Origin of the sequence: Jannaschia formosa, assembly GCF_003340555.1 — a bacterium.
GTDB classification, from domain to species: Bacteria; Pseudomonadota; Alphaproteobacteria; order Rhodobacterales; family Rhodobacteraceae; genus Jannaschia; species Jannaschia formosa.
The window spans coordinates 54,234-111,560 of the sequence record NZ_QPLJ01000003.1; the positions used below are offsets into that span (position 1 = coordinate 54,234).

Here is a 57,327-nt window from a genome sequence, read left to right on the forward strand (position 1 = left end):
CGACGACGGCGTCATGAACTGCGCCTCGGCCGGGGGGGAGCGGGACTACAGCTCCGGCACCCTGCTCGCGGACCTTCGCGAGGCGCCCCGGTCCTATATCTCGCGCCTGGACGCCCCCGACGTCAGCAAGGAACCTGTCATCAACGTGCTGCGGCCGGTCCGGTCGGAGACGGCGTTGCGCGGCTTCGTCTCGGTCTCGATCCCGCTCCGCTTCACGGCGGAGCGCAGCGACCTGCCGGCCGACCAGACCCCGCTCTCGCTGCTGACGTTCAACACCGAAGGCGAGATCCTGACCGCCGAGACGCAGGCAGGCCAGGAGCGGGCGATCCTGCCGGACGGGCTGGACCTGTCCGATCTCGTCGGGGTCAACTCGCTGACCTTCGACCGGCTCGACACCGACGGGGTACCGCGGACCTTCGCGGTCATCCCCCTCGTGCCGAACCTGCTCTACGGGCTCGCCGCCTGGCCGCGGGAGGAGCATCGGACCACCTTCGCCGGCATCCCCCTGCCCGCCTCGCTGCTGCCGATCCTGATGTTCGCGGCCAGCATCGCGGTGTCCTATTTTGCGGTCGACCGGCTGGTCGTGCGCCATATCGGCGCGCTCCGGAAGATGATGAAGGCTTTCGCACAGCGCCGCGCCCTGCCCTCGCGCGAGAACCGCACCCGGCTCCCGGCCGAGTTGCAGGACCTGGAAAGGGGCTTCGTCGAGATGGCGCTGGACCTCGCCAACGACGAGGCCCGGATGGAGGACGCGCTGCGCGAGAAGAACGTCCTGCTGAAGGAGATCCACCACCGGGTGAAGAACAACCTTCAGCTCATCTCGTCGATCATGAACATGCAGATCCGCGCCGCCCGCCACGAGGAGACGGTCGGCGTGCTTCGCCGCCTGCAGGAGCGGGTGCTTGGCCTCGCGGCGGTGCACCGCAACCTCTACCAGACCGACGACCTGAGCCGTTCGGATGCGGGCCGCCTGCTCGACGACCTGTTCAAGCAGCTGATCTCGATGTCGGCCGACGCGCGCGAGGACATCGTCTATACCGGCACCTTCGATGAGGTCATCCTCTACCCGGATCAGGCGCTGCCGCTGTCGCTGCTGGCCTCCGAGCTCGGGACGAACGCACTCAAGCACCTGGCGGCACCGCCGGGCGAGAAGCCGGTCGTCGCCGCCTCGCTGCGCCTGGTCGACGAGGGCGTGGCCGAACTCGTCTGCGAGAACTCGGTCCTGCCGGGCACGGTGATCGACGAGAAGACGTCGAGCGGCCTCGGCGCGCGGCTGATCCGCGCCTTCGCGTCGCAGCTCGGCGGCAAGGTCGAGACCCTGACCGAAGGCGGCCGCCACCGCGTCTCGATGCAGTTCAAGGTGGAGGCCTTCTCGCAGACGCCCGAGGACTACTGACGCGCCCCGGGTCCGGTCGGGAGGGCCGCACGCGCCGCCAGTGCGGCAAGGATCTCGGCTTGCAGCCGCCGGGCCTGGACGGCGGAGTCGAACCGCACGGCCAGCCGGCGCGCGCCCTCCCCCAGCCGCGCCCGCCGCGCCGGATCGGCGGCCAGCGCATGCATCAGCGCGGCCTGCGCGGCGACGTCGCCCGCCGGGAAGAGATGGCCGTTCTCTCCTTCGACGATCTGGTCGATCAGCCCGCCCGTCGCCGAGGCGAGCAGTGGCAGGCCCACCGCCGCAGCCTCGGCCAGCGTGACGCCGAAGCCCTCCACCGAACCGCCGATCTCGCGGCTGTGCTGAAGGTAGACATGGGCGCGGGCCAGTTCCGCGGCGACCCCGGCCGGGGGCAGCGGCCCGGTCAGCCGCACCCGGCCCGCCGCGGGTCCGGCCGCCGCCCGCGCCGCGAGCGTTCCAGCCAGCGGACCGCCCCCGATCAGCACCAGCTCCGCCCCCGGCAGGTCCGGCGCGATGCGCTCGAAGGCGGCCAGCGTCTCCTCCATGCCCTTCTCGGGCGAGAGCCGTCCGACCGAGGCGAAGCGGACGCGGCCGTCGTCCTGCACGGGCAGCGGTCCCGCAGCGAAGAGCGCGAGCGGCGCCCCGCAGGGCAGCACCACGCGCCGATCGGGCAGGCCGAACGGGGCGAGCCGTTCCAGCTGGTGCGCGCCGACCGTCACCAGCAGCGCGGCATGGCGCAGGTGGCGGCGCAGCCCGGCACGATAGCCGGGCCAGCGCAGGCTCACCGAGGCGTCCCGCCCGTGCATGTGCCAGATCACCGGGTAGCTGCGCGGCATCGCCGCGGCGACCGCCATCGCCGTCCAGCCGAAATGGCAGAGCGCGGCGTCGGTCCCCCGCAACGCGTCGCGGATCGCCGACGCCTCGCTGCGGTTGGGGGCGCGGCCCCAGGCGAGCCCGGCGCGTGCCGCCACCCGACGTGCCAGCCCGCCCGAGGGCGGGAAGGGCGCGGCGACGCGGCGTTGTTCGAGTTGCGGAAGCGTCGCGTCCGGCTCCGCCTCCCAGCCGACGAGGATCGGGGCGAGCGCGTCGAAGCCCTCGATCTGGCGCAGGGCCCAGACCTCGGAGGGCATGCCGAGCCGCTGCATCGCGACGGCGAGCCGGGGACTGTGCGAAGCGTGGGAGGATACTGACATGACCCCTACTCGACCGACGAAGCGTGACTCCGGAACCCTATCCGCTGCGCGCCAGTCCCGCGCGCAGCAGATCCAGGCTACGTCGGCGGTCCAGCGCCAACAGCAGCCCGCAATATGTCGCCGCGCCGAGCGCGATCATCGCTCCGAGTTCCAGCGCCGGGGGCCAGTCGAGCGCCCGGCGGGCGAGCGCCACGGCCGCCGCCATCACCAGCGCCGCGCCGATCGGAGCTGCGACGGCACGCAGGACCGCGGTGGGAGGCAAACCGATCATCCGGCACGCGACGAGCGTGTGCAGGGGGACCTCGACGACCTGCACAGCGACACGTCCGGCCACGACGCCGATCAGGCCCAGCGGCAGGCACGCCAGCATGACGCCGATCGTGACGACTGCGAGGCCCAGGCTCCAGAAGAAGATGAACCTGCCCCGGCCCCGCGCGAGGAACAGCGTCGCCGTCAGGTCGCCCTGCGCCCCGAACAGGGCGGCGGGGGCCATCATCGCGATCAGTATCGCCACCGTCTCCCATCCGTCGCCCAGCAGCAGCGCGACGAAGGGACCGGCCACGGCGGCGAGCCCGAGGCAGACCGGCGCCATCACCAGCATCAGCGCATGGACCGTGCGCAGATAGGCCGTGCGGGTGCGGACCTCGTCCTCCTGGATCGACGAGAGCACCGGGAACATCACCTTCCGCACCATCTGTGCGATGACCTTGATCGGTGTCGAGACGACTTGCTGCGAGACCGACATGTAGCCCAGTGCCACCGGGGAAAGCCCGCTTCCGACGATGGGGCGATGCGCGTTGGCGGACGCGAATTGCAGAAACCCGCTCAGCGTGAGGTAGCCGCCGAAGCGGAGGAGCGGCATCAGCCGGGCGGGGTCGAAGATTGCCCGGGGGCGCCAGCGGGCTCTGACCAGCAGGATCCCGGTCGTCACGACGGTCGCGCCGACGACCTGCACGATCAGCGCGCCGATCTGCGCACCCAGAAGGGCGGCGATCACCGCCGCGAGCGAGCCGAGCACGCTGCCCGCCGTTTCGGCCAAGGCGATGGTCCGGAACTCGTAGCGCCGCTCCAGCAGGGAGAGGGAGACGCCCTGAAAGGCCTGGACGAGGAAGATGACCGAGGTCCAGCGCAGCGGCCCGGTCATCTCGGGCGTGTCGAACAGATCCGCAATCGCCGGCGCGAAGGCTTGGGTCAGCGCGAAGAGAAGCACGAACAGCGCCGCATTGAACCAGAAGGCGGTGCTGCGGTCGCGTTCGTCGATCTCGGGGCGCTGGACGAGGGCGATGCGGGCGCCGAAATCGCCCAGCACCTGCGCAAGACCCACGACGAACATGATCAGCGCGACGGTGCCGAAGGCTTCGGGCGTCAGGAGCCGCGACAGGACGGCCAGCGCGCCGATGGTCGAGACGATCCGCACCAGCCGCGCCCCCACCGTCCAGCGCACGCCCGAGACGACGACACGGCTGAGCCCCGACCGCGCCGCCCCCTCGGTCACGCCCGCTCCCCGCCCAGCAGCGCGCGCCAGTCGAAGCGGTGGTTCCTTGGTCGCAGCAGCGCCAGCAGCGGAGTCGCCCAGAGCTTGAGCAGCGTGGCGGCGTCCAGCGCTTCGCGCAGGACATTCCGCGCCTGCCAGAGGAGCCGGTAGGCCAATCGGGCCTGTCCCCGCGCAAATATCCGCCGGACCGCGAAAGCGGCGCCGAGGCCCAGTACCCTGCTTCGTTCGGGTGAGGGGGCGCCATAGGCACCCGCCTCCTCGCGCGCCAAGAGGAAGGTGTAGCCCGCTGCCATTTGCGCCGTGTCCTGCGTCAGCGATGCCTGACCCATGGTCCGGAAGGCGACGAGCGCGGGGGCGGCGATGCTGTCGACAGGGCCGAGATCGCCCAGGCGGTAGAACAAGTCGCTGTCCTCGGCGCAGCGCGTGCGCTCGGTGAATCCCGCGGCCGCGGCGAAGGCATCGGCCCTGACCGCGAAGTTGCAGCTTCCGATCAGCGACAGGCGGTCCGGCGCGCCGCGCATGGCCAGCAATGTCGGATGGCGGCGAACGACCGCCGCAGCTGGCGACAGGCGCGACAGGTCGGCCGTGTCGGTGAAGACATGCGGAGCCAGGAAGATCGCAGCCGGCGGGTCGGGGCGCAGGATCGCGTCGAGCAGCGTCGGGGCCGTCCAGGGCAGCCAGAGATCGTCGCTGTCGAGGAAGGCGAGCCAGGGCGTCCGCGCGGCGGCAGCGCCGGTGTTGCGCGCCGCGCCGGGCCCGGCATTTGGCTGCGACAGCACGCGGACCGCATGGCCGATCCCGAGTTCATCGACCGTCGCCTCGGCGACGGCGAGCGACCGGTCGCGGGAGCCGTCGTCGACGATCAGGACCTCCACCCCCGCGGCCACGGCGGGGACGAGGCTGCGGATGGTTCCCGCCACCAGCGTCTCGCGGTCGTGGACCGGAACGATGACCGTCAGCAGGGGGGCGGGCGAGGCGTCAGCGGCGCTCATGGGATGTGCTCACCTCGATGCGACACCCGTACCGGAGGGCGCGGGCGGGCCACTCATCTACGGAATGTCCGCCTCCGCTGTCATCGCCCGCCCGGGCTGCAGCGGACGAGCCGTTGCCCGCGGGCATCAGGGCGCCTCGAAGGCGCCGAAGTCCGGGGTCGATCCGCGGGCGATGCCGGTGATGTCGTGGCTGGGGGCGAAATCGGGATCGGCAGTGTCGATCAGCCCGCTCCCGGGCTTCGGCCGGAAGTCCCCGGCGAGGATGTCGCGGAACAGGCGTGCGGGATACTGCGCGACCACGTTCCGTCGCTGCGCATCCGGCACGCCCTTGTAGGTCGTGGCGACATTGTTGGCCACGTTGTTGCCGCCCGGATCGGTCCCGTCCTTGTGCGCGCGCACGGTGATCCAGGGCCGGTCCGCCGGTCCGCCACCGGGGCCGAGCACGGTGTTGTTGGCAACGACGGCATTCTGGGCGCCGTAGACGGCGATGCCGTGATATTGCGACACGATGACGAGGTTGTTCCGGATCACGAGGTCCCGGTACATCCCGTCGAACAGGCCGATCCCCTGCAGCTTGCCGCGCAGCGGGTGATCGGGCCGGCCCGTCCACTCGACGATGACGTTGTCCTCGACGCGCAATCCGTTTTGCCAGGGGCGCCCGTCCGGCCCCGGTGCTGTCGCCCAGGACTGGAAGCCGTCGTCGTGATTGCCGTCGATGCGCACGGCGTCGATCGCGCGGTTGCCGATGAAGACGTTGTCCTCACCCAGGCCCCGCATCGCATCGGCGGAGAAGCCGCGAATGACGTTGCCCCGGATCTCGGCGCGCGCGCCCCACGTCGTCACACCGAAGGCGACGCCCGTCAGCTCGCTCGCGATCAGGGCGTTGTCGTCGCCGCGCAGGGTGATGCCGGACGCGCGCCAGCCGCCATCCGCCCAATCCGCCCTCGTCCAGTTCATGTAGTCATGCGCGTCCGGCCCGCCGCGCAGGTCCAGCCGCTCGAAACGGACCGATGCGGAACCCGGGTAGGTATCGACCAGCCGCACATGGTCCCCGCGCTCCAGCCGCCAGAGCTGCAGCCCGCGGATGACGACGTTGCTCACCTTGTCGAGGCTCAGCCGGGTCGCATGCACGGTGCCGGGCGTCTCCGGGACGATGGTCAGCGGGCGGCCCTGAAACGTCCGGCGGGCGAGGTCGATGGGGCCGTATTCGCCGGGCAGCAGGATGAGCCGGTCGCCCGGCTCGGCGATGCGGAACCCGTCCTCGATCGTGGCCCAGGGGCGGGCACGGCTGCCGTCGCCTGCCTCGGCCGGGACGGCGCCCGGCGGGGCGACGAAATGATCCCGCGCCCATCCCGCCCCGGGTAGCAGAAGCGCCAGCGCCAGCAGCAGACCGGCGGCGTTGCAGCGGAACCGGGTGGCGGCGGAAGGCGTCGTGCGGGTCATCTGGCGGATCCGGTCCTGTCTCGGCCCCGCTGTAACACGGGCTGCGACGGCGCGCCAAGTTCGGGGACAGGTGCGGCATTCCGTCCACAGAGAGGAGGGAAACAGTCGGTTCAGGAACCGCCGAGGTCCGGCGGCGTTTAACAATAAGCAAGACGAGAAGGAGCGACGCATGAACCTCGAGATTCTGCTCGGCGGTCTCGTCGGGCTCTCTTTGATCGCGATCCTGATCTTCCTCGTCACCGGGCGCGACGCGTTCGGCGAGGAATCGACGGACGCGTCCCCCTGGCCGAATTCCTGGGGCGATGAAGAAGATTCTGATCCGGACCAACGGCGATAGTCGAAGGGCGGCACCTTCCGGGTGCCGCCCTTCTACTTCGTCCGGGTAATTTCGGGAAACGTTGAGGTCCCGAGACATCGAGGTCCGGCAGGGTCCGTCCGGGCCGGCTCGGATGTCAGGCCGAACATCGGCCGCGGGACGGCGCCGCAGCGCCGTCCCGGGCTTCCTTCAGTGGGCCTTGGCGTCCTGCGCTTCCTGTGCGCGGGACTTGATCCGCTCGCCCGCCTCGCGGGCCTTCGCCTCGGCCTGGGCGACGGCCTCCTCGCCGGAGGGCATCTCGTCGACGGCTTCCTGCGCCATCGCCTCGGCCTCGTCCATCGCGGCATAGGCCATGCGCTTGGCGCGCGCGAGCTCCTCGTGGAGAACGCGGTCCGCCTCGTCGACCAGCGCGTCGCGGTGGGCGCCGAAGGTCTCGTCTTCCATCTGCGTGCGCGGCAGGGCCATCGCCACGGCAGCGCCGAGGGCGGCGGCCCCTGCCCCGACGATGAGCGGGTTGTCGTAGTAGAACGACGTGCTCTTCGCCTGCATGGCGCGGCGATGATGCTCCGTCCGCTCCTGGGCCATCAGGGCCTTGCGGCGGGCCGCGACCACACGCTCGCGGGCGAGGTCGCTCAACTCCGAGGTGCCGTCATAGAGCGACGCGCGCATCTGGGACGCGTTCTTGCGGATGAAGCGCTTGGCTTGGTCGATCATCGAGTGATCGTCGGCCTCGTGCGGCTGGTTCAGCGAGGCTTCGGCGGCGGCGACGCGGGCCTTGAAGCGGGCCTCTTCGCTGGTGTCGTGGCGCAGGCCGCCGACTGGTTGGCGCGGCGTCGCGTCGTAGCCGACCGGCGCACGGGCCGGGTAGCCGACCGGCGCACGGGCCGGCGCGGAGGAGGACGAGGACTTTCCGGTCGACTTCGACAGCAGCAGCCAGCCCAGCCCGGCGCCGATCAGCGCCAGCGCGGCCGGGTTCTCCTTGGCCCCGCGGACGACCGCCTGCGCGAGGTCGTCGCTCTGGGACTTCAGCGTCTCGCCGACGGAGTTCACCAGGTTCTCGGGCGAGAGCTGGGAGGTCAGCTTGCTGAGGCTGTCGGCCAGCGCGTTCCGTTCCTCGGCGATTTCGGCCTCGATGTGAGCCTTGTTGGGGTCATGCGTCATTTTTGATGGTCTCCTTCAGGACGCGCGCATCGCGCTCCAAGGTGTCGATGGTGTCGCGGGGGACGAAGCTCGTCTTCTTGAGGGTCGAGATCCCGCTCATCACGAGGATGAGGGCGATCACGATGAGAACGGCCGCGACGATGAGGGATGCCACCCAGCCCGCCAGTTCGAGCGCGACCAGCGCGGTCACGGCGGCGGCGGCGAGGACGTTCAGCGCGGGCAGCAGCAGGATGGCGCCGATCGCGATCATGACGACCGCCGATCCCGCCTTGCTCACCCGCTCCGAGACCTCGGCCTTCAGCAGGTCGATCTCCTTGCGGACCAGCCGGTGCGCGTGAAGCAGGATCGACTGGATCGGGCTCGGATCGTCCGCAGGCGTGACGTTCGGGGAGGAGGTGTGATCTTGCGCAGTCATGGCTCAGCTCTCCTTGAACGGCGTCTTGTTGTCGGAGGCCGCCTTGTTGTTGTCGGAGGCCGTCTTGGGCTTCTCCGCGGAGGCCGGCTTGGGGGTCTCCACGCTCGACGTGCCTGCCGCACCGGGGCGCGGCGTGGGCGACGCGGTCGGCGCCGTCCCCATCGAGCTGCTCGGCGTGGCGGAGGCGCTCGACGTGCCGGTGCCCGAACCGGACGATCCGGTGGTCGATGCGGAGGGGCTGGTGCCGGTGCCAGTGCCGGTGCCAGTGCCGGAGGCGGACCCGCCGATGCTGCCGGCCGAGGCGCCCGTCGCGCTGCCCGTCGTCGGGGACGGCGTGCGCGCCGCGCCCGAAGAGGCAGGCGTGCCCGAGGCCATGGACTGCGGCACGCCCGGGCGCACCGGCGCCGGGCTTGGCCGAGCGACATCCGAACGTTCGTAATCCGATTGCCCGTAGGCCGAGCCCGCGCCCGAATAGCCCGAAGCGTGGGAAGCGTGGGAAGTGGTGGACGAGCGCGAGGACGCCTTCATGAAGCGGCCGATCGCGATGCCGGCCACGGCCGCTCCGGTCAGGAAGGGCACCGGATGGCGGCGCGCGAAGGCCGCAAGGTTGTCGGCGGCGGTCCCCATGTCGGTGTCGCGGATCTGCTCGGCCACGCCGTAGACGGTATTGGCCGCACGATGCACCGCCTCGGACTGGGGCGTGCCCTCGCTCATCCGCTCGGCGGCGGTCCGGAGCGTCTCGGCCGTGTCCTCGACGGCGGTGGCGACGGTGTCGCGCGCGGCTTCGCCGCGGGCGTTGACCTCGCTCTCGACGCGCGAGCGCGCGCCGGAGGCCAGGTCGGACGCGGTGTTCCTGGCTTCGCTCGCCAGGCGGGAGGCGCGGGACTTGGCGGCCTCGACCGTGTCCTCGGCCTTCTTCTGCCCGGTTTCGATTGGGGTCTCGTTTGCAGGTTGGGTCATCGGTCTCTCCGTTCATCCGCTAGGGGGCGCGCGGGGGCGCGTCGAAAAGCGTCGAGGGGACAACCCAAAATTGCGCGAGTGGTTCCGCCCGCGCGTCAGCGCTTTCGCCCCGCGCAAATCCGACTGGCGGAGCGGCGCTTACGGCGCCGGGACGGACGGCTCCGCCCGCCCCGGCCCCTGAGGGAGCGCGGGCCCTAGCGTACCGCGGCGACCCGCGCGTCCAGCAGGCCGTCGATCAGCACCGCGTCGCCGACCGCCTGGCACCCCGGAACGGTCAGCGCGACCGGCTGCGGCGCGGGCGCGAGCCCCGGGCCGACGCGGAAGGCGGCGGCGTCGATGTGCCGCCCGCAGGTCTCGGCGGTGACCGGCGCCTCGAGCGTCAGCGCCACCGGCACGGCCGCGGGCGCCGTGTAGACCAGCGCGCCCAGCCCGTCGGAGACCTCTGCATCGCCCAGCCGGACGAGGAACCCGCCCGTGCCGGCGATGGCATCCGCGACCGCCCGCGGCGCATCCGGGCCGACATGACCCGCGCCGCCCCAGCCGGAGCCGTTCTCGAAGGCGTGCAACTGCAGCCCCGGGCGCCCACCCCATTGCAGGACCGCGCGCTGATAACGGTCGAAATCCGACACCCAGGTCAGAAGCTGGACCGGCTCCGCCTCCGCCACGCGCACGGCGAGCGTCGGCGACCCGGACAGGGCGGGCAACGACAACGCGGCGTGCCCCTCGGCGTCGAGCCGCACGGTGACGCCCAGCTCTCCCTGCACGATATCGACGCGGTTGCCGGCGTGGCAGGGCGCGGCGACGGTCAGGGCGATCATCGCCGCGTGCTGCGGAACGGCCTCGGCCCGGACGGCACAGCCGCCCTCGCCCGAGGTGGCGCGGGCGATGGGCCGGTCCGCCAGCGGAAGCTCCGCCGGAGGCTCCAGCGAAGCGTCGGTGACGCCGGTCAGCTCGCTCGCGATGTCGGTCTCGCCCGGCCCGAGGACGCGCCCTGCCAGAATCGCCCCGCTGGCGAGCAGCAACAGAAGCAGCGCGAGATGGCGCAGGCGGCGGGCGGAAGCGGGAATCCGGAAGGTGCGGGGTCGGAACGGCATGATGAACCTCGTGAACTAGTCGACACCGCGCCTATTTACGGAGGGAATGCGACCATTTCGGGGTCGCGCCATTCTGGCGACGCGCACCGTCCGCCCGCGGGAGGGTGGATTGCAGCCACCGCGGCGACAATCCCCTGCAGGCCCTGACTCGCCGACAGGCTGTTGCGCTGCCCGATCTGCCTGAACTCCAGAGCCTGACCCTGGCGCGCCTGGATCGCCGCGGCCTGACTGGCTTGGCCCGCCACCGTCCCGGCGACCGAATGCGCCGCCCCGTTCTTGCGGTCCGTGAAGAGCCTAGCCCCGCCCGCGACGCCGAGCGCGATACTTTCGGGCACCCCAATTACGAGGTCCATAGTGAGGCTGGCGACACTCCGCGCGAAACAAGTCCTTTGTCGGCAGCTACGTTGCCCCACGCATCGGAGGACTCACGCAAAGGCCTCGAGGGCGGGAATCGCGGCAGGACCTCCAGTGGGTCAGTGCGCTGGTCCCGCGCCGAGGACCGCCCCGAGCCGGACGCGGAGCCTGCGCCAACCTTGTTCCGGCCCTCATGCGCCGGTCGTCAGGGACAGCGGGGGCGTGGGGCCGGAATGCTCCAGGCTCCAGGAGGCGGACCAGACGCCGTCCGCGCGCGTAAGGGTCAGGGCGTTGCGCTCGGCGGCATAGCGTCCGCGCTGGCCGGGCAGCGGCAGGATGCGGATCGGGCGCTCGGGGATCGGCGCCTCGCCAAGCGCGGCCAGCGCGCCCAGCAGGCGCGCCCAGAACTGGGGCGGCGGGCGATGCGCGATCCCGGAGGCGACGAGCTGGTGCAGGACGCGGCCGCCGCCCAGCGGCATCTCGGCCCGCGTGGCGAGATGGATCTCGCCCGAGAGCGCGGTGACGTCGGCGCCCGAGCGGGCCGCCATGCGGTCGACCAGCCGCAGCATCCGCACCCAGGCGGCACGATGCGCGCGGCTCTGCCACTGGTCGCGCAGGTCGTCCTCGTATTTCTGGATGCCGGGCACGCGGCGCATCGCCCGCTCCACCAGCGACAGGCGCGGGCCGAGCAGCGGGACGCTCGACATCAGGAAGCAGTGGCGGGGCTCGGTCTCCTCGGCCATGCGCTCGACGAAGCTCCAGCCGGTGGCGCCCATGACCCGGGTCAGGCTGCGCTGGCTGCGCAGGTCCGGTGCCACCAGGCGGAAGCCGGGGCCCGCGACCGACCAGCCGAGATGATCGCCGGCGGGCGCGTCGAACCGCCCGGGCAGGTCGCCATCGCGGCAGGCGTGCTGGAACACCAGCGCCGCCTCGCGCGCCGCCGCGAAGATCGCCCGGCCGACTGCCGACTCCGCCGCCTCGGGCGGGAGCGAGCCCCAGCCGTCGCAGATGTCATGGTCGTCCCATTGCATCAGCGAAGGCACCCGGGCGGCGAGCCAGGCGAAGGCCGGCTGGGCGTAGAGCGCGGCGTAGCGATGGGCGAAGCCTGCGCGCAGATGCGCGGCGAGCTCGTCCAGCGCCGCCTCGGACGGCGCGTCGGGCAGGTCCACGGGCCAGCCCGCGCTCAGCGGATGGTCCTGCGTCACCTCGTCGGCATAGACTTGGTCGCCGCCATGCAGCAGCAGAGCGAAGGGTGCCTCCGCATGGTCCTCGCCCAGGCGGCGCCACATGACGTTGCGTTCGGCCGGCGCGCGCGAGAGGTCGGCGTGCTCCTCCCCGTTGCAGGAGACGTAGGCGAAGCGCAGGTCGCCCCCCAGGGCGCCCGCGATCTCGTAGGTGCTTCCCGCGAACCGGTAGGAGGAGGGCGCCTCGGCGGGAACCGCGAAGCGCGCGCGCCAGACCGTGATCTCGCCGAAGCTCGCCAGATGCTCGAACGGCGCGGGCCCGTCCGGGGCGTCCAGCGGGTCGGGCGCGGCCCTGCCGATCGCCAGCGCGGCGAGATGCATCCGGTCCCCCCGGATCTCGTCCAGGATCAGGACCGGGCCGATCGGATCGTCCGCGGAGGCCATGGCCCTGTCAGATAGGCGCGGGAGGGACGGGCGCAAGCGCCCGCGCAAGGTGCCCTAGTAGGCGCCGTGACAATGCTTGAACTTCTTGCCCGAGCCGCAGGGGCACGGGTCGTTGCGGCCCGGGTTGCCCCAGGTCGTCGGGTCGTCCTCGACGAAGCCCGCGGCGGCGGCCCCGCCGGCAGAAGCCGCGACGGGCGCACCGGCGCCGACGGGCTGCGGCTGAGGCTGGGACTGCGGCTGCGGCGTGGCGGCGGCCTGGGCGGCGCGCTGTTGGGCGACAAGCTGTTCCAGCATCGCGCGGCGTTCCTCGTCAGTCAGCGGGCGGATCTGCGCAAGCTTCTTCGTCACATCGGCGCGCAGGCCGTCGAGCATCCCCTCGAAGAGCTGGAAGCTCTCGGTCTTGTACTCGTTGAGCGGGTCGCGCTGGGCGTAGCCGCGGAAGCCCACGACCGAGCGCAGATGTTCCAGCGTCAGCAGATGCTCGCGCCACTTGGCGTCGATGGTCTGGAGCAGGACCTGCTTCTCGACCTGGCGCATCTGGTCGGCGCCGAAGGACTCGGCCTTCTTCTCCATCGCCTTGTCGGACGCCTCGTAGAGCCGCTCGCGAACCGTTTCCTGGTCGACGCCGTCCTCGTCGGCCCAGGCCATGATCGGCTCGTCGAGGTTCAGAACCTCGATGCAGGCGGCATAGAGGCCCTGCGCATCCCACTGCTCGGCATAGGTCTTCGGCGGCAGGTACTGATCGACCAGATCGTCGATGACCTGGTGGCGCATGTCCTGCGCGATCTCGCCGATCTCCTCGGCCTGCATGATCTCCAGCCGCTGCTCGAACACGGCCTTGCGCTGGTCGTTCATCACGTCGTCGAACTTCAGAAGCTGCTTACGGATGTCGAAGTTGCGGCCCTCGACCTTCGCCTGCGCGCGCTCCAGCGACTTGTTCACCCAGGGGTGCACGATCGCCTCCCCTTCCTTCATGCCGAGCTTGCCCAGCATGGAGTCGAGCCGCTCGGACCCGAAGATCCGCATCAGGTCGTCGTCGAGCGACAGGAAGAAGACCGACCGGCCCGGGTCGCCCTGTCGGCCCGACCGGCCGCGCAGCTGGTTGTCGATCCGGCGGCTTTCGTGGCGTTCGGTGGCCAGAACATAGAGCCCGCCCGCGTCGAGCACCTTCTGCTTGTCGGCGGCGACCTCGGCCTCGATCCGCTGGCGCACCTCGTCGGGGTCGGCCTGCGGGTCCGCGGCCAGCGCCTGCAGCACCCGCATCTCGACATTGCCGCCGAGCTGGATGTCGGTGCCGCGCCCGGCCATGTTGGTGGCGATGGTGATCGCGCCGGGCTTGCCTGCGTCGGCGATGATCTGCGCCTCCTGCTCGTGCAGGCGGGCGTTCAGGACGTTATGCTCCAGCCCCTCGGCCTTCAGCATGCCCGACAGCATCTCGGACTTCTCGATCGAGGTCGTGCCGACCAGCACCGGCTGGCCCTTGGCATGGGCCGATTTGATCTCCTCGACGATGGCCGCGTATTTCTCGGCCGCGGTGCGGTAGACGTGGTCGTCCTCGTCGGCGCGGGCGACCGGCTTGTTGGTCGGCACCTCGACGACGCCCAGCCCGTAGATCGAGCCGAACTCCTCGGCCTCGGTCGCCGCCGTGCCGGTCATGCCCGCCAGCTTGTCGTAGAGGCGGAAGTAGTTCTGGAAGGTCACCGAGGCGAGCGTCACGTTCTCAGGCTTGATCGACACGCCCTCCTTGGCCTCGATCGCCTGGTGCAGGCCGTCGGACAGGCGGCGGCCCGGCATCATCCGGCCCGAGAACTCGTCGATCAGCACGACCTCGTCGTCGCGCACGATGTAGTTCTGGTCCCTGTAGAACAGCTTGTGGGCGCGAAGCCCCTGGTTGACGTGGTGGACGATGGTCGTCGACTCCGGATCGTAGAGCGACTGGCCCTCGGGAAGGATACCGGCCTGGTGCAGGCGGTGCTCCAGGAACTCGTTGCCCTCGTCGGTGAAGGTGACCGAACGCTGCTTCTCGTCCTTGGTGAAGTGCTCGTCCTGGATCTCGGGGATGAGGCCGTCGATGCTCTGGTAAAGCTCCGAGCGGTCCTGCGACGGGCCCGAGATGATCAGCGGCGTGCGCGCCTCGTCGATCAGGATCGAGTCGACCTCGTCGACGATCGCGAAGTTGTGACCGCGCTGGAACATCTCGCCGAAATTGCTGCGCATGTTGTCGCGCAGGTAGTCGAAGCCCAGCTCGTTGTTGGTCGCATAGGTGATGTCGGCGGCGTAGCCCGCGCGCTTCTCGTCGTCGGGCTGCTGCGGGACGACGACGCCGGTGGTCATGCCCAGCGCCGAGAAGACCTTGCCCATCCATTCGGCGTCGCGGCGCACGAGGTAGTCGTTGACGGTGACGATATGCACGCCCTTGCCCGCCAGCGCGTTCAGATAGGCGGGGAAGGTGGCGACCAGGGTCTTGCCCTCGCCGGTCTTCATCTCGGCGATGTTGCCCTCGTGCAGGAAGATGCCGCCCAGAAGCTGCACGTCGAAGGCGCGCAGGCCCAGCGCGCGGCGCGCGGCCTCGCGGCAGTTGGCGAAGGCCTCGGGCAGGAGGTCGTCGAGGCTTTCGCCGCCCTTCGCCCGCTCCTGCAGCGCGCGCGTGCGCTCGACGATCTGGGCGTCGGTCAGCGCCTGGAACTCGGGCTCCAGTTCGTTGATCCGCGCCACGGTCTTCATCCTGGCCTTCACCAGCCGGTCGTTCGCCGTGCCGAAGACCTTCTTCGCGATGCCACCCAATCCCAGCATGTGCCTACCCGTCCTTCGCGCTCTTGCCGCCCGACCGCGCGCCCCATATTCAAGCGTTGACGTGAGGACGGCGCCGACCCCAGGTCGGGGGCGCGGTGTAAATTGCCTGAGAGCGCACTTAAGTGGCGCCCCGAAGGGTGTCAACGAAGGCCCCTCGAGCCGAGGAACTACGGGCGCCGCCTGGCGCCGGAAAGGATCGACCCGATGAAGAACCTGATGATGGGAACCGCCCTGGCGCTTGCGCTCGCGGCCCCCGCCTCCGCGCAGGAGGCCGACACGGTGCTCGCCACGGTCAACGGAACCGACATCACGCTGGGCCATCTGATCGCCATGCGCGCGCGCCTGCCGCAGCAGTATCAGCAGCTTCCCGACGAGGTGCTCTATGACGGCATGCTGGAGCAGCTGATCCAGCAGCAGGTGCTGGCCGATTCCGCACGCGAGGACATGGCCCGGGCCGATGAGCTCGGGCTCGAGAACGAGCAGCGCGCATATCTCGCGGGCCGCGTCATCGACCGCGCGGCGACCGCCCCGAGGGACCCTGCCGAGCTTCAGGCTCTCTACGACGAGACCTATGGCGGGGCCGAGCCGGAGACCGAGTGGAACGCCAGCCACATCCTGGTCGAGACCGAGGAGGAGGCGCAGGCGCTGATCGAGCAGCTGGAGGGCGGCGCCGACTTCGCCGAGCTCGCGCGAGAGGAATCGACCGGCCCGTCCGGCCCGAATGGCGGCGCGCTGGGCTGGTTCGGCGCGGGCATGATGGTGCCCGAGTTCGAGCAGGCCGTTCAGGGCATGGAAGCTGGCGGCATCAGCGAGCCGGTCCAGACCCAGTTCGGCTGGCATGTCGTGAAGCTCAACGAGACCCGGCAGAAGGACGCGCCCCCGCTGGAGCAGGTCCGCGCCGAGCTTGAGACGCAGCTGCAATCGGCCGCCGTCGACGCCGAGATCACCCGCCTGACCGAGTCCGCCGAGGTCGAGCGCGCCGAGGTCGAGCTCGACCCGTCGCTGATCCGTCAGACGGACCTTCTGGAGTAACGCGGGATGGCCAAGGGGAAGTCGGACGCCGAGAAGGCGTTGAAGAAGGTCAAGAAGGCCGCGGACAAGGTCGACGAGACCAAGGGCAAGAAGGCCAAGCGCGCCAAGCTGAAGGCCCGCATCGCCGAGCTGGAGGCGGCGCTTCCGGCGGCCCCCGCGGCCGATCAGGCCGCGCCCGAGGGCCCGCGCGTCTCGCCGCTGGCGCCCGACTTCCCCGACCTGCCCGCCATCGCGGGGGTCCGCTTCGCCACCGCGCAGGCGGGCGTGAAGTACAAGAACCGGACCGACGTGATGCTGGCCGACCTCGCCCCCGGCACCGTCGTTGCGGGGGTCTTCACCCGCTCGTCCACCCGCTCGGCGGCGGTGCTCGACTGTCAGCAGAAGCTCGCGGCCGCGAAGGGCAAGGGGGGCTGGGCGATCCTCGTCAACTCGGGCAACGCCAACGCCTTCACCGGCGCCGCCGGGGTGGAGTCGGTCGAAGCCGTCTGCCAGGCGGCCGGGCAGGCGCTGGGCGTGCCGCCCGCCCGCGTCCTCACCTCCTCGACCGGGGTGATCGGCGCGCCGCTGCCGCATGACCGCATCGCGGCGGCGCTCGACGGGCTGTCGCAGGCTCTGTCGCCCGAAGGCATCGCGGATGCGGCGCGGGCAATCATGACGACCGACACCTTCCCGAAGGGCGCGACCCGGACGGTGGAGCTCGACGGGACGACGGTCACCATCGCGGGCATTGCCAAGGGCTCGGGCATGATCGCGCCCGACATGGCGACGATGCTGGCCTATGTCTTCACCGACGCCAGGGTGACGGCCGACGCGCTGCAGGCGATGCTGGCGGACCTGACCCGCAGCACCTTCAACGCGATCACGGTCGACGGTGACACCTCGACCTCGGACACGCTGATCGCGGCGGCCACGGGCCGCGCCGAACATCGCGAGATCAACAAGACCCGCACCCGCAACAAGACCGACTTCAAGGCCGCGCTGGGCGAAGTCCTGAAGGACCTGGCGCTTCAGATCGTCATGGACGGCGAGGGCGCGACCAAGCTGGTCGAGGTCAGCGTCACCGGCGCCGCCTCGGCGGCCGACGCGCGCAAGGTGGCCTCGGCCATCGCGAACTCGCCGCTGGTCAAGACCGCCATCGCCGGCGAGGACCCGAACTGGGGCCGCATCGTCATGGCCGTCGGCAAGTCCGGCGCCAGGGCCGATCGCGACCTTCTGCGGATCTCGTTCGGCGACATCCTCGTGGCCGAGAACGGTCGCATCGCCGAAAGCTATACCGAGGAGGCCGGCGCTGCCTACATGCGGCGCGACCGGCTCACCCTGGCGGTGGATCTCGGCCTCGGCCGCGCGGCGAGCACGATGTGGACCTGCGACCTGACCGCCCGCTACATCGAGATCAACGCCGACTACCGGTCCTGACCGGCTTGGGCCTGCCCCTCGTCCTCGTCTCGGCCGTCGCCCTGATCGATGCCGACGGCCGCGTGCTGCTGGCGCAGCGGCCGGAGGGGAAATCCATGGCCGGGCTCTGGGAATTTCCCGGAGGAAAGGTGGAGGCGGGCGAATCGCCCGAAGCCGCGCTGATCCGCGAATTGAACGAGGAACTCGGCATAGACACCTGGCAAAGTTGTCTTGCGCCGCTCACTTTCGCGTCACATGCCTATTCCGACTTCCATCTCCTGATGCCGCTTTTCGCCTGCCGAAAATGGAAGGGGCAGGTGCAAGGCCGGGAAAACCAGACATTGGCATGGGTCAAGCCGCTGAAGCTGAAAGACTATCCGATGCCGCCCGCGGATATTCCCCTTGTTCCGATCCTGCGCGACTGGCTGTAGCGACGCAACATCGTTCTCCGACTGCGGACAATTGCGGCATTTTTCTCTAGGACATGCCCAAGTCCGCACCTATCTTATGATAACTCACAGCCAGTCGGAGGAAACTGGATGCTCAAGACGATCACCATAGGGAACTACCTGTCCGTTCAGGGCACGTTCGTGAAGATGCTGAAAGATGGCCTGATGGAGGTGCGGGTGGGGAGCCGTACGTTCGCCGGGCGCCCGGTTGGCTGATTCGCCTGAAGGTTAGGGTGTGTGCACAGACACCCGACCCTGGCGGGCGCCGGATCAGTCGATCCAGCCCGCCAGATTTTCCCGTACGATGGCCGCCAGCGCATCCATATGCGCCGCCTCGTCGTTTAGGCAGGGAATGTAGGTGAAGACCTCGCCGCCCGCCTCCTCGAAGCTTTCCCTGATCTCTTCGTTGATCTCTTCCAGCGTCTCGATGCAGTCGGCCGAGAACGCGGGCGCGATCACGGCGATGTTCCTCTTGCCCTCCTCTTCGGCCAGCCGCGCGACTTCCTCGACGGTATAGGGCTTCAGCCATTCCTCGGGGCCGAATTTCGACTGGAAGGTGGTGACGATCTTCTCGGGCGCCCAGCCCAGCCGCTCGCGCAGCAGGCGCGTCGTCTTCTGGCACTGGCAGTGATAGGGGTCGCCCTCCATCAGGTAGCGCTTCGGCACCCCGTGGTAGGAGCAGACGAGGATCTCGGGCTTCGTCTCCGCCGCGGCGTAGGCCCGCTCCACCGATTGGGCCAGCGCGTCGATATAGCGGGGATCGTCGCTGTAGGCCGGCACCGTCCGCACCGGCGGCTGCCACTTCAACTGCATCAGCGCGCGGAAGAACTGGTCGTTGGCCGTGGCCGTCGTCGCGCCTGCATATTGCGGATAGAGCGGGAAGAACACGATCCTGCTGCAGCCGGCGGCCTGCAGTTGCTCCACCTTCGACTTGGTCGAGGGGTTGCCGTAGCGCATGCAGTAGTCGACCACGACGCGATCGCCGAAGGCCGCCTGCATCCGCTTCGCCATCTCGGCGGTCTGGGCCTTGGTGATGGTGGCCAGTGGGCTCTCGCCTTTGTCCTCGTTCCAGATCGACTTGTAGGCCGCGCCCGAGGAGAACGGGCGCTTCGACAGGATGATGCCCTGCAGCAGCGGCTGCCACAGCCAGGGCGAGTAGTCGATGACCCGGCGGTCGGACAGGAACTCTCCGAGGTAGCGGCGCATCGACCAGTAGTCGTAATTGTCCGGCGTCCCGAGATTGGCCAGCAGCACGCCGATCCTGCCCATCCGCACCTTCGGGTGGTCGGCGGGCGCGTGCGGCAGGCTGGTATCGGTCATCATGTTCATTCGTCTGTCCCTCGTTCCGCGACCCCCAGGATGTCGGCCAGCCTTGCCTGGGCCGAGCCGGGCCGCAGGGGTTTCGGCTGATCGTCGGACGGGGCCCAGCCCGCCAGGAAGATCGTCTCGAATGTGGCGCCCACCCCGTCCGCGTCCGGAAAGGCGTCGGCATATATACGCGCCGCACGCGGGAATAGACCACGCGGGGGCACGACCTTGTGCCGCGCGGCCAGCGCGTTGGTCTCGCCCATGGCGCGCAGATCGGCCATCAGGCGGTGCATGTCGCGATAGCGGACGCGGCGCGGCATCCGGTCCGCGACCGGCAGCGCCAGCCCTGCGCGCTGCAGCAGCGCGCCGAGGTCGCGGATCTCGGCCATGGGCGCGACGCGGGGGCTCAACCCGCCGGTCAACTCGGTCTCGGCCTGGCCCAGCGCGGCCCGCAGCTCCTGCAGGGTCTCGCCCCCCAGCGTCGCGGCGAGGAACAGCCCGTCGGGCCTGAGCGCCCGGCGGCACTGGATGATCTGCCCCACCGGGTCGTCGGCCCAGTGCAGGGCCATGGCGTGGACGACGAGGTCATGCGCCCCCGGCTCCAGGTCGAGCACGGGCGCATCGGGCACGACGCGGGCGCCGGGAACGACGTCGCGCCAGAAATCGGGATGGCCGGTCACGACGGCGGGCGCCGTAAACCTTCTGTTAACGTCCTTGAGCCTCTCCTGAACCTCGTCGGCCGCCTCCTCGTGGAGAAAGAGGGCCGACCTGTCGGCGCGGGCGCGATGCGCGGCCAGCGCCGCGCGGTCGGTGAGGATCGGCTGGGACATCGGAGGGGAGGTAGGCGATGATCGGCGGTTTGCAAAGGACCGTTTCCGTCTCGAAGGCCGCGGCGGCGCTTCGCGAGGCGCTCTATCCCCGCACCTGCCTGCTCTGCCAGGAGAGGGTGGAGGACGAGTTCGCGCTCTGCCCCGCCTGCTGGTCCGAGACGCCCTTCATCTCGGGGGCGGCCTGCGACCTCTGCGGCACCTCGCTGCCCGGCGCGGCCGACGGCGCGGCGCGCTGCGACGACTGCCTGACGCTCGCGCGCCCCTGGGACGAGGGGCGGGCGGTCCTGTCCTATGCGGGCGGCGGACGGCGCATGGTGCTTTCGCTCAAGCACGGAGACCGGACGGAGCTGGCGCGCGCCGCCGCGCGCTGGATCGCACGACGCGCCGGCGACCTGATCGGCCCCGAGACGGTCTTCGTACCTGTCCCGATCCACCGCTGGCGCCTGCTCAAGCGGCGCTACAACCAGTCGGCCCTGATCGCCTCCGACCTCGCCCGGATTACGGGCGGCCACTTCGCCCCCGAGGCGCTGCGCCGTGTGCGCCAGACGCCGAGTCAGGACCACAAGTCGGTCAGGGACCGATTCGCCAATCTCGACGGCTGCATGGCGCCGGGCCGCGAGGATCTCGCGGGGCGCCATGTCGCCTTGATCGACGACGTGATGACCTCCGGCGCGACGCTCGCTGCCTCATCCGACGTCATCCGGGGCATGGGCGCGGCCCGGATCACCGTCCTGATGCTCGCCCGCGTTGCGAAGGACGCATAGTCACATATATGTCGCGCGGATAACCTCTGAGGACCGTGCCCATGCAACCCGTCACGATCTACACCCAGCCGCTCTGCGGTTTCTGCACCCGGGCGCTGCATCTGCTCGCCTCCAAGAACGCGCCTGTCACCGAGATCGACACCGCGCGAGTCAGGGGCGCGCGCGCCGAAATGACCCAGCGTGCGAACGGCCGCACCTCCACCCCGCAGATCTTCATCGGCGACACCCATGTCGGCGGCTGCGACGACCTCTATGCGTTGGAGCGGGCGGGCAAGCTGGACGCGCTGCTGCAAGGCTGATGCGCGCCGGTCTGCTCCAACTCACCTCCTCGGACGACCCCGAGGAGAACATCGAGCAGACCCGCGACCTGCTGTCGGATGCGGTGCGGCTGCGTGCCGATTTCGTGGCCACCCCCGAGGTCACGAACTGCGTCTCGATGGACCGCGCCTGGCAACGTAGCGTGCTGCGCCCCGAGGCGCGCGACCCGGTGCTGGCGGCGCTGCGGGCCGACGCGGCCGATCACGGCATCTGGCTGCTGATCGGATCGCTGGCCCTGCGCACGGCCGACCCCGAGGGGCGCCTCGCCAACCGGTCCTTCCTGATCGATCCCAAGGGCCGGATCATCGCGCGCTACGACAAGATCCACATGTTCGACGTGGCGGTGGACGAGACCGAGACCTACCGCGAATCCGCCGGCTACCGGCCCGGGACGCGCGCCACGGTGGCCGACACCCCTTGGGGCAAGATCGGCCTGACGATCTGCTATGACCTGCGTTTCCCCGCGCTCCACCGCAAGCTCGCGCAGGCGGGGGCCGACATCCTCACCGTGCCCTCGGCCTTCTCGCCGGTGACCGGCGCCGCCCATTGGGAGGTGCTGCTGCGCGCCCGCGCGATCGAGACCGGCTGCTGGATCATCGCCCCCGCCCAGACCGGGACCCACCCTGCGCGGGTCGGGCGCGAGCGGCGGACCTACGGGCATTCGATGGTCGTCGCCCCCTGGGGCGAGGTCGTGCTGGACGCGGGCACCGCCCGGGACGCCCATGTCGTCGAGATCGACCCGCGGCTGGCGGCCGAGGCCCGCGCCCGCGTTCCGGCCATCTACACCCAGCCGGACTGGCACGGGCCATGAGCGACGACGCGGAGCGTCTGGCCACGGCCCTCTTCAGCGAGATGCTGACGGCGGATCAGCTGATCCGCGCCCGGCTCTCCCGCGCCCTGCCCAAGGGAATGGAGCTCAGCCATTTCGTCCTGCTCAACTACCTCGCCGAGCACCGGGAGGAGCGGACCCCGGCCGAGCTCGCCCGCATCTTCCACCTGTCGCGCGGCGCGATGACCAACACGCTCTCGCGGCTGGACTGGGCGGGTCACATCCACATCCGCCCCGACTGGGACGACGCGCGGCGCAAGCGGGTCGCGATCTCGGGCGCGGGGGCACGGGCGCGCGACGAGGCGCTGGGCGCGATCCGGCCGATCCTGGCCGAGGCCGTGGCCGAGACCGGCACCGCCCGGGTCCGCGCCGCCATCCCCGTCCTGCGCGAGATGCGGCGGCGCTTCTCCGAAAAAGGCGGGTGACCCGCTCCTAGGGCTTCAGCACCACCTTGATGCAGTCGTCCTTCTTGTCGCGGAACGTCCTGTAGAGCTCGGGCGCGTCGTCGAGCCCGCCGCGATGGGTGATGAGGAAGGTCGGATCGATGTCCCCCTCGCGGATGTGGTTCAGAAGCTTGTCCGTATGCTGCAGGACGTGGGTCTGCCCCATCCGGAAGGTCAGCGCCTTTGCGAAGGCCGCACCTATCGGGAACTTGTCGACCACCGCGGCATAGACGCCCGGCAGGCTGACGATCCCGCCCTTCGCGCAGCACATGATCGCCTCGCGCAGCGCGTGGGGGCGGTCCGTCTCCTGGAAGGTCGCGGTCTTCACCCGGTCGTAGACGGTGTCGATGATCCCCGCGCCATGCGACTCGAGCCCCACGGCGTCGATGCACTTGCTCGGCAGCTTGCCGTCCGTCACCTCCATCAGCACGTCGTAGGGCTTGACCTTGGAGCGGTCGATGACCGCCGCGCCCCGCCGCTCGGCCAGGGCGAGCCGTTCGGGCACGTCGTCGATCACGACAATCCGCTCGGCGCCCAGCAGCTTGCAGGATTCCAGGCAGAACAGCCCCACCGGCCCCGCGCCCCAGATCGCGACCGTGTCGCCGGGCCCGACCTCGGCATTGATGGCGGCCTGCCAGCCGGTCGGGAAGATGTCGGTCAGGAAGATGACCTGCTCGTCATCCATCCCCTCGGGCACCTTCATGTGCGTGGTGTCGGCGAAGGGGATGCGGACATATTCCGCCTGCCCGCCGTCGTAGCCGCCGTAGAGATGGCTGTAGCCGAACAGCCCCGCCCCCGCCGCGCCCGTCATCATGCGCAGCTTCTCGGGCTCGCGGTTCGACTGGTCGCAGAGGCTGAATTCCTCCTTGCGGCACCACAGGCAGTTGCCGCAGGCGATGGTGAAGGGGATCAGGATGCGGTCGCCCTTCTTGAGGTTGCCGTTCGCGGCAGCCTCGGGTCCGACCTCCTCGACGATGCCCATGAATTCGTGGCCGATGATGTCGCCTTTCTTCATGGTCGGGATGAACCCGTCGTAGAGATGCAGGTCCGAACCGCAGATCGCGGTCGTGGTGACGCGGATCACCGCATCGCGCGGATGCTCGATCTTTGGGTCGGGATGGGTGTCGACGCGGAAATCTCCGGTTCCGTGATAGGTGACGGCGCGCATGGGATGTCTCCGTTCTGGGGATGGATGGAGTACCCGCTCGCGGGCGGGCACATGGCTTGCTCCTTGGAATAGCTCTCTCCGGGCGCCCGATTCCGGGCGGGCGCGGCCCGGATCGGGCACCTGCCCCTCAGGCTCGGTCTTGTCATTCGCCGTATAGGTCCCGCGCCCGTCAATGGACGGGCCGCCATCGGTCCGGACGCCCCGCGGCGTAGGCTCGTCGGGGGAAATGTTGAGGAGGCAGGAGCTGTGCCCCATCGCCTCGTGCTCCGACGGGTAGAGTTCGGGACCGGCATCACCGCCTCGATCCCGCCCGGCTCCTCGATGACGGCGAGCCATTGCTGCCGGTGCAGGGTGTCGCGCGCGATCAGGAGCGGGAGCATGTCCTTCACCCCCGCATCCTCCGTCATGTCGTAGAGACGCGAGGGCACGCGCCCTGACGCCCCGGCCATCGCGTTGACCAGCCTATCGGCGCCGATATTGCCGGTCGCGTAGACATGGCTCAGGTCGAAGGGCACGCTATTGGCGTTGACCGGCATCGCCGACAGGCCCGAGGAGTGGACATGACGCAGGTTCATGCCCCCGATGGTCGCGCCGATTAGGTCCTCGGCTGCCGCCTCCTTCGCGTCGAGCGGCGCCTTGTCGGAATTGAGCGCGACGGCATGGCCGAGGCGCTCGATATGGCTGAACTCCTCGGTGGCGGTCATCAGCACGTCGCGGAACCGCTTGTCGCCCCGCGCGCCCATCGCCTGGGAGAAATCCTGCATGGCCACGCGGACCTCACCCTCGACGCCGCCGACGGCCTGCTGGAGGTATCCGGCGAAGACGGGATCGGGCGCGTCGACGCGGGCCTCGTGTTGCAGCCTGAACCGGCGCAGGAACACGGTGCTCTCCTCAAGGTTGCATCCGGAGAGCCTCAGGTAGGGCCGCGCCGCGCGAGGCAACGCGGATCGACAACTGTTAATCGGCCGCGCCCGGGACCTCAGTCCAGACGGCGGACCATCAGCTGCGTGCCCTCCATCCGGGTCTCCAGCCGCTTGATGTCGGCCACGAGGTCCGAGAGCTTGCGCTTGCCATAGGTGCGCGTGTCGAAATCCGTCACCTCGGCCACGATCTGGCTGCCCAGCGCGCCCAGCGCGTACCAGTCGTCGTCCTGGTCCATCCGCTCCATCGCGCGCAGGATCAGCGGCAGCGCGTCCTGCGGCTTCTTCTTGCCCGGGACCGGGGCGCCGCTCGGAGTCCTCGCCTCCGGCTCCTCGACGATGTTCTCGATCTGTATGAAGCGGTTGCAGACCTTGCGCAGCGCTTCGGGCGCCTTGCCCTCGCCGATCCCGATGACGTCCAGCCCCTCCTCGCGGATGCGCGAGGCGAGCCGGGTGAAGTCGCTGTCCGACGAGACCAGCACGAAGCCGTCGAAGCGCCCGGAATGGAGGATATCCATCGCGTCGATCACCAGCCCGATATCCGAGGCGTTCTTGCCCTTGGTGTTCGCCGTCTCCTGATGGGCGACGAGGCCCAGCTCCAGCACCTTGTCGGCCCAGTGGCGCAGGTGGCCGCCCGACCAGTCGCCATAGACCCGGCGCAGGGCGGGTTCGCCCAGGCCGGTGATCTCCTTCATGATCGCCTCGGCATATTTGGCGGGAATGTTGTCGGCATCGACAAGGACGGCGAGAAGGGGGCGGTCGCGTTGGGGCATTGGGGTCTCCGTTGCGGTCCCCCCGTCGTCACCGCCTGCGCGCGGCGGGTCAAGCAGCTTCCGCCGGTCCGGCGCCGCGTCGGGGCGGTCGGATCAGCTTGGCCTTGCCCGCCAGCCTGCTCGCCGCACAGCAGGTCGTCTCCGGCGGCGGCCTCCAGCCGGTCGGGACCTGCGCGGTCCTCCGCGGATCGTGTCCGGGCCCGGTGCGCCCACCGGCGGGCCGTCGTGCGGGTCCGCGTCCCCCGGCACCGGATCGAGATCCATCTCGAAGCTGCGGCAGGAGAGCATGGTCTCTCCGCCATCCGGCGCCGCCAGGGCGGACGCCACCTGCGCCCCGCTCTGTATCTCGTCGGGGAGGCGTCCCTCACCAAGGGCCTGCCCCTCCGCCTCGAAGAGGTCGCCCTCGAAGATGCCGCCTGGCTGCGCCGCCCCGGCGATGGCGAAGCTGCTATCGGCGAGCCCCGCGAAAGCGGATCGATCGACGACCAAGAAGTTCGGCTCCGGGTTGGGCGGCACCGTCTTGCCGAGGCGCATGCCCTCGGCGTCGAACAGCGCGACGCCTCCGCCCGGAACCACCGCGATCCGCCCCTCCGAGAGGCAAAAGGATGGGAACCCGGTGCCACCATCGCTTCCATCCCCCCTGCCAGAAGCAGGGGCCGGTCAGAACTAGGTCTCTGACATGCCGCTTCCTTCCGCCGGAACGGAATGCGCGCCCCGGCGCGGGGCCGGCGGTCGGCCATGTGCAGCGCAGGCGCTCAGAACAGCAGCACGTCGTCGACCCCGAGCCGCGTGCCGTCACCCAGGTCCGCCACCAATTCTCCGCGGATGGTCAGCTCGCCGCTCGCGCGGTCGTACTCGATGGTGCCCCGCGCCAGCGCGCGGGCCGCGACGCCCGGATCGACCTCGCGGACGTCGACGCGGCCGTCGCCCAGCCCGAAGAACCGGTCGTCGAGTGCCAGCACGTCCAGATCGTCGAAATCGGTGAAGGAGGTGAGGCCGGGGGCGTCCTTCTCCTGCAGGACGAAGTAGTCGACGCCGGCCCCGCCGGTGATCGTGTCGCCCCCGCCGCCGCCCGCCAGGATGTTGGAGCCTGCGTTGCCCGTGATCTCGGTCGCCGTCGCGTTGCCCTGCACCCGCGCGTTCGCCTCGCCGATCAGCGTGACGCGCTCGATCTCGGCATCGCCGTCCAGGATGACGGCGGCGCTGGAGACGATCTCGTCGACGCCCTCGCCCGCCGCCTCGATCACGGCGTCGCGGCGGTCGTCGACGCGGTAGGTGTCGTCGCCCGCGCCCCCCGCCATCCGGTCGCGCCCGGACCCGCCGTCGAGCGTGTCGTTGCCCGCGCCTCCCTCAAGCGTGTCATTACCGGGCCCACCTTCCAGCGTGTCGTCGCCGTCGAACCCGCGCAGCAGGTCCGGCCCCTCGAGGCCCAGCACCGTGTCGTTGCCCGCGCCCCCGTCCAGTTCGTTGGGCTGCGCGTCGCCGCGGACCAGCTGGTCCAGGTCCGCCGCCTCGACTGGGGCCTCGATCAGGCGGACATGGCTTTCGACGACGATCAGGTCGGGATCGGGCTCACTGTCCATGCTCCAGGTGGCGAGGATCGCGCCGGTGTCGCTTTCGGCCAGGTCGTTCTCGAGAATCGAGCCGAAATAGCCACGCGCGATCTGCTCGGGATCACCGATCGGGTCACCGGTTCCGTCGAAGAACCGGCCCATCAGCATATGGCGTTCATCGAGCGGAGCCCCCCTCACCGACTCGATCCAGGTTGCAAAGAAGCCTTCACCTGCGGTGCCGACGATCTGTGGCACATAGACGGAATTGTCGCTGGGCAGGTTCACCAGGATCCGGTCGCCAACCTCGTTGACACTCGTTCCCGCCCCGACCCTGTCGACCTCGAAGATCTGCGCGTAGATTTCCCGGGTTCCCGTGGGATTTGAATTGAAGGTCACCACGAATCGATTGTCGTCGAGCGCGGCGACTTCCGGATCGGATTCGTAGAACGGAGGAGTAGACAGACGCGTCTCGCCAACGATGACGTTCCCGGACGGTCCGCGAAGCTGGTAGACGAGATCGAGGGCCCCTCCCTCGTCGGTCGTGTAGAAGAAGACGACGGTGCCGTTCTCCAGCGTCGTCGCGGTCGCGTCCTGCTGGATGCCCTGCCGCTGGGCGTTGAGCCACGCCTCGGAGTCCTCGGGCAGGGCATTCGCGCCGAAGAAGCGCGACAGCACGCCGAGATCGATCCGATCCGATCCGAAGTCGTCCTCGGATCGCCAGGCGGCGGCGAAGCCGTCGCCCGCAGCGGTCAGGGTGAGGTTGAAATCGTTGGACTCGTTGGCCGCATGGAGCCGCTGAACGCCTGATGCCGCCGCGAACCTGTCGTCATAGACCTTGAAGTAGAGGTCGATATCGTTGCCGCCGGTATCCTCGTCGCGCTGCCAGGCGACGACGAAGCCGCCATCGGCGAGGCCCGTCACGACAGGATCGCTGAGCAGGTTCGGACGCTCGTCGTTGTGGACCCGGAACAGCTCGCCCTCGGTCGTCCCGTCGGAATTGAAGATCTGCGCGTAGATGCCGTTCAGGCCGGCGACGCGCGATTCCGTCACGACGACCAGTTGGCCGCTTTCGAGCTCCGCGACACGGGATGCCTCGCCCCGGGCGAGATTGCCGAGACCGACAAGCTCCTCCGCCTCGGTCAGAAATGTCACTGCCATGAAATCGTCCCTCCTGAACCCGGAAATTCAAATGCGGGTTCAGTGGCGAGCGAATGGCCCGGCCGGTCAAGACTTTTCCGGGCGCACGCTCAGTAGACGATGACCGACCGGATGCTCTCACCCGCATGCATCAGGTCGAAACCCTTGTTGATGTCGTCCAGCGTCAGCGTGTGGGTGATCATCGGGTCGATCTCGATCTTGCCGTCCATGTACCAGTCGACGATCTTCGGCACGTCCGTCCGCCCCCGCGCCCCGCCGAAGGCGGTGCCGCGCCAGACCCGGCCGGTGACGAGCTGGAAGGGCCGCGTCGAGATCTCGGCCCCGGCGGGGGCGACGCCGATGATGACGCTCTCGCCCCAGCCCTTGTGCGCGCTCTCCAGCGCGGTGCGCATGACGCCCACGTTGCCCGTCGCGTCGAAGGTATAGTCCGCGCCGCCCTTCGTCAGCGCGACCAGATGGGCCACGAGATCGCCGTCGACCTCCTTCGGGTTGACGAAGTCGGTCATGCCGAAGCGCTCGGCCATCACCCTCTTGTCGGGGTTCAGGTCGACGCCGACGATCTGGTCCGCCCCCGCCAGCCGCAACCCCTGGATGACGTTGAGCCCGATGCCGCCCAGCCCGAAGACGATCGCGCGGGAGCCGATCTCGACCTTGGCGGTGTTGATGACGGCGCCGATGCCGGTCGTGACGCCGCAGCCGATATAGCAGATCTTCTCGAACGGCGCGTCGGAGCGGACCTTGGCCAGCGCGATCTCGGGCAGGACGGTGTGCTGTGCGAAGGTCGAGCAGCCCATGTAATGCAGGATCGGGTCGCCATCGAGCGTCGAGAAGCGCGAGGTGCCGTCGGGCATCAGCCCCTGTCCCTGGGTCGTGCGGATCGCCTGGCAGAGGTTGGTCTTCGGGTTCAGGCAGTACTCGCATTCCCGGCACTCGGGCGTGTAGAGCGGGATGACGTGGTCGCCCTTCTTCAGCGAGGTGACGCCGGGTCCGACATCGACCACGACGCCCGCGCCCTCGTGCCCGAGGATCGCGGGGAACAGCCCCTCGGGGTCGGCGCCCGACAGGGTGAACTCGTCGGTATGGCAGATGCCCGTGGCCCTCATCTCGACCAGCACCTCGCCCGCCTTCGGCCCGTCGAGGTTCACCTCCATGATTTCAAGGGGTTTTCCAGCTTCGACGGCGACGGCGGCCCGGGTGCGCATGACGTATCCTTCCGATGTTATTGCATGGCGAGGGTGGGCGAGGCAGGAGGCGAATGCAACGACGGAGGATCGCGATGCGCTGGATTTTGGTGACCGGAGTGCTGGCCTTGTCGGCCTGCGTCATGGAGGAGGAGGACCCTTGCGGAGCGGAGCAGTACCGCTCGCTCGTGGGCGCGAACATCGCCGCCGTCAGCCTGCCCGCGTCGCTCAACGACCGGGTGATCGGGCCCGATACGGCGGTGACGATGGATTTCGTCCCGACCCGGCTGAATATCGAGATCGACGAGGACGGCGAGATCCAGCGTCTCTATTGCGGCTGACCGGTCAAGAAATTCTTGTCCGAAACCACGGGTGATCCGCGTCGGACCGGCGGGTGACGCGCGTCGGACGTGGCGCCCTTTTCCTGTGGCCGGAAATACTCCCGCCGGAGGCATCCGACGGGGCCGCAGGGGGGCCGTCTCGATGGGCGCACCACCCTCGCGGCCGGGGGTCCGGGGGGCGTCCCCCGGCCTCCGGGCCTGGGCGCGTCAGGCGGGGATGGGGCCGCCGGCCGCCGCCATCTCCAGGTGCAGGGCGGCGAGATCGGCGTCGCGCCCGGCGCCCAGCGCGGCCATGACGCGTCCGTCCTTGACGTAGCGCGCGACGAAGGGGCCGGAGGGGTCGCCGTCAAACGCGATCCGGTCCCAGTCCGAGGCGTGGCCGACATAGCGGTATTGCCGCGCCAGCGCGGTCCAGAAGAACGGGATGTCCGGGCCGCTCTGGATGCCCAGCATCGACCGCGCCGCACGCCGGCCGTGCTGCATGGCGACGCGCCAATGCTCGATCCGGGCCGGGCCGAAGGGGGTGGGCGCCCGGGCGCAGTCGCCCGCGACGAAGACGCCCGGCAGATCGGGCACGGACAGGTCGTCCGCGACGGTGACGCCGCCATCCTCGTCGGTCGGCGCCCCCTCGATGGCACCGGTCGCGGGCCGGACGCCGGTGGCGAGGATCACGAGATCGCCCGCGACCTCCTGCCCGTCTTCCATGCGCAGCCCCGTCGCCCGCCCCTCGCCGGTGACCCCGGCCACCGAGCCCGTGACGAAGCGGACGCCCTTCACCTCGGTCTCGACGCGGATCGCGCCGCCGACCTTGGGGCCGACCACGCGGGACAGCGGCACGTCCTCGCGCAGCACGACCGTCACCGTGAGCCCGCGCTTGGCGAGCGACAGCGCGCCTTCCAGCCCGATGAAGCCGCCGCCGACCAGCACGGCCGAGGATGCGCCCTCGGCCGCGGCGAGGATCGCCTCGGCATCCGCAGGCTCCCGCAGGACATGGGTGCCGGGCAGGTCGGCGCCCGGCAGGTCGGGCCGCGTCGGGATACCGCCGGGGGCGAGCAGCAGCGCGTCGAAGGCATGCTCCCTGCCATCGGCCAGATGCACCCGGCCCGCCGAGACCCGCGTCACGCGCCCGTCGATCCGGGCGATGTCGCGCTCAGCCCAGACGTCTCCGGGCAGCAGCGCCAACTCGTCCAGGGACTTGCCTCCGGCCAGCACGCCCTTCGACAGCATCGTCCGGTCATAGGGGAGCGGCGCGCCCGGGGCGATCATCTCGATCGTGCCCTCGAACCCTTCCTCGCGCAGCGCCATCGCGCAGGACTCGGCCGCCGCCCCGGCGCCGACGAGGACGACGCGGCGCGGGTCGGCGCCCTTCTTCGCATGCGCCCGCAGGGGGTGCGGCGTGCCGTCCTCGATCTCGACCGTCACCGTCTCGCCCTCGACCGTGACCGGGTGGCGGCGCAGGTCGCCCTGCCCCGGCGGCTGGGTCTGGCGCCCGGTGCGGGCGTCGAAGCAGGCGTGGTGGAAGGCGCAGATCAGCGTGCCGTCCCGGACCACGCCCTTGGCCAGCGGCAGGCCCAGATGCGGGCAGATCGGGGGGAAGGCCGCGACCTCGGACCCGTCCCGGATCAGGATCGCGTCGACGCCCTCGGGCTGGAACGGCGTGCCTTCGGGAATCTCGCTCAGTTGCAGTGTGATACGCGGCATGGAAAAACCTCCGCCCGGGCAAGATGGCGCGCGGCGCGGCCGGATCAACGCCTTGCGCCCCATTGCGGCCCGGCGCCGGGCGTGCAGGTATGACCGCAATCCTGCATCCGGAGGCCCTGGCCATGAACGCGCATCTGCACCCCTTCACCGATCCCCGCACCGCCGAGGCGACCCCCCCGCGCGAGATCGTCTCGGGCGACGGCATCCGCGTCACGGACTCCGAAGGGAACGTCTTCATCGACGCGGTCGCGGGCCTCTGGTGCGCGTCGCTGGGCTTCGCGCCGGAACGGCTCGCCCGCGCGGCGACCGCGCAGATGGAGAAGCTGGCCTACTACCATTCCTTCAAGGGCCGCACGACCGACGTGACCGCGCGCCTTTCCGAGGTGCTGTCGGCCCGCCTGCCCGGGGCGCTGGAGCATCTGGCCTACGGCACCGGCGGCTCGGACGCGGTGGAGCTGGCGGTCAAGCTCGCCCGCTATGCCCAGGCGGCGCGGGGCCATGAGGGGCGGGTGCGGATCATCGCCCGGACCGGGGCCTATCACGGCTCCGGCAGCATGAGCGCCGCGCTGACCGGGCTGCAATACGTCCATGACGGCTGGCACCTGCCGCAGCCCGACGTCATCCGCGTCGGCCGTCCGCACTGGGTCGACGAGGCCCGGCCGGGCGAGAGCGAGCGCGCCTTCGCCGACCGCCTCGTGGCCGAGCTGGAAGAGACGATCCTGGCCGAGGGTCCGGAGACCATCGCCGCCATGATCGGCGAGCCGGTGCAGGGCGCCGGCGGCGTGCTGATCCCGCCCGAGGGCTACTGGGCCGGCGTGCAGGAGGTGCTGAAGCGGCACGGCATCCTGCTGATCGCGGACGAGGTCATCACCGGCTTCGGGCGCACCGGGCGCTGGTTCGGCTGCGAGACCTACGGCATCGAGCCGGACTTCATGACGCTGGCCAAGCAGCTGACCGGCGCGGTCTTCCCGCTGTCGGCGGTGGCGATGACCGGCGCGGTGCGCGAGGACATCGCGGACCGGGCGCATGGCTTCGGCCTGCTGGGCCACGGGCTGACCTATGGCGGCCATCCCGTCGGCGCCGCCGTCGCGCTGGAGACGCTGGCCATCTACGAGGAGATGGGGCTGGAGGCGCGCGTGGCCGAGCTGGGCGAGCGGCTGGCCGCCGGGCTCGCGCCGCTGCGCCAGCACCCGCATGTCCGCGAGGTCCGGCATGTCGGCTTCGTCGCCGCCGTGCAGTTCGACACGCCCGAGACCGGCGCCGAGGTGGCCGCGCGGGCCGAGGCGCGCGGCGTGTTCTTCCGCCATATCGGCACGACGCTGGCGGTCTGCCCGCCCTATGTCGCAACGCCCGAGGACGTGGACGAGATCTGCGCCGTCATGGTCGCGGCGGCGGGCTGATCCCCGCCCGCGGGCGCGCCGGCGGAGCTCCGCGTGACGCAGCGACATGAGGCTGTTGTACTTGCGCCTTAGGCCCCGAGACCGGAAGCTGACCGGACCGCGCCCGCCAGAGGCGCGGATCCTGCAAACAACGGGGAGAAACCTATGTCCAATCTCGTCATCACGGGCGTCATCGACGGCGGCCTGACCGGCGGTCTGCCGAAGGCGATCCAGCTCTTCGTCAAGGACGACATCGCCGACCTGTCGATCTATGCGCTGGGCTCGCCCAACAACGGCGCGGCCGGCGGCGCGATCGAGTTCTCCTTCCCGGCGGGTCCGGCCGCGGCGGGCACGACCCTCTATGTCGCGTCCGAGGCCGACCAGTTCGAGGCCTTCTTCGGCTTTGCGCCCAATGCCATCGACGGCGTCGCCAACAACAACGGCGACGACGCCATCGAGCTGTTCGAGAACGGCGCCGTGGTCGACGTCTTCGGCGCGGTGGGCACGGTCGGCTCCGGCGAGGTCTGGGAATATACCGACGGCTGGGCCTCGCGCGCGCCCGAGGCGGCGCCCTCGACGACTTTCGACCCGGCCGACTGGACCTTCAGCGGCATCAACGCGCTCGACGGCGTGGCCACCAACGCCTCGGCGCCGCAGCCCTTCCCGATGCCGGGTGAGGCCCCCGCGCCCAGCGTCGCGATCAACGAATACCGCATCTCCGCCCCGGGCGACGCGGACGACACCTCGAACTTCGTCGAGCTCGTCACGACGCCGGGCGCCAGCCTCGAGGGGCTGACCCTGCTCGCCATCTCGGGCGAGTTCGAGCCGGGCCAGATCGACGACGCAATCGACCTCAGCGGCGCCGTGGCCGACGAGGACGGCTTCGTCCTGATCGCCAACGACGCGAACCCGGCGCTGGGCGCGGGCGACGTGGGCGTCGAGGGGCTCAACTTCTTCGGCTCGCCGCAGACCTTCGTCGTGGTGGAGGGCTTCACCGGCGCGGCGGGCGACGATCTCGACACCGACAACGACGGAACGCCGGACGTGACGCCGTGGGACGCGGTACTGGCGGACCTGTCGGGCGTGGACGGCGACGACCGGCCGGACTTCAGCTATTCCGAAACCGTGATCCCCGGCGACGGCAATTTCCCCGCCGCGGGGGCCGCGCGCGAGGAAGACGGCACCGGCGACTTCGCCCCGCTGCCCTTCGGCGACCAGTCCGGCGACACGCCGGGCGCGACGAATACCCCGTCCGAGCCCGCGCCGCGTGTAACCATCATGGAGATCCAGGGCGCGGGCCATGTCTCGGGCCTCGTCTCGGACACGCCGCTCGACCCGACCACCGGCGGCGGCAGCGGGCCGCGCGTGACCACCGGCGGCATCGTCACGGCGGTCGACTCGAACGGGTTCTACCTGCAGGACGCGGAAGGTGACGGCGACATCGCCACCTCCGACGCGATCTTCGTCTTCACCGGCAGCACGCCCACCGTCGCCGTGGGCGACGCGCTGGACGTGACCGGCACCGTGTCCGAGTTCTACCCGGGCGGCGCGGGCACCGGGAACCTGAGCACGACGCAGCTGGGCGGCAACCCCGAGATCACGGTCCTGTCGTCGGGCAATGCCCTGCCCGCCTCGACCCTGCTGGGCGCGACGGGCCGCGTGCTGCCGACCGAGGACATCGACGACGACGCCTTCGCCTCGTTCGACCCCACCGCAGACGGCATCGACTTCTGGGAGAGCCTGGAGGGCATGCTGGTGACGGCGGTCCAGCCGGTCGCGGTCTCGGGCACGAACGGCTTCGGCGAGGTCTTCACCGTGCTCGACGGCGGCGACGGGGCCACCGGCCTGTCGGGTCGCGGGACGCTCAACATCTCGCCCGACGACTTCAACCCCGAGAAGGTCCAGATCGACTGGGACTTCGGCCTCCCGGAGGTGCAGGTCAGCACCGGCGCGATGTTCGACGACGTGGTCGGCGTGGTCACCTACAACTTCGGCAACTACGAGATCGCCCCGACCGAGCAGGTCGTCGTGCTGGCCGGGTCCGAGCTCGAGCCCGAGGTCACGGAGCTTGCCGCCGGCGAGAACCAGCTGACGGTCGCGAGCTACAACGTGCTGAACCTCGACCCCGTGGTGGAGGAGCAGGCGCTGACCAACAACGGCGAGGCCCGCAACGTCGACGACGACATCGGGGACGGCCGCTTCGCCGCCATCGCCGAGCAGATCGTGAACAACCTCGGCACGCCGGACATCATCGGCCTGCAGGAGATCCAGGACAATACCGGCGGCGAGACCGGCGACGGGGTCGTGTCGGCCTCCGAGACCTTCGAGACGCTGATCGACGCCATCGACCTGGCCGATGACGGCGAGATGAACGACAGCTCGACCTACGCCTTCATCGACAACACCTTCATCGAGGACCTCGCCTCGGGCGGGCAGCCCGGCGGCAACATCCGCACCGGCTTCCTCTACAACACGGCGCGGGTCGACCTGATCGAGGGATCGGTCCGGACCATCGGGTCGCAGGACGAGGGCGGCGCCTTCGAGGGCGGACGCCTGCCGCTGGTCGCGACCTTCGGGTTCAACGGCGAAGAGGTTACGGTGGTGAACAACCACTTCTCGTCCAAGGGCGGCAGCGCGCCGATCTTCGGCGTGGAGCAGAACTTCGCCGACCGGCAGGAGGACGTGGAGGTCAACGGCTCGCTGGACGAGCGGCGGGTCCAGTCGGAGGCCGTAGCGGGCTTCGTCGAGGGCGTGCTGGACGCGGATGCCGACGCGAATGTCGTCGTGCTGGGCGATCTCAACGAGTTCGAGTTCGTCTCGCCCCTGACCAACCTCGAAGAGGCCGGGCTGACCAACCTGACCAACACGCTCGATGCGAACGAGCGCTATTCCTTCAACTTCCAGGGCAACAGCCAGAGCCTCGACCACATCCTCGTCTCGGGTGCCCTGGCCGGGGGCGCGCAGTTCGACGCGGTCCATGTCAACTCGGAGTTCGCCGAGACGCCGAGCCAGGCCAGCGACCACGATCCGCTGGTCGCGCAGCTGACCATCGGCGAGACCGGGCCCGCGACGGTCGAGGTCGCGATCGACCTGGAGGAGCGTGGGCGCCTCAAGTCGAGTGTCGTCGAGAGCATCGACGGCGAGGTGGTCGATACCGACAATCTCGGCCTTCTGCGCCCGATCCAGATCTTCGACGACGCGGGCTTCGGGATGCGGGCCGAGGGCGCGCGGGGCCCCGGCTCCGAGAAGATCATCTTCCTCGACGGGGAGATGGGCGTCTTCTCGCGGGACGAGCCGCTGCAGATCGGCAAGGCGGACTCGGTCAACGGCGACGAGAAGCTGGGCTTCCGCGTCCTCGGCAAGGAACTCGGCGACGCGCTGGAGGTGGAGTTCGACTTCGGCACCGTGTCGGGCGACGGCGAGGTGGAGATCGAGTTCTTCGACGGCCGCACGAAGCTGGATACCAGGACCTACGAGATCACGGACGGGCTGGTGAATGCCGGCCTCGACGGCATGGCCTTCGACGCGGTGCGCATCGCCGCGGTGGACGACACGGCCTTCACGCTGGACGGCGTGGCCTTCGACCGCCTCGTCCTCGAGGACGGCACGCTGCTGGCCTGACATCGCGCGTCTGAGACCGGCCCGCGCCGCCCGAAGGGGTGGCGCGGGCCTTTTCGTGCCCGGCGCCTTGCGGGCAATTTTCTTGAAATGTGGCAAAACCTGGGCAGGGTGGAAGGCATGTAGGCGCGGCGACCGCCGCGCGCGTTCATTTCGAGCGAGGACATTGCCATGGCCATCATCCAGGAAACCACCGACGCCCCGGGCGTGCAGAACGACAGGCTTCCCGCCTCCACGCCCTATGCGCTCGCCCCCGGCGACCGGTTCGAGGGGCGGCTGACCCCGTTCAACGACAGCGACGTCTTCACCGCCGACCTGCAGGCCGGCAGCGACTACGTCTTCACGCTTCAGCCGGCCGCCACCGCCGGCACCACCGGCGTCCAGATGCGGGCCTGGGACGGCGATCAGGATCTGACGACCTTCGTCTTCGACAGCGCCTATACCGACCGGCTGGAACCGACACGGCTCATCGCCGCTCCCAATCCGACCAATCCCCGGAACCCGATCTATCAGGAGGGGATCTGGCAGATCGAGGTGAAGGGCCTCGGGGCGCTGGGCGGAGACGGCCGCTATTCCGTGACCCTGCTCGAAGAGATCGGCCGCAGCTCCAGCACCGACACCACGGCACGGATCGGCACCCCGCTGACCAGCGCCATCGACTACGCGGCCGTGGACCGGCAATTCGACATCTCGTCGGCGGATGTCGATTCCATCGGCTTCGAGGCCGAGGCCGGGGTCACCTATTCCATCTCGCTGACCGGTGCGAACCTGTCGGTTTCCATCGGCGAGCGCGGCTCCAGCCAGGAGTTCGGAAGCGACGACACGCGCGGCGACGGGCGGGCCGAGGTCACCTTCACCCCGGAGGAAAGCGGCCGCTACATCGCCGAGATCGCCGGGCTGACCGGCTCCGAGACCGGGGCCTATACCTTCCTGGTCGACGTGCCGGCCGTCTCGATCGACGACAACGACCAGGGCAACCTGCTGACCGGCGGTCCGGGCAACGACACGATCCTCGGCAATGGCGGCGAGGACACGATCACCGGGGACGGCGGGGACGACCGGCTGGACGGCGGGGCGGATCGCGACTCGATCGATGGGGGTGCCGGGAACGACACGATCTTCGGGGGCACCGGGGACGACACGCTCACGGGCGGCGACGGCGACGATACGATCAATGGCAACGCGGGCGCCGACCGGATGGACGGCGGCGCGGGCAACGACACCTATGTGGTCGACAACCGGCGCGACACGGTCGCCGACACCGGCCCCGCGGGCGAGGTGGACCGGGTGCTGACCCCGGTCGACTACGCGCTGAGCGGCGGCGGGGTCGAGGTGCTGCAGGCGACGGGCCGCGGCAATGTCCGGCTCGAAAGCGACGCTTCCGCGCATGAGCTGATCGGCAACGCGGGCGCCAACATCCTCGTGGGCTTCGGCGGCGAGGACACGATGACCGGCGGGGCCGGGAACGACGCCTTCGTCCTGACCGGCCCGTCCCCGAACGTGACGATCACCGACTGGGGCACCGGCGGCGACCGGCTGGCCATCGACGACCAGCTTCTGGGCATCGGCGCGCGCGGCATCGACATCCGCGAGTTGACCGCCAGCGTCTTCCGCGACGTCCGCGAGTCGGGCGCCGTCGGCTACAATGCCCGCACCGGCGAACTGCGGCTCGACATCGACGGCGACGGCGACCGGGAGCTGGTCGCGACCATCGAGGGCGGCGCGCGGCTCGGTCTCGACGACGTGCTGCTGTTCTGATCCCGGCAGGCCGCAACCCCGCTTTGGATTGTGGCCAAAGAAAGGCATGATCGCCCCTGTCGGTGGACGGCGCAGGCCCGCCGACGCGTATTTTGACCCGAGGAGTTCCCATGGCCATCATTCGAGAGACCGCCGACGCCGCCAATCTGAGCGGATCGGCCAACCCCGTTCCGCAATATGTCATCTCGCTCGGCGACACCTTCGTCGGCCGGCTCGACAGCGGCAGTTCCGACGTCGACTATTTCGGGATGCGGGTGGAGCCCGGCTGGTCCTACGTCGTCCAGCTGCGCCAGACCGAGCCCGAGACCGGCTTCGGCTTCCGCTACGAGAACCTGACGCGCGCGCAGGTCATCGACGGGCAGGTCGGCTTCACCGGGGTGTCGGTCCTGAACAACGAGCCCAATGCCGACGTCTTCAACGTCAGCGCCGGGGACGGCGCGCTGGCCTTCTCGGACCTGCGCTGGAACGGCTATAGCGGCGAATACACCGCCACGCTGGAGCGCGAGGTGTCGAGCGGCTTCGACAGCGTCGCGCGGGTCGCCGTCGGCGGCGAGTTCCGCAGCGTGCTCGGCATCGAGAACGCCGCCCGGGGCAGCAACGGGGACACCGACCTGATCGGCGTCGAGCTCGAGGCCGGGACGGACTACACCATCACCGTCGCGCTGGAGGGCGCGCAGCCGGACGATGCGAACCAGAGCGTGCTGATCCGGCAGGAGGGGGTCTTTGCCTTCGAGACCGGGTTCTTCCAGAACGGCACCGCGACCATCGACTTCACGCCCGAGGCGGACGGGCTCTACTTCGTCGACGTCACCCAGAGCCAGGGCGGCGTCTCGGCCTACACGCTGACGGTCAGCGAACCGCAGGGCTTGGACCTCGTCGACGACGACACCGGGCGGACCCTGACCGGCACGGCGGCGGCCGACCGGATCGACGGGCGCGGCGGGAACGACACCATCGACGGGCTGGCCGGGAACGACACGCTGTTCGGCGGGACGGGCGACGACACGATCACCGGCGGCGACGGCGACGACACGATCAACGGCAACGCGGGCGCCGACCGGATGCTCGGCGGCGAGGGCAGCGATACCTACGTCATCGACAACGCCGGCGACGTCATCGTCGACACCGGTGACGAGGGCTTCGACATCGCGCTGACCTCGGTCGATTACGCCCTGCGCGGCGACGAGGTGGACCGGCTGCAGGCGACCGGCCGCGGCAACCTGAGGCTCGACGGCAACCGCGGCGATCAGGAATTGGTCGGCAATGCCGGCGCCAACATCCTGGTCAGCTTCGGCGGAGAGGACACGATGACCGGCGGGGCGGGGCGGGACGTCTTCGCGCTCAACAGCACGGGCGACCCGCTGCTCGACACCTTCGACTTCAACCCGCTGCGCCTGACCGTCACGGACTTCACCCGCGGCGAGGACCGGCTGGCCATCGACGACCAGCTTCTGGGGATCGGCGCCCGCGGGGTCGACGTGCGCGAGCTGACCGGCGCGGTCTTCCGCGAGGTCCGCGACTCCGGCGCGGTCGGCTACAACGCCCGCACCGGCGAGCTGCGGCTCGACATCGACGGCGACGGCGACCGGGAGCTGGTGGCGGTGCTGGAAGGCGGCACCGCGCTCGGCTTCGACGACGTGCTCCTGTTCTGAGCGATCAACTCCATTGACAGAAAAGAGGTTTTCCAGATGTCCATCAAACTTCCCCAGACTGCCGAGGACGACATTTCCGACGGCTTCGACTCGACCGCCCGCCTGGCCGTCGGCGAGATCTTCACGGGCCGGTTCGAGCTGGTCGATGCCAGCGGCGCCCCGGCCAACGACCGCGACAAGATCGGGGTCGAGCTGGTCGGCGGGACGGACTACACCATCACGCTGAACGGACCGGCGGGGCCGCGCCTCGTCCTGTCGGTCACGCAGCCGAACACCTTCCTGCCGGGCTCGGCCTTCGCCGTGGCGGGCAGCACCGAGCTGGAATTCACGCCCAGCGCCAGCGGGCTGTTCTTCATCGACGTGGCCGGGCGCGCGAGCGGCACCGACGTCTACACGGTCGTCGTGGAGGCGGCCCCTCCCTCGGTGATCATCGGCGACGAGCAGGGATTGCCGATATTCGGCACCGACGGGGACGACCTGATCGAGGCGCGGGGCGGCAACGATACCGTCGACGGCCTCGCGGGCAACGACACGCTGCTGGGCGAGACCGGGGACGACCTGCTTGTCGGGAATGCCGGCGACGACTCGCTTGATGGCGGCTTGGGGGCCGACCTCGTGCAGGGCGGCGCCGGGAACGACAGCTACGTGGTGGATGACCTCCGCGACCGGGTCGAGGAGGTGGCCGCGGACGCGGGCGTCGACACGGTCACGAGTTCGGTCAGGTTCGCCCTGCCCGAGGGCGTCGAGAACCTGACCGGGTCCGGCGGGGCGAACATCCGGCTCGACGGCAACGGCGGCGACAACGTCCTGACCGGCAACGCGGGGAACAACATCCTCGTGGGCTTCGGCGGCTCGGACACGATGACCGGTGGCGCGGGCAACGATACCTTCGTCATCGCCCGTCCCGGCGGATCGGACGTCAGGGTGACGGATTTCAGCGAGGGCGACCGCATCGCGGTCGACGACCAGCTGCTCGGGATCGGCGCCCGGGGGATCGACATCCGCGAACTGACGGCGGAGGTCTTCCGCGACCTCCGCGACAGCGGTGCCGTGGGCTACAATGGCCGCACCGGAGAGCTCCGGATCGACATCGATGGCGATGGCGACCGGGAGCTGGTCGCCACGCTTGAGGGCGGCGCGCGGCTGGGGCTGGACGACGTGCTGCTGTTCTGAGCGCACCGCAGGGGACCGCCCGGCCAAGCGGGCGAGTCCCTGGCGGAGGGAAAAGTTCAGGGCTCGGAAAACGTTGAGCGGCTTTGGGAAGTCGGTATGCTGGCCCCATTGCAGTTAGGGAGGGCTCAGCATGGCCGAGATTATTGGAACGCCGAACGACGACCGCGGCGGCGCACGCCTGGACGGCACGCCGCAGGATGACCGCATCGAGGGTCGCGCGGGGGATGACGAGCTCTTCGGCCAGGGCGGCAGCGACAGCCTGTTCGGCGGCTCGGGCAACGACACGCTGGTTTCCGGGCCGAGCGGCAACGGGATCGAGCGGCTCGATCCCGGGACCGGCTCCGACCGCGTCGACCTGCGCGGCATCACCAGCTTCGCGGAGCTTTTCTATCTCGATGCCCCGACGGCGCTGGACGTCGTTCTGGACGAGGGCGGGGATTTCGCCCGCGTGATCGAGGGAGATGGCTCCGTCGACAGCTATCTCGGCTTCGGCCGGCTCGCGCGGGAGTTCGGCCTGTACTTCGGCGGCTCGGCGCAGGCCGACACCTACCGGCTCCAGGCGACGGATCGCAGCAGCTACATCCATGTCGATGTCGGGGACGGCAACGACACCGTGACCCTGGTCGGCGGCGAGGGCACCATCCGGCTGGGCGTCTTCGACAACGGCCCGGACGGCGTCGCCGTCAACCTGCTGACGGCCCGGATCGACAGCGGCACGGGCGGAATCGACCGGCTCATCTTTGAAGGCGATCCCCGTCGCCTGCAGGTGCAGGCCGGCGAGACCGACGACCTGTTCGTCGGCGGCAACGGCCGGCTGGAGGAATGGGTCTGGCGCGGCGGCGACGACACGGTCGACGGCGGCGGCCGGGCGATCACAAGCCTGTCGCTGCGGGCACGGGCGGTCAGCGATGCCGTCGTCGACCTCGAGCAGGGCACCGCCACCGCCCGTTGGGAGGGCCAAGCCTACACCCTGACGCTGAACGACGTGGAGCAGGTCATCGGCTCCGACGCGGCCGGCGACGTGCTGCGCGGCGACGACGGCGCGAACTACCTGGAAGGGAACGGCGGCAACGATACGCTGGAGGGCCGCGGCGGCAATGACGAGCTGGTCGGCGGCGACGGCGACGACCGGCTCGTCGCGGGCGGCGGCACCGCCAACCGGCTGCGCGGCGACGACGGGGACGACACGCTGATCTCGGGCAGCGGCAGCGACAACATCGGCGGCGGCGACGGCAACGACCGCATCGACCTGACCGAGATGACCGGGGGCTTCGGCGGCTTCATCATGCCGGGGCTCGGCCGCGACAGGATCATCGGCAGCCAGCGCCTGTGGGAAACCGGCGAGGGCCACGACCTGAGCTACGAAGATCTCGGCGGCGTCGGCGGCATGGTGATCGAGGTCGGCGCCGAGGGAACGGGAACGGCCCGCTCCGGCGACGGGCGGGTCGATGACAGGTTCAGCTTCACGCATTTCTTCATCGGCAGCGCGGACGACGACCGCATCACCAGCCTCGACGAGGCCGCCGGAACCTTCCGCTTCGAGGGCTTCCGCGGGGATGCCGGCAACGACACGATCGCGGGCGGCGCGAACGGCTTCGACATCCTCGACTACCGCGCCGAGCGGTTCACCAACGACAACGTCCGTGCCGTGACGGTGAACATGGGGACGGGCGTCGCCATCGACACCTTCGGCGACCGCGACAGCTTCTCGGGGATCGAAAGCGTGCGGGGAACCGCGCTGGCCGACCGCTTCATCGGCACCGCGAACCAAGAATTCGCGTCGTTTCGGGGCTATGCCGGGGCCGACCGCATCGAGGGCGCGGCGCTGGTCGCCCGCGCGGACGGCACGCTGTTCGGCGTCGAGACGGCCGATTACTCCGACGACATCCGCGACGGCGGCACGGGCGGGATCGACGTCGACCTGGCCGCGGGGACCGGGCGGGACGGCTTCGGCGATGTCGACGTGCTGATCGAGGTCGACGGGGTGCGCGGCACCAACGTGGACGACGTGATCCGGGGCAGCGACACCTTCAACGACCTGCGCGGCCGCGGCGGCAACGACCGGCTGGAGGGCCGTGGCGGCAACGACCTGCTGATCGGTGAGGACGGCGACGACACGCTGGACGGCGGCGCGGGCGACGACACGCTGGAAGGCGGCGCGGGCAGCGATCTCTATATCGTCGACTCGGGCGATGTCGTGGTCGAGCGCGCGGGCGACGCGGGCTTCGACGAGGTTCGCAGTTCGCGCGATTTCGCCCTGGGCGAGGGGATCGAGCGGCTGACGGCGACCGGCACCCGCGACATCCGCCTCGACGGGACCCGCGGCGCGGAGGAACTGCGCGGGAACGCGGGCGACAACATTCTCGTCGGCTTCGGCGGCGAGGACACGATGTCCGGCGGCGGCGGGGCCGACAGCTTCGTGCTGACCGGGCAGCGGGGCACGGACCCGAACGTCCTGATCACCGACTGGGGACGGGGTGCGGATCGCCTCGCCATCGACGACCAGCTTCTGGGGCTTGGCGAACGCGGCATCGACATCCGCGAGCTGACGCGCGAGGTCTTCCGCGACGTCCGCGACAGCGGCGCCGTCGGCTACAACTTCCGCACCGGGGAGCTGCGCCTCGACATCGACGGCGACGGCGACCGGGAGTTGGTGGCCACGCTGGAAGGCGGCGCCCGGCTGGGGCTGGACGACGTGCTGCTGTTCTGACGAGGCCCGCGCGCGTGCAGCCGCAGGGCACCTTGCCCCGGCGGCTGTCCGCGCGCGGACGCTGCCGGCCGGCGCCCGCAACCGCTGCCCCGGACCGCCCGGGCCGGCCCCGGCGGCTTGACGTAAATTGCTATGGACTTGCGATTTTTTCTGCTGTCAGGTTGACAGGTTCACGTTGTTCCTGGATGCCATCATGCCTGCAATCACCTACACGCTCCCCGCCATTCGCGGCACGTTCCAGTCCGGCGGGACGAGCCTCGTAGACTTCGGGGCCTCTACCGTCTCCCTGACGTTCGATCCCTCGATCACCGTCCTGCGCTACGACGAGGACGGAGGTTCCGAGGTCGGCGACCCGGTCACCTTCATGCCGATGCCGACCCGCGTGGAGCTCGGCGGAACGGACAGCGAGACCCTCGTCTCCCAGGGCTACGAGGTCTCCTACTACATTGACCGGCTGAACTTCAGCGGCGGCCAGACGGTCGTGCTGAACGTCCTGGTCGAGCCGACGAACCCCGTGGAGGGCGCTCTCGGTTTCGACTATCTGGTCGAGCTCGGCGGGGCCCCCCTCCCCGAATTCGCGAACCAGTTCGAGTTCGAGCGCTTCCTGTTTCTCGCTGCCCTGGGCGCCCAGGACATCCTCGAGGGCGAGCCCTTCGGTCCCGGGCAGGACATCCTGCTGGCCGACTTGCCCGACGTCGAGATCATCGGCGGCGAGCCGGAGCCGACCGGTCCCACCGAGGGTCCCGACCTGCTCGAGGGCGATGACGGGCCGAACGATATCGACGGGCTTGGCGGGAACGACACGATCCTCGGCGCGGGCGGGGATGACACCCTGACCGGAGGCGCCGGCAACGACCGCCTGGAAGGCGGCCCGGGCAGTGACGTCTACATCGTGGATCGCGGCGATACGGTGGTCGAGGCGGCGGGCGATCCCGGCTTCGACGAGGTCCGCACGGCCACCGGCCTCACCATCGCCGCGGGCGTCGAGCAGCTGACCGCCACCGGCAACGGCAACATCCGGCTGAACGGATCGGCCGGGGACGAGGTGCTGGTCGGCAACGCTGGCGACAACATCCTCGTCGGCTTCGGCGGCGAGGACACGATGACCGGCGACGCCGGGGCGGACAGCTTCGTGCTGACCGCGCAGGCGGGGACCGATCCGAACGTGACGATCACCGACTGGGGCAACGGTGACGACCGGCTCGCCATCGACGACCAGCTTCTCGGGCTGGGCGCGCGCGGCATCGACCTGCGCGAGCTGACCGCCTCGGTCTTCCGCGATCTCCGCGACAGCGGCGCGGTCGGCTACAATGGCCGCACCGGAGAGCTCCGGATCGACATCGACGGCGATGGCGACCGGGAGCTGGTGGCGACGCTGGAAGGCGGCGCGCGGCTGGGGCTGGACGACGTGCTGCTGTTCTGAGCGTCGAAGGTCGGGAGCTTTGTGAAATGATGAGAGGCGCGGCGAAAGCCGCGCCTCTCCTTCTTGCGCAGGGATCCGGTTCAGATGGTGGCCCACCACGCCAGCCGGCTGGAGGAGCCGTGATCTCTCGCCTTCACGGCGCGGGGGAGCAGGAAGACGGGATGGACAGCTTCTTCGGTCCGAATGGAGTCTGCGTCGCTGCGCGAGTCGCGTCCTCATCGAGATCCCGACCAGCGGGCGGGTCGCGACGGCCATCGCCAACCTCGAGCCGCAGGATGACGCCCGTTCGGGATCGTCTGCGTGGTTCCGCGCGTTGGCCCCTTCGACAGGGTGCAGCAGGTTCGGGAGGCGGATCTCTCGAACGACCATCACCCGCGGAAACGAGAGGAGGCGCCGGAATGGGGGCCGGACACGATCATCACGGCCATTCCCACGGCCCGACCCTGTCGCGCGACGCCCCCGAGGGGGAGCGCCGTTCGAAGGAGCGCGCGATCGCCGTCGCGGCCCTGCTGACCGGCGGGTTCATGGGCGCCGAGGTCGTTGGCGGCCTCGTCTCGGGCAGTCTCGCGCTGCTGGCGGATGCCGGGCACATGCTGACCGATTTCGCCTCGCTGGTGCTCGCCTGGCTGGCCTTCCGCGTGGCTCGGCGCCCGGCGGACTGGAAGCGGACCTACGGCTTCGACCGCTTTTCGGTACTGGCGGCCTTCGTCAACGGGCTGACGCTGTTCGCCATCGCCGGCTGGATCGTGATCGAGGCCGTCGACCGCCTGCGCCATCCCGGAGAGGTGCTGGGGGGCCTGATGCTCTGGGTCGCGGTGGCTGGGCTCGTGGTGAACCTCGCCGCCTTCCTTGTGCTGTCGCGGACCGGGGGCGACAACCTCAACCTGCGCGCCGCGACGCTGCACGTCCTGGGCGACATGCTGGGCTCGGTCGCGGCCATCGTGGCGTCGCTGATCGTCATCCGCACCGGCTGGACGCCGATCGACCCGATCCTGTCGGTGCTCGTGGCGGTCCTGATCCTGCGCTCGGCCTGGACCGTCCTGCGCGAGAGCGGGCACATCCTTCTGGAAGGCGCGCCCCCGGGCTTCGACGCGCGCGCCGTCTCGGCGGAGCTGGAGGCGCATGTCCCCGGCGTCGGCCGGGCCCACCATATCCATGCCTGGTCGATCACGCAGGAGCGCCCGATGGTGACCATGGAAATCGACCTCGCCCCCGGCGCCGACCCGTCGGAGGTCCGCGAGGCGGTAAAGGACCGGGTGCGGCGCAGCTTCGGCGTCGAGCACGTCACGGTCGAGCTCATCCCCGCGGACGGGCACGGCCACCGGGCCGAAGGCCGGGACCGGGCCGGGCCGTCCGGTCATGAACAGGTGATCCCGGGGAATTGACACACTGCGGTGCCGCCGATGTGGCTTGACGGATGCAGGGCGGTGCCGACGGCCTGGCTTCGCGTCGAGGTCACATCCAGGGAGACCACGGCAGACGATCGATCCGGCTGCGAGACGCGCGGGGACGACTTCATGACGCTCGCCGCCCATGCCACCGTCGCGCCGGACGGCTCGGTCATGGGCGCGGGCGATGCCGGATCGCCCGCGGCCCGGCCCTACCCGTCGAGGCGCACCCAGCGGGCGTCGGCCTTCGACGAGCGCACGCAGGCATCGACGAAGCGCACCCCGTCCAGCCCGTCCTGAACCGTCGGATAATGCGTCCCGCTCTCCGGCGCCCTGCCCTCGCGCGCGGCGAGGATGGCGTCGGCGGCCTCGGAATAGATGTTGGCGAAGCCCTCCAGATAGCCCTCGGGATGGCCCGGCGGCACGCGGCTGAGGCGTGTGCCGGCCTCCGTCGCGCCGGCGCCGTTGCGGGTCAGCAGGCGCTTCGGCTGCCCGAGCGGCGTGTGCCACAGGTAGTTCGGGTCTTCCTGCGCCCATTCGAATCCGCCCTTCTCGCCATAGACCCGCAGGCGCAGGGCGTTCTCGTTGCCCGGCGCGACCTGGCTGCACCAGAGCATCCCCTTCGCGCCCCCCTCGAAGCGCAGCAACACATGGCCGTTGTCGTCCACGCGCCGGCCCTCGACGAAGGCGTCGAGATCGGCGGCAAGCTGGGTCGCGCGCAGGCCGGTCACGTAGCAGGCGAGGTTGTAGGCATGGGTGCCGATGTCGCCGGTCGACCCGCCCGCGCCGGAGCGTTCGGGATCGGTGCGCCACTCAGCCTGCTTGCCCTCCTGATGCTCGGTCAGCCAGTCCTGCGGGTATTCCACCTGCACCACGCGGATGCGCCCGAGCGCACCATCGGCCACCATCTGCCTTGCCTGCCGGACCATCGGGTAGCCGGTATAGTTATGGGTCAGCACGAAGAGAGCGTCGGAATCTTCGGCCGCCTTCACCAGCTTCTTCGCGTCGGCCAGCGTCGAGGTCAGGGGCTTGTCGCAGATCACGTGGATGCCGCGCTTCAGGAACTCCCGCGCGGCGGCGTAATGGACGTGGTTCGGGGTGACGATGGAGACGGCCTCGATCCCGTCCTTCCGCCGCGCCTCGCGGCTCGCCATCTGCCTGAAGTCGTCGTAGCTGCGGGGGATGCCCAGCGCCTCGGCGCTGGCCCGCGCCTTGTCGGGCGTGGAGCTGAGCGCGCCGGCCACCAGCTCGAACCGGTCGTCGAGCCGGGCGGCGATGCGGTGGACCCCGCCGATGAAGGCGTCGTTGCCACCGCCGACCATGCCGAGCCGGATGCGGCGGCCGAGGGTTTCGTTGCGTCCCGTGACCATCTGGGGTCTCCTTGTTCTGGCGTCGGAGGGGGCTCTGCCCCCGCTCGCTTCGCTCGCCCCCCCGAGGCATCTCTGGCGAGAAGAGGGGGGCGGCGCGTTAACCTTAATGAGGGGTTAATCGAGGCCGAGCATCCGGCGATTCGCCGCCTCGTCGGTGCCGCCTCCGGCGAAGTCGTCGAAGGCATGCTCGGTGACGCGGATGATGTGGTCGCGGACGAAGGCCGCGCCCTCGCGCGCGCCGTCCTCGGGGTGCTTGAGCGCGCATTCCCATTCGACCACGGCCCAGCCGTCGAAGTCGTTCGCGGCCATCTTCGAGAAGACCGCGCCGAAATCGACCTGGCCGTCGCCCGGACTGCGGAAGCGGCCCGCCCGGTCGACCCAGGACTGGTAGCCGCCATAGACGCCCTGCCGCCCCGTCGGGTTCAGCTCCGCATCCTTGACGTGGAACATGCCGATCCGGTCTTTGTAGATGTCGATGTTGTCCAGATAGTCCATGTGCTGCAGCACGTAGTGGCTGGGATCGTAGAGCATCATCGCGCGGGGATGCTGGTCGACGCGGTCGAGGAACATCTCGTAGGTCGCGCCGTCATGCAGGTCCTCGCCCGGGTGGATCTCGTAGCAGAGATCGACGCCGCACTCCTCGGCATGGTCGAGAAGCGGGCGCCAGCGCTTCGCCAGTTCGTCGAAGGCGGTCTCGATCAGGCCGGCGGGGCGCTGCGGCCAGGGATAGACGTAAGGCCAGGCCAGTGCGCCGGAGAAGGTGGCTTGCGCCGTGAGCCCGAGGTTCCTCGACGCCGTCAGCGCCTTCCTCACCTGGTCGACGGCCCATTCCTGCCGCGCCTTTGGGTTGCCGCGCACGGAGGGGTCGGCGAAGCCGTCGAAGGCCTCGTCATAGGCCGGGTGGACGGCGACGAGCTGGCCCTGCAGATGGGTCGACAGCTCGGTCACCTCGATGCCGTTCGCCGCCGCCTGCCCCTTCCAGTCGTCGCAGTAGTCCTTCGACTCCGCCGCCCGGGCGAGGTCGAAGAGCCGCGCGTCCCAGCTGGGCACCTGCACGCCCTCGTAGCCGCAATCGGCGGCCCATTTCGTGATTGCGTCCCAGGAATTGAACGGCGCCGCGTCGCCGGCAAACTGCGCCAGGAACAGGGCCGGGCCCTTGATCGTCTTCATGTCTGTCCTCCCGTCGGCCCCGGATCGGGGACGTTCTCTTTCAAATGGATGTCGATGCGGATCCTCTCCTGCGCAGGGTCGAAGGGCGCGCCGTCCGCAGCGGCGCGCAGGAGCCGGATGGCGGAGCGCACGAGGTGCCCCGCATCCTGGGTGATGAGCGCGTCGAAGGTCCCGTCCATCAGCGCGGCGCGGGTCGTCGGCGTCAGCTCGTGCGCGATGACGGTCAGGTCACGGCGGCCGCCCAGCGCGCGGATCAGCCCCGCATTGCCCGCGGCCGACGAATAGATGCCGACCACGTCGGGGGTCAGCGCCTCGGCCAGAAGGGCGGCGACGCGGTCCGGATCGTCGCGCCCCTCCAGCGAGGCGGAGACCTCCATGCCGGGGAAGTCGGCGATGACCTGATCGAAGCCCTGCCGCCGCTCCAGATGGTCGCGCGCCAGCCGCGAGCCGGTCAGGACGAGAACCCGGCCCGGGCGCGGCACGAAGCGGCCCATCAGCTGTGCCGCTGTGCGGCCCGCCCGCACGTTGTCGATGCCCACGAAATGGTTGCGCGGCGACGACGGCAGGTCCGAGACCAGCGCCACGACGGCCAGCCCGCGGCCGCGCGCGCGGCGCACGGCATCGCGGACCGAGGGCGTCTCGGGCCCGAAGACGGCGACCCCGTCGCCGGTGGCCGCGTCGAGCGCGGCGACCACGGCCTGCGGGTCGAAGGGCGCGACCGGGGTCACGCGCAGCTGGGTACGGTGCAGGACGGGCCGCGTCGACTGCGCCGCGATCTCGCTGCGCAGCGAGGCGACGAACTCGTTCTCGGTGTCGGGCAGGACGAAGGTCAGGTCGTAGACCCGGCGCTTGGCGAGGTTGGCGGCGGCGGTGTCGCGGACATAGCCGATGCGCTCGATCGCCGCGCGGACGCGGGCGACGGTGGCCGCCCGCACGCCGGGGCGGCCGTTCAGCACCCGGTCCACGGTGGCGAGGCTGACCCCCGCCGCCTGCGCCACGTCCTGCGTGGTCGGCGCGGTGGTGCCCGCGCCTTCGGTCATGCTCCGGCGAGCCCCTCGAAGACTCGGGCGACCGCCTCGGCGCCGGGATCGGCATGGCCGGAGAGGTTCGCCTCAGGGACATAGGCGGCGCGGCCCGCCTTGGCCCGGGTGATCCGGGCGGTGGCATCGGCGCCCTCGCGCGCGGCCAACGCGGCGGCCGGCAGGCCCTGCGGCAGCGCGTCGAGCGCAGGGGCCAGCGCGTCGATCATCGTGCGGTCGCCGGGGCGGGCGCCGCCGACCTCCATCACCCGGGCGAGGCCGGCGCGCAGCGCGTCGGGCACCGAGGCGCCGCTGGCGCAGGCATCGCCCGCGGCGTTGAAGTAGATCGCGAGGATCACGCCCGACGAGCCGCCCATGGTCTGACTCAACGCGTTGCCCAGCGCCGGGAAGAGCTGCGTCAGGTCGGCGAGCGGCATCCGGTCGATGTCGCGCTTGAGCGCCCGCGCCGCCGTCGCGAGGGTGGACCCGGTGTCGCCGTCGCCGGACTTGGCGTCGAGCGCGTTCAGGTCCGCCTCGGCCGCGATCAGCAGGTCGCAGATCGCGGTCAGGACGGCGCGGGTGCGCTGGTTCTCGGAGGGGATCGGCTCGATCGGGGTCAGCCCGTCGGGCAGCGGATCGACCCGCGGCTCCGTCAGCGCGGCGAGGCCCGGCCAGGCGGGCATCGGGACGGGAGCGGCGAGCAGCTCGGCCTCGCCCGGCGCGAGGTCCAGCACCGAGAGAGAGACGCCGTGCATGTCGAGCGAGGTCATCAGCCGGGCGGGGCCGATGACGTGGCCCGCGATGCCGGCGCGGTGGACGGCGCGGGTCAGGACCGAGAGCTCCAGCGGAGTGGTGGCGCCGAGATCGTTGATCAGCACGACACGCTCTCCACCGGACGGGGGCAGGCGCCCGGCCATCGTGGCGACGGCGGAATCGGCCCCGGCGAAGTCGATCTGCTCGACGCCCGGCTCGCCGTGGATGCCGAGGCCCAGCTCCGCCTTGCCGGCAGGGATACGGTCCTCGCGCGGGGAGCCGGGAACCGTGCAGGTCGAGAGCGACTTGCCGATGGAGGCGATGCGCGGGATCACGTCGCGCGCCTTGGCGGCGATCTCGGCCAGCGGCGCCCCCTGCTCGGCCATGGCCCCGGCGATCTTGTGGACGAAGAGCGTGCCCGCGACCCCGCGCGCCTGCGGCAGGTCGGGCAGCGCCACGTCGTCGTCGACCACCACCATCTCGACCGACTTGCCCAAGGCGCGGGCGCGTTCCGCCGCGAGGCCGAAATTCAGCCGGTCGCCGGTGTAGTTCTTCACGATCAACAGGCAGCCCGGCTCGCCGGTGACGGCGAGGATGCCCGCAAGGACGGCCTCGACGGAAGGGCTGGCGAAGACCTCGCCGCAGACCGCCGCCGTCAGCATGCCGGGGCCGACGAAGCCCGCATGGGCCGGCTCGTGCCCGGAGCCGCCGCCGGAGACGAGCGCGACCTTCGACCGGTCCCAGCCGGCGCGGGTGGCGACCTTGATGTGCGGATAACCGTCGAGCCGGGCGAGCGCCCCGCCCGAGGCCGCGATCAGGCCGTCGATGGCCTCGATCACCAGGTCGGCCTTGTCGTTGATGAACTGCATTCGGGCCTCCGTCAGAGCCTTGCGCCGGTTTCGGCGAACCAGAGCGGGTTGCGAGGGGCGATACGGATCGTCTCGCCCACGTTGGGGATGCGGTCGTCGGCCAGCGTGACGAGGTCGTGATCCGCGAGCTTCAGGTGGAGCCGGGTCTGGTCGCCCAGATGCTCGACCCGCGCGACCTGCGCCTCGTGACCCTGCCCGATCGCGATATGCTCGGGCCGCAGGCCCATCACATGCGCGCCCGGCGGCGCGTCGTCCATGAGGCCGGCGGGCAGCAGGTTGATGCGCGGGGAGCCGAGCCGCGCGGCGACATAGGCCGAGGCGGGGTCCTCGTAGACCTCGCGCGGGGTGCCGACCTGCACCAGCCGCCCGCGGTCGAGCACGCCGATCTTGGAGGCCATGGTCATCGCCTCGACTTGGTCGTGGGTGACATAGAGCAGCGTCGCCCGCAGCTCCGCATGGATGCGCTTGAGCTCCACCCTGAGGTCGGAGCGCAATTTGGCGTCGAGCGAGGAGAGCGGCTCGTCCATCAGGAAGATCGCCGGGTCGCGCACCAGCGCCCGACCGATGGAGACGCGCTGCATCTCGCCGCCCGACAGCGCGGTCGCCTTGTTGTCGAGCTTGTGGGGGATGCGCAGCACCTCGGCCACCTCGGCGACCTTGCGGTCGATCTCGGCCTTCGGGGTCTTCAGGATCGGCGACTTCAGCGGAAAGGCGAGATTCTCGCGCACCGTCATGTGCGGGTAGAGCGAGTATTGCTGGAACACCATCGCCACGTCGCGCTGCGCCGGCGTCTCGGAGGATACCTCGCGCCCGCCGATATGGACGGTGCCCGCATCCGCCCGCTCCAGCCCGGCGATCAGGCGCAGGGTCGTGGTCTTGCCCGCGCCGGTGGGGCCGAGCAGGACGACGAAGCCCCCGTCCTCGACGGTCAGGTCGATATGCTCGACGCCCACGTCGCGGCCGTAATGCTTGGTGACGTTCCGGAGGTGCACTTCGGCCATCAGATCACCCCCTCGTTCAGCTCCGACCGCAGCGCGCGGCCGGTGCCCTCGTCGAACATCGTGACCCGGGTTCCGTCTATCGTCAGCGCCGCCGTCTCGCCCGGGGCCATGCGCCGGTCGGCCGCGATCCGGGCCTTCACCTCGCCGAACCCGGTGTCGAGCGTGACGACCTGGCTGGTGCCCAGATACTCGGTCGCCGCGACGCGGCCGCGCAGCGGGCCGTCGTCGGTCAGCGCGATATGCTCGGGCCGCGCGCCCAGCACCAGCCGGCCCCGCGCGCCCTCCCGCGCCATGGGGATGGCCGTCTCGATCCCCCCGAGCGAGACGGAGGAGGCGCCTTCGGCCAAGACGCCCTCGAAGGGCAGGAAGTTCATCGACGGATCGCCGATGAAGTCGGCGACGAACATGGTGGCGGGCGTGTCGTAGATCTCGCGCGGGGTGCCGAACTGCTCGACCACGGCGTTGTTCATGACGACGATCTTGTCGCCCATCTGCATCGCCTCCAGCTGGTCGTGGGTGACGTAGACGGTCGTGGCCCCCATCCGGTCGTGCAGCGCACGCAGCTCCTCCGCCATCCGTTCCCGGAACTCGGCGTCGAGCGCGCCGAGCGGCTCGTCCATCATGAAGGCCTTCGGCTCGCGCACGATGGCCCGACCCAGCGCGACCCGCTGCCGGTCGCCGCCCGAGAGGCCGCCCACGGGCCGGTCGAGGATGTCGCGGATGCCGAGGATGCCCGCCACCTCGTCGAGCTTGGCCTTGATGCGGTTGCGCGGCCAGCCCTGGCTGACCAGCGGATAGGTGATGTTCTTGCGCACGTTCATGTGCGGGTAGAGCGCGAACATCTGGAAGACGAAGGCGATATCGCGTTCGCGCGCCAGCTTCTGGCTGACCTCCTCGCCGTCGAGATAGATCTCGCCCGAGGTCGGCAGCTCCAGCCCCGCGATCATCCGCAGCGTGGTCGTCTTGCCGCAGCCCGAGGGGCCGAGCAGCATGAAGAACTCGCCGTCCTCGATGGTGAAGGACGACTCGCGGACGGCGGTGAAGTCGCCGAACTGCTTGCGAAGGTCCCGGATCTCGATGGTGGCCATGACTATTCCGGAAAATGCGAGACGACGATGAACATCACCGTGCCGACCAGCGTGACGATGAAGCTGTAGGTGAAGAGCGCGATGGCGAAGGGCTGCATCAGCATGACGACGCCCAGTGCGATCAGCACCGTCGCGACCATCTCCATCGGGCCGCGGCGCAGCCAGCGGGGCCAGCGCCCGTCGGAATGACCCTTGCCGCCGAGGCGCGGGGCCGGGGGGGCGAAGCGGCCCTGATCGTCCTCGGGCGGGACGCCGCCATAGCCGAGGCCGTGGCCCTCGCGCGCGGTGGGGTTGCGGTCGGTCATTTGCGGACGGCTCCGAAGGTGATCCCCCGCAGCAGGTGCTTCCTGAGGACGATGGTGAAGATCATCACCGGCAGCAGGAACAGCGTCGCCCCCGCCGCGACCGCCGGCCAGTCGAGCCCCCCGACCCCGATGATCGTCGGGATGAAGGGCGGCGCCGTCTGCGCCGTGGCCGAGGTCAGCAGCACCGCGAAGGCGTATTCGTTCCAGGCGAAGATCAGGCAGAAGATCGCGGTCGAGGCGATGCCCGTCGCCGCCTGCGGCAGCACGACCTTGTAGAAGGCCTGGAACCGCGTGTAGCCGTCGATCAGGGCCGCTTCCTCGTATTCGCGGGGTATCTCGTCGATGAAGCCCTTCAGAAGCCATACGGCGAGCGAGATGTTCACCGCCGTGTAGAGCAGGATCATCCCCAGATGCGTGTCCGACAGCCCGAGTTGCCGGTACATCAGGAAGATCGGGATCGCGACGGCGATGGGCGGCATCATCCGCGTGGACAGGATGAAGAACAGCAGATCGTCGGCCAGCGGGATGCGGAAGCGCGAGAAGGCATAGGCCGCCAGCGTGCCGAGGAAGATCGACAGGAAGGTCGAGCCGAAGCCGATGATGATCGAGTTGAGAAAGCGCTCGCCGAACTTCGACGGGCCGGCGATGACCATGTCGTACTGGCGCACGATCGCGTCGTACCAGGTCTCGGGCGGGCCAAGCGCCTCCAGGTCCTCGGGCGTGACCCGGGTGCGGGTCGTGAAGAGGTTGACGTAGCCCTCGAGCGTCGGATCGAACACGACCTTCGGCGGATAGGAGATGGCATCGGCGGGCGACTTGAAGCCGGTCAGGATGATCCAGACCAGGGGGACCATCGTGATCAGGGCATAGGCGATGACCAGGACGGCGGCGACGGTCTTGGACTTCTGCGACGGCTCGGTGACGGAGTAGCTGCTCATCCTAGCGTTCCTTCACCTTGTTGAGGGCCTTCACGTAGATGCTCGCCAGCCCGAACACGGTCACGAAGAGGATGATCGCATAGGCCGAGGCATAGCCCGTGCGCCATTTCTCGAAGGCCTCGCGCTTCAGGTCGATCGAGGTCAGCGTGGTGACGTTGCCCGGTCCGCCCCCGGTCAACTGCACCACCAGGTCGAACATCTTGAAGTTCTCGATCCCCCGGAACAGCACCGCGAGCATCAGGAAGGGCAGCACCATCGGGATGGTGATGGTGAAGAACTGCCGCCACTGCGAGGCGCGGTCGATCTCGGCCGCCTCGTAGATGTAATCGGGGATCGAGCGCAGGCCCGCGAGGCAGATCAGCATCACGAAAGGCGTCCACATCCAGGTGTCTACGATGACGATGGACCAGGGCGCCAGGTCGACCGATCCCAGCATGTCGAAGCTCGACGCGTTCTGCCCGGTCAGGAAGGCGATGACGTAATTGAAGAGGCCGATCTGCGGCTGGTAGAGGAAGGACCAGAAATTGCCGACCACGGCGGGACTCAGCATCATCGGCAGGACGATGATCGTGGTCCAGAGGTCGTTGCCCTTGAACTTGCGGTTGATCAGCCAGGCCAGCGCGAAGCCAAGGATCACCTGCAGCGCGATGGTCCAGATCAGGAAATGCGCGGTCGCCTGCATCGACAGCCAGACGTCCGAGTCTGTCAGGATGCGCTCGTAGTTGCGCAGGCCGACCCACTCCACCTCCCGGCCCTGGCGGTTGGCGCGGAAGTCGGTGAAGCTGAGCCGGATCGTCCAGATCAGCGGAAAGATGTTGATCGCCAGCAGCAGGAAGATCGTCGGCGCCACGAAGATCCACGCGATGGCGCGATCCGAGAGACCTCGCACCTTGCGCGCGACCCGGGGCGGCGTGGCACGGGCGGCCTTGTCAGCAATCGAGTCGGACATGCGGTCTCCGGTCGCGCGGGCGCGGTGGGTCGACGGGGCGGGCGGGAACCGCCGCCGGAGCTTCCGGCGGCGGGAAATCCTCGGGTCAGGCCCGAGGAGGATGCGGGGTCAGAGCTTGCCGTCGTCCTCGAAGACCTCGGTCCAGTCCTCGATCAGCATGTCCAGCGCCTCCTGCGCGGTGCCCTGGTCGGCGACCACGTAGTTGTGGATGCGCTCCTGCATGGCGAGCAGCAGCTCGGCATAGGTCGGCTCCTGCCAGAAGTCCTGGACGGCATTCATCGCTTCGAGGAAGTCGCCGGCGAAGGGCTGGCTCTCGATGAAGGACGGATCTTCAAGCACGGACTTGTGCACGGCGTAGCCGCCGAGGTCCCACCAGCGCTGCTGCACCTCGGGCTGCGCGAACCACTTGATGTATTCCAGCGCCGCGTCCTGCTTGTCGCTGTAGGAGACGACCGAGATCCCCTGCCCGCCCAGCGTCGAGGCGTCCTTGTTCTGCGGCGGGTTGACGAAGAAGTCGATCTTCTCGCCGCCGATGTCCGGGTCCGCGAAGAGGCCCGGGAAGAAGGCGAACCAGTTCATCGCCATCGCCACCTGCCCCGATTTGAACGCGTCGAGCGACTCGCCCATGTAGGAGTTGGTGTAGCCCGGGGGCGTGCAGCACTCGTAGAGCTCCTTGTAGAACTCCAGCGCCTCGACGGCCTCGGCGGAGTTGACGGCGCCGACCATGTCGTAGCTGCCCGGCTCGTTCTCGTACTGGAAGCCCCAGGCATAGAGCGCGCCGGTCACGCCCATCGTGATCCCTTCGGACCCGCGCTCGGTGAAGATCGAGACGCCGTACCGCTCCTGCCCGTCGATCTCCCGGCCCTGGAAGAACTTGGCGATCTGCATCAATTCCTTCTGTGACTCCGGCTCGCGCAGGGCCTGGCCGGTCTCGGCCTCGTAGGCTGCCATGATCTCGGGATCGGTGAACCAGTCCTTGCGGTAGAACCAGCCGTTGGCGTCGCCCATTGCGGGCAGCGCGTAATAGTTCTCGGTGCCCTTGGGCCAGGTCGAATAGGCATAGACGGCCGCGTCGGCGAAATCGTCCATGCTGATGCCCTCGGCATCGAAGAAGTCGTTCAGCTTGACGTAATGGCCGTTCTCGGCGCCGCCGCCGATCCACTGGCTGTCGCCGATCAGAAGGTCGCAGAGCTTGCCGCCCGAGTTGAGCTCGTTCAGCATCCGGTCGGCGAAGTTGGGCCAGGGCACGAACTCGAAGTTCATGGTGTGGCCGGACTGCGCCTCGAAATCCTTCGACAGCTCGACCAGCGCGTTGGCCGGGTCCCAGGCGGCCCAGCAGAGCGTCAGATCTTCGGCGGCGGCGG

Annotated in this window: 47 protein-coding genes and 1 pseudogene (2 of these 48 running past the window's edge); 19 read left to right on the top strand and 29 right to left on the bottom strand. The window is 69.9% G+C overall.

Features of this window, described 5'->3' with window-relative positions; all coding sequences use genetic code 11:
• Positions 1 to 1,396: the 3' portion of a sensor histidine kinase gene (locus DR046_RS04675; RefSeq protein ID WP_115380502.1), read on the top strand. 347 nt of this gene lie to the left of the window's left edge; the window shows 1,396 of its 1,743 coding nt (coding positions 348-1,743); the start codon falls outside the window, past its left edge; its stop codon occupies positions 1,394 to 1,396.
• Here the strand turns inward: DR046_RS04675 and DR046_RS04680 are convergent.
• From DR046_RS04680 to DR046_RS04695, 4 genes are all read right to left on the bottom strand, one after another.
• On the bottom strand, positions 1,390 to 2,538 hold the full coding sequence (locus DR046_RS04680) for a glycosyltransferase (RefSeq protein WP_167766884.1): 1,149 nt from the start codon (positions 2,536 to 2,538) through the stop codon (positions 1,390 to 1,392). The two genes, DR046_RS04675 and DR046_RS04680, sit on opposite strands and share 7 nt — an antisense overlap.
• Before the next feature lie 85 nt (positions 2,539 to 2,623).
• Positions 2,624 to 4,081, bottom strand: coding sequence for a lipopolysaccharide biosynthesis protein (locus tag DR046_RS04685; protein WP_115380506.1), 1,458 nt, complete (start codon positions 4,079 to 4,081; stop codon positions 2,624 to 2,626).
• Entirely contained in the window at positions 4,078 to 5,073 is a 996-nt protein-coding gene (locus DR046_RS04690; protein ID WP_115380508.1) for a glycosyltransferase family 2 protein, read from the bottom strand. The genes DR046_RS04685 and DR046_RS04690 overlap by 4 nt, the downstream gene beginning before the upstream one ends.
• A gap of 126 nt (positions 5,074 to 5,199) precedes the next feature.
• Positions 5,200 to 6,516: a right-handed parallel beta-helix repeat-containing protein gene (locus DR046_RS04695; RefSeq protein ID WP_167766886.1), complete on the bottom strand. Its 1,317-nt coding sequence runs from the start codon at positions 6,514 to 6,516 to the stop codon at positions 5,200 to 5,202.
• Positions 6,517 to 6,685: 169 nt separating this feature from the next.
• On the opposite strand from DR046_RS04695, the gene DR046_RS23510 reads away from it, so the two are divergent.
• Positions 6,686 to 6,853: a hypothetical protein gene (locus tag DR046_RS23510; protein ID WP_167766888.1), complete on the top strand. Its 168-nt coding sequence runs from the start codon at positions 6,686 to 6,688 to the stop codon at positions 6,851 to 6,853.
• Between the two features lie 168 nt (positions 6,854 to 7,021).
• Here DR046_RS23510 and DR046_RS04700 read toward each other — a convergent pair whose 3' ends face one another.
• The 6 genes from DR046_RS04700 to secA all read right to left on the bottom strand — a co-directional run bounded on the left by DR046_RS04700 (position 7,022) and on the right by secA (position 15,237).
• Positions 7,022 to 7,993: a DUF3618 domain-containing protein gene (locus DR046_RS04700; RefSeq protein WP_115380512.1), complete on the bottom strand. Its 972-nt coding sequence runs from the start codon at positions 7,991 to 7,993 to the stop codon at positions 7,022 to 7,024.
• On the bottom strand, positions 7,983 to 8,408 hold the full coding sequence (locus tag DR046_RS04705) for a phage holin family protein (protein ID WP_115380514.1): 426 nt from the start codon (positions 8,406 to 8,408) through the stop codon (positions 7,983 to 7,985). Before DR046_RS04705 ends, DR046_RS04700 begins: the two co-directional genes overlap by 11 nt.
• 3 nt (positions 8,409 to 8,411) lie before the next feature.
• Complete coding sequence (locus DR046_RS04710) at positions 8,412 to 9,368, bottom strand: hypothetical protein (protein WP_115380516.1); 957 nt, start codon at positions 9,366 to 9,368, stop codon at positions 8,412 to 8,414.
• A gap of 194 nt (positions 9,369 to 9,562) precedes the next feature.
• Positions 9,563 to 10,462 carry a hypothetical protein gene (locus DR046_RS04715; protein WP_115380518.1) on the bottom strand — a complete coding sequence of 300 codons (900 nt, stop codon included), beginning with the start codon at positions 10,460 to 10,462 and terminating at the stop codon, positions 9,563 to 9,565.
• Positions 10,463 to 11,007: 545 nt separating this feature from the next.
• Positions 11,008 to 12,444, bottom strand: a complete 1,437-nt coding sequence (locus tag DR046_RS04725; protein WP_115380522.1) for an alkaline phosphatase D family protein — start codon at positions 12,442 to 12,444, stop codon at positions 11,008 to 11,010.
• Between the two features lie 54 nt (positions 12,445 to 12,498).
• Positions 12,499 to 15,237, bottom strand: a complete 2,739-nt coding sequence (secA, locus tag DR046_RS04730; protein ID WP_115380524.1) for a preprotein translocase subunit SecA — start codon at positions 15,235 to 15,237, stop codon at positions 12,499 to 12,501.
• Positions 15,238 to 15,441: 204 nt separating this feature from the next.
• Here secA and DR046_RS04735 point away from each other — a divergent pair, with 204 nt between their 5' ends.
• From DR046_RS04735 to DR046_RS24580, 4 genes are all read left to right on the top strand, one after another.
• Entirely contained in the window at positions 15,442 to 16,269 is an 828-nt protein-coding gene (locus DR046_RS04735; RefSeq protein WP_115380526.1) for a peptidylprolyl isomerase, read from the top strand.
• Between the two features lie 6 nt (positions 16,270 to 16,275).
• Positions 16,276 to 17,685: a bifunctional glutamate N-acetyltransferase/amino-acid acetyltransferase ArgJ gene (argJ, locus tag DR046_RS04740; protein ID WP_115380528.1), complete on the top strand. Its 1,410-nt coding sequence runs from the start codon at positions 16,276 to 16,278 to the stop codon at positions 17,683 to 17,685.
• An 11-nt stretch (positions 17,686 to 17,696) separates the two neighbouring features.
• Complete coding sequence (locus tag DR046_RS04745; RefSeq protein WP_115380850.1) at positions 17,697 to 18,095, top strand: (deoxy)nucleoside triphosphate pyrophosphohydrolase; 399 nt, start codon at positions 17,697 to 17,699, stop codon at positions 18,093 to 18,095.
• Between the two features lie 108 nt (positions 18,096 to 18,203).
• A complete protein-coding gene (locus DR046_RS24580) occupies positions 18,204 to 18,329 on the top strand; it encodes a hypothetical protein (protein WP_280652822.1) in 126 nt (41 codons plus the stop codon).
• Positions 18,330 to 18,383: 54 nt separating this feature from the next.
• On the opposite strand, the gene hemH is transcribed toward DR046_RS24580, so the two are convergent.
• Together hemH and DR046_RS04755 are read right to left on the bottom strand one after the other, a co-directional pair.
• Positions 18,384 to 19,433 (bottom strand): ferrochelatase, encoded by a 1,050-nt coding sequence (gene hemH / locus DR046_RS04750; protein ID WP_115380852.1) that lies wholly within the window; start codon positions 19,431 to 19,433, stop codon positions 18,384 to 18,386.
• Positions 19,434 to 19,438: 5 nt separating this feature from the next.
• The gene (locus tag DR046_RS04755) at positions 19,439 to 20,251 is read right to left on the bottom strand and encodes a methyltransferase domain-containing protein (protein ID WP_115380530.1); all 813 of its coding nucleotides are present in this window, start codon (positions 20,249 to 20,251) and stop codon (positions 19,439 to 19,441) included.
• Between the two features lie 17 nt (positions 20,252 to 20,268).
• Here DR046_RS04755 and DR046_RS04760 point away from each other — a divergent pair, with 17 nt between their 5' ends.
• From DR046_RS04760 to DR046_RS04775, 4 genes are read left to right on the top strand one after another with little or no spacing between them, the layout of a single operon-like run.
• Positions 20,269 to 21,015 (top strand): ComF family protein, encoded by a 747-nt coding sequence (locus DR046_RS04760; RefSeq protein WP_115380532.1) that lies wholly within the window; start codon positions 20,269 to 20,271, stop codon positions 21,013 to 21,015.
• A gap of 41 nt (positions 21,016 to 21,056) precedes the next feature.
• Positions 21,057 to 21,314 (top strand): glutaredoxin 3, encoded by a 258-nt coding sequence (gene grxC, locus DR046_RS04765; RefSeq protein WP_115380534.1) that lies wholly within the window; start codon positions 21,057 to 21,059, stop codon positions 21,312 to 21,314.
• Positions 21,314 to 22,144, top strand: a complete 831-nt coding sequence (locus DR046_RS04770; RefSeq protein WP_115380535.1) for a carbon-nitrogen hydrolase family protein — start codon at positions 21,314 to 21,316, stop codon at positions 22,142 to 22,144. Before grxC ends, DR046_RS04770 begins: the two co-directional genes overlap by 1 nt.
• Positions 22,141 to 22,587 carry a MarR family winged helix-turn-helix transcriptional regulator gene (locus DR046_RS04775; protein WP_115380538.1) on the top strand — a complete coding sequence of 149 codons (447 nt, stop codon included), beginning with the start codon at positions 22,141 to 22,143 and terminating at the stop codon, positions 22,585 to 22,587. Before DR046_RS04770 ends, DR046_RS04775 begins: the two co-directional genes overlap by 4 nt.
• A gap of 7 nt (positions 22,588 to 22,594) precedes the next feature.
• Here DR046_RS04775 and DR046_RS04780 read toward each other — a convergent pair whose 3' ends face one another.
• The 6 genes and pseudogenes from DR046_RS04780 to DR046_RS04805 all read right to left on the bottom strand — a co-directional run bounded on the left by DR046_RS04780 (position 22,595) and on the right by DR046_RS04805 (position 29,379).
• Positions 22,595 to 23,773 (bottom strand): zinc-dependent alcohol dehydrogenase, encoded by a 1,179-nt coding sequence (locus tag DR046_RS04780; RefSeq protein ID WP_115380854.1) that lies wholly within the window; start codon positions 23,771 to 23,773, stop codon positions 22,595 to 22,597.
• A gap of 72 nt (positions 23,774 to 23,845) precedes the next feature.
• Positions 23,846 to 24,654, bottom strand: a pseudogene (locus DR046_RS04785) (manganese catalase family protein); the annotation flags it as partial.
• Between the two features lie 98 nt (positions 24,655 to 24,752).
• The gene (locus DR046_RS04790) at positions 24,753 to 25,466 is read right to left on the bottom strand and encodes an NYN domain-containing protein (RefSeq protein WP_115380539.1); all 714 of its coding nucleotides are present in this window, start codon (positions 25,464 to 25,466) and stop codon (positions 24,753 to 24,755) included.
• 93 nt (positions 25,467 to 25,559) lie between these two features.
• Positions 25,560 to 26,042 carry a hypothetical protein gene (locus tag DR046_RS04795; RefSeq protein ID WP_115380541.1) on the bottom strand — a complete coding sequence of 161 codons (483 nt, stop codon included), beginning with the start codon at positions 26,040 to 26,042 and terminating at the stop codon, positions 25,560 to 25,562.
• A gap of 179 nt (positions 26,043 to 26,221) precedes the next feature.
• The gene (locus DR046_RS04800; protein ID WP_115380543.1) at positions 26,222 to 28,177 is read right to left on the bottom strand and encodes a calcium-binding protein; all 1,956 of its coding nucleotides are present in this window, start codon (positions 28,175 to 28,177) and stop codon (positions 26,222 to 26,224) included.
• A gap of 89 nt (positions 28,178 to 28,266) precedes the next feature.
• Entirely contained in the window at positions 28,267 to 29,379 is a 1,113-nt protein-coding gene (locus DR046_RS04805) for an S-(hydroxymethyl)glutathione dehydrogenase/class III alcohol dehydrogenase (protein ID WP_115380545.1), read from the bottom strand.
• 74 nt (positions 29,380 to 29,453) lie between these two features.
• On the opposite strand from DR046_RS04805, the gene DR046_RS04810 reads away from it, so the two are divergent.
• On the top strand, positions 29,454 to 29,699 hold the full coding sequence (locus DR046_RS04810) for an I78 family peptidase inhibitor (protein WP_167766890.1): 246 nt from the start codon (positions 29,454 to 29,456) through the stop codon (positions 29,697 to 29,699).
• A 207-nt stretch (positions 29,700 to 29,906) separates the two neighbouring features.
• On the opposite strand, the gene DR046_RS04815 is transcribed toward DR046_RS04810, so the two are convergent.
• Complete coding sequence (locus tag DR046_RS04815) at positions 29,907 to 31,400, bottom strand: FAD-dependent oxidoreductase (RefSeq protein ID WP_167766892.1); 1,494 nt, start codon at positions 31,398 to 31,400, stop codon at positions 29,907 to 29,909.
• An 89-nt stretch (positions 31,401 to 31,489) separates the two neighbouring features.
• On the opposite strand from DR046_RS04815, the gene DR046_RS04825 reads away from it, so the two are divergent.
• The 8 genes from DR046_RS04825 (at position 31,490) to DR046_RS04865 (ending at position 46,498) form a co-directional block, all read left to right on the top strand.
• Positions 31,490 to 32,800: an aminotransferase family protein gene (locus DR046_RS04825; protein WP_167766894.1), complete on the top strand. Its 1,311-nt coding sequence runs from the start codon at positions 31,490 to 31,492 to the stop codon at positions 32,798 to 32,800.
• Between the two features lie 144 nt (positions 32,801 to 32,944).
• The gene (locus DR046_RS04830; RefSeq protein WP_115380551.1) at positions 32,945 to 36,400 is read left to right on the top strand and encodes a DUF8508 domain-containing protein; all 3,456 of its coding nucleotides are present in this window, start codon (positions 32,945 to 32,947) and stop codon (positions 36,398 to 36,400) included.
• Between the two features lie 168 nt (positions 36,401 to 36,568).
• The gene (locus DR046_RS04835) at positions 36,569 to 38,155 is read left to right on the top strand and encodes a calcium-binding protein (protein WP_115380553.1); all 1,587 of its coding nucleotides are present in this window, start codon (positions 36,569 to 36,571) and stop codon (positions 38,153 to 38,155) included.
• A gap of 110 nt (positions 38,156 to 38,265) precedes the next feature.
• Positions 38,266 to 39,807: a calcium-binding protein gene (locus DR046_RS23515; RefSeq protein WP_167766896.1), complete on the top strand. Its 1,542-nt coding sequence runs from the start codon at positions 38,266 to 38,268 to the stop codon at positions 39,805 to 39,807.
• A 36-nt stretch (positions 39,808 to 39,843) separates the two neighbouring features.
• Positions 39,844 to 40,980 carry a calcium-binding protein gene (locus DR046_RS04850; protein WP_115380555.1) on the top strand — a complete coding sequence of 379 codons (1,137 nt, stop codon included), beginning with the start codon at positions 39,844 to 39,846 and terminating at the stop codon, positions 40,978 to 40,980.
• Positions 40,981 to 41,110: 130 nt separating this feature from the next.
• On the top strand, positions 41,111 to 43,690 hold the full coding sequence (locus DR046_RS04855; RefSeq protein ID WP_115380557.1) for a calcium-binding protein: 2,580 nt from the start codon (positions 41,111 to 41,113) through the stop codon (positions 43,688 to 43,690).
• A 193-nt stretch (positions 43,691 to 43,883) separates the two neighbouring features.
• Positions 43,884 to 45,113: a calcium-binding protein gene (locus DR046_RS04860; RefSeq protein ID WP_135227258.1), complete on the top strand. Its 1,230-nt coding sequence runs from the start codon at positions 43,884 to 43,886 to the stop codon at positions 45,111 to 45,113.
• 398 nt (positions 45,114 to 45,511) lie between these two features.
• Complete coding sequence (locus DR046_RS04865) at positions 45,512 to 46,498, top strand: cation diffusion facilitator family transporter (protein WP_115380561.1); 987 nt, start codon at positions 45,512 to 45,514, stop codon at positions 46,496 to 46,498.
• A gap of 215 nt (positions 46,499 to 46,713) precedes the next feature.
• Here the strand turns inward: DR046_RS04865 and DR046_RS04870 are convergent, their stop codons facing one another.
• The 10 genes from DR046_RS04870 to DR046_RS04915 all read right to left on the bottom strand — a co-directional run.
• Positions 46,714 to 47,871 (bottom strand): Gfo/Idh/MocA family protein, encoded by a 1,158-nt coding sequence (locus DR046_RS04870; RefSeq protein ID WP_115380563.1) that lies wholly within the window; start codon positions 47,869 to 47,871, stop codon positions 46,714 to 46,716.
• 114 nt (positions 47,872 to 47,985) lie between these two features.
• Positions 47,986 to 49,041: a sugar phosphate isomerase/epimerase family protein gene (locus DR046_RS04875; protein ID WP_115380565.1), complete on the bottom strand. Its 1,056-nt coding sequence runs from the start codon at positions 49,039 to 49,041 to the stop codon at positions 47,986 to 47,988.
• Positions 49,038 to 50,081 (bottom strand): LacI family DNA-binding transcriptional regulator, encoded by a 1,044-nt coding sequence (locus tag DR046_RS04880; RefSeq protein WP_115380567.1) that lies wholly within the window; start codon positions 50,079 to 50,081, stop codon positions 49,038 to 49,040. The genes DR046_RS04875 and DR046_RS04880 overlap by 4 nt, the downstream gene beginning before the upstream one ends.
• Complete coding sequence (locus DR046_RS04885) at positions 50,078 to 51,682, bottom strand: dihydroxyacetone kinase subunit DhaK (RefSeq protein WP_115380569.1); 1,605 nt, start codon at positions 51,680 to 51,682, stop codon at positions 50,078 to 50,080. Before DR046_RS04885 ends, DR046_RS04880 begins: the two co-directional genes overlap by 4 nt.
• A gap of 11 nt (positions 51,683 to 51,693) precedes the next feature.
• Positions 51,694 to 52,683, bottom strand: coding sequence for an ABC transporter ATP-binding protein (locus tag DR046_RS04890; RefSeq protein WP_115380571.1), 990 nt, complete (start codon positions 52,681 to 52,683; stop codon positions 51,694 to 51,696).
• On the bottom strand, positions 52,683 to 53,771 hold the full coding sequence (locus DR046_RS04895) for an ABC transporter ATP-binding protein (RefSeq protein ID WP_115380573.1): 1,089 nt from the start codon (positions 53,769 to 53,771) through the stop codon (positions 52,683 to 52,685). The genes DR046_RS04890 and DR046_RS04895 overlap by 1 nt, the downstream gene beginning before the upstream one ends.
• A 2-nt stretch (positions 53,772 to 53,773) precedes the next feature.
• A complete protein-coding gene (locus tag DR046_RS04900) occupies positions 53,774 to 54,076 on the bottom strand; it encodes a hypothetical protein (protein WP_115380575.1) in 303 nt (100 codons plus the stop codon).
• Entirely contained in the window at positions 54,073 to 55,014 is a 942-nt protein-coding gene (locus DR046_RS04905; protein ID WP_115380577.1) for a carbohydrate ABC transporter permease, read from the bottom strand. The genes DR046_RS04900 and DR046_RS04905 overlap by 4 nt, the downstream gene beginning before the upstream one ends.
• A 1-nt stretch (position 55,015) precedes the next feature.
• Positions 55,016 to 55,963, bottom strand: a complete 948-nt coding sequence (locus DR046_RS04910; protein ID WP_115380579.1) for a carbohydrate ABC transporter permease — start codon at positions 55,961 to 55,963, stop codon at positions 55,016 to 55,018.
• Positions 55,964 to 56,071: 108 nt separating this feature from the next.
• Positions 56,072 to 57,327, bottom strand: partial view of an ABC transporter substrate-binding protein gene (locus tag DR046_RS04915; RefSeq protein WP_115380581.1) — the 3' portion only. 64 nt of this gene lie beyond the right edge of the window; 1,256 of the gene's 1,320 nt are visible here — the last part of the coding sequence; the start codon falls outside the window, past its right edge; its stop codon occupies positions 56,072 to 56,074.

Coding starts and splice junctions, on each gene's coding strand:
- DR046_RS04800 (WP_115380543.1), bottom strand. CDS start 28,177: ATGGCAGTGACATTTCTGACCGAGGCGGAGGAGCTTGTCGGTCTCGGC.
- DR046_RS04780 (WP_115380854.1), bottom strand. CDS start 23,773: ATGCGCGCCGTCACCTATCACGGAACCGGAGATTTCCGCGTCGACACC.
- DR046_RS04870 (WP_115380563.1), bottom strand. CDS start 47,871: ATGGTCACGGGACGCAACGAAACCCTCGGCCGCCGCATCCGGCTCGGC.
- DR046_RS04770 (WP_115380535.1), top strand. CDS start 21,314: ATGCGCGCCGGTCTGCTCCAACTCACCTCCTCGGACGACCCCGAGGAG.
- DR046_RS04835 (WP_115380553.1), top strand. CDS start 36,569: ATGGCCATCATCCAGGAAACCACCGACGCCCCGGGCGTGCAGAACGAC.
- DR046_RS04910 (WP_115380579.1), bottom strand. CDS start 55,963: ATGTCCGACTCGATTGCTGACAAGGCCGCCCGTGCCACGCCGCCCCGG.
- grxC (WP_115380534.1), top strand. CDS start 21,057: ATGCAACCCGTCACGATCTACACCCAGCCGCTCTGCGGTTTCTGCACC.
- DR046_RS04825 (WP_167766894.1), top strand. CDS start 31,490: ATGACCGCAATCCTGCATCCGGAGGCCCTGGCCATGAACGCGCATCTG.
- DR046_RS24580 (WP_280652822.1), top strand. CDS start 18,204: ATGCTCAAGACGATCACCATAGGGAACTACCTGTCCGTTCAGGGCACG.
- DR046_RS04905 (WP_115380577.1), bottom strand. CDS start 55,014: ATGAGCAGCTACTCCGTCACCGAGCCGTCGCAGAAGTCCAAGACCGTC.
- DR046_RS04690 (WP_115380508.1), bottom strand. CDS start 5,073: ATGAGCGCCGCTGACGCCTCGCCCGCCCCCCTGCTGACGGTCATCGTT.
- argJ (WP_115380528.1), top strand. CDS start 16,276: ATGGCCAAGGGGAAGTCGGACGCCGAGAAGGCGTTGAAGAAGGTCAAG.
- DR046_RS04695 (WP_167766886.1), bottom strand. CDS start 6,516: ATGACCCGCACGACGCCTTCCGCCGCCACCCGGTTCCGCTGCAACGCC.
- DR046_RS04705 (WP_115380514.1), bottom strand. CDS start 8,408: ATGACTGCGCAAGATCACACCTCCTCCCCGAACGTCACGCCTGCGGAC.
- DR046_RS04895 (WP_115380573.1), bottom strand. CDS start 53,771: ATGGCCACCATCGAGATCCGGGACCTTCGCAAGCAGTTCGGCGACTTC.
- DR046_RS04775 (WP_115380538.1), top strand. CDS start 22,141: ATGAGCGACGACGCGGAGCGTCTGGCCACGGCCCTCTTCAGCGAGATG.
- DR046_RS04715 (WP_115380518.1), bottom strand. CDS start 10,462: ATGCCGTTCCGACCCCGCACCTTCCGGATTCCCGCTTCCGCCCGCCGC.
- DR046_RS04810 (WP_167766890.1), top strand. CDS start 29,454: ATGCGCTGGATTTTGGTGACCGGAGTGCTGGCCTTGTCGGCCTGCGTC.
- DR046_RS04850 (WP_115380555.1), top strand. CDS start 39,844: ATGTCCATCAAACTTCCCCAGACTGCCGAGGACGACATTTCCGACGGC.
- DR046_RS04735 (WP_115380526.1), top strand. CDS start 15,442: ATGAAGAACCTGATGATGGGAACCGCCCTGGCGCTTGCGCTCGCGGCC.
- DR046_RS04900 (WP_115380575.1), bottom strand. CDS start 54,076: ATGACCGACCGCAACCCCACCGCGCGCGAGGGCCACGGCCTCGGCTAT.
- DR046_RS04680 (WP_167766884.1), bottom strand. CDS start 2,538: ATGCAGCGGCTCGGCATGCCCTCCGAGGTCTGGGCCCTGCGCCAGATC.
- DR046_RS04760 (WP_115380532.1), top strand. CDS start 20,269: ATGATCGGCGGTTTGCAAAGGACCGTTTCCGTCTCGAAGGCCGCGGCG.
- DR046_RS04890 (WP_115380571.1), bottom strand. CDS start 52,683: ATGGCCGAAGTGCACCTCCGGAACGTCACCAAGCATTACGGCCGCGAC.
- DR046_RS04855 (WP_115380557.1), top strand. CDS start 41,111: ATGGCCGAGATTATTGGAACGCCGAACGACGACCGCGGCGGCGCACGC.
- DR046_RS23510 (WP_167766888.1), top strand. CDS start 6,686: ATGAACCTCGAGATTCTGCTCGGCGGTCTCGTCGGGCTCTCTTTGATC.
- DR046_RS04885 (WP_115380569.1), bottom strand. CDS start 51,682: ATGCAGTTCATCAACGACAAGGCCGACCTGGTGATCGAGGCCATCGAC.
- DR046_RS04875 (WP_115380565.1), bottom strand. CDS start 49,041: ATGAAGACGATCAAGGGCCCGGCCCTGTTCCTGGCGCAGTTTGCCGGC.
- DR046_RS04860 (WP_135227258.1), top strand. CDS start 43,884: ATGCCTGCAATCACCTACACGCTCCCCGCCATTCGCGGCACGTTCCAG.
- DR046_RS04865 (WP_115380561.1), top strand. CDS start 45,512: ATGGGGGCCGGACACGATCATCACGGCCATTCCCACGGCCCGACCCTG.
- DR046_RS04710 (WP_115380516.1), bottom strand. CDS start 9,368: ATGACCCAACCTGCAAACGAGACCCCAATCGAAACCGGGCAGAAGAAG.
- DR046_RS23515 (WP_167766896.1), top strand. CDS start 38,266: ATGGCCATCATTCGAGAGACCGCCGACGCCGCCAATCTGAGCGGATCG.
- hemH (WP_115380852.1), bottom strand. CDS start 19,433: ATGACCGATACCAGCCTGCCGCACGCGCCCGCCGACCACCCGAAGGTG.
- DR046_RS04725 (WP_115380522.1), bottom strand. CDS start 12,444: ATGGCCTCCGCGGACGATCCGATCGGCCCGGTCCTGATCCTGGACGAG.
- secA (WP_115380524.1), bottom strand. CDS start 15,237: ATGCTGGGATTGGGTGGCATCGCGAAGAAGGTCTTCGGCACGGCGAAC.
- DR046_RS04755 (WP_115380530.1), bottom strand. CDS start 20,251: ATGTCCCAGCCGATCCTCACCGACCGCGCGGCGCTGGCCGCGCATCGC.
- DR046_RS04700 (WP_115380512.1), bottom strand. CDS start 7,993: ATGACGCATGACCCCAACAAGGCTCACATCGAGGCCGAAATCGCCGAG.
- DR046_RS04830 (WP_115380551.1), top strand. CDS start 32,945: ATGTCCAATCTCGTCATCACGGGCGTCATCGACGGCGGCCTGACCGGC.
- DR046_RS04805 (WP_115380545.1), bottom strand. CDS start 29,379: ATGCGCACCCGGGCCGCCGTCGCCGTCGAAGCTGGAAAACCCCTTGAA.
- DR046_RS04790 (WP_115380539.1), bottom strand. CDS start 25,466: ATGCCCCAACGCGACCGCCCCCTTCTCGCCGTCCTTGTCGATGCCGAC.
- DR046_RS04815 (WP_167766892.1), bottom strand. CDS start 31,400: ATGCCGCGTATCACACTGCAACTGAGCGAGATTCCCGAAGGCACGCCG.
- DR046_RS04880 (WP_115380567.1), bottom strand. CDS start 50,081: ATGACCGAAGGCGCGGGCACCACCGCGCCGACCACGCAGGACGTGGCG.